Below are 57671 nucleotides of genomic sequence, written 5' to 3'. Positions count from 1 at the left end.
AACTTCCAGGGTTTCGGCAGGTTCCGTTTGGTCATGGGCGGGCTGATTGAGCATCAACTCATCGGGCTGGCGACGGAGAATGCCCGCTTCGGGTACACCCAGAATTGCTTGTTTGGCGCTGATGTCATACAGCACAGCAAAACTATCGTGCCAACGGACGATCGCGGGAGTCGGCAACCGATGCACCGCTGTTGAGGGTACGTTAACCAACTGCGATCGCAAGCCGCTCAACTCTGCCACACTGCCACAGTGCCGCAGCGAGAGTATACCAATTCGTTGGTGCTGCTCGGCTAGAATGCGCTGTACAACCTCGCGCCGGAAGGGAAAGCCCCAGTGTTGACTCAGCATCTGAAAACAGGCAAGGACGGCATTTACAGTGCCACTGCCCCGGACGTAGGCATAGTGCGATGGAGCGGATGGCAGCGGTTCTTCTCGATCCATCAACTCAGCCGACGCGTAGGGAATATCGGGCAGGTCAGAATCTCCTATGAAAGGCAACGTCTGATTAACATTTGATAATCCATTACCATTCAATGTTCCATGATTCACATGTGATGGGGGCAGTAGCAGGTGAACGGGTAAGCCGATGAGGCGATCGGCAGCATGATCCAGATCAGCGGTTTGGATGCGATCGCCCACAGCAAATCGATTAGAGGGACTGCTGTTCAACCAGACATAATCAGGGCTTGCACGTTTGCGATAAACCATTGCGTGAGGGAGAAGCGTTTGAGCGAAGTCCTTCAGGTTGCTGGTTCCAGCAGCTTCTAGAATGAGGCGGCGATCGGCGCGATGTTGGAAATATGTGTTCAGGAGATCAAAGAGTTCAATCAGGGCAGGCTGCGTGTGGAAGTGGGACGCGATCGCGGGTTCTGTTTGCAGGAGTTGCAGGAAGTCTGATGCAGCCAGCGTCAGACAAATTGTTTCAGTGGACGCGATCGCGGTTTCGCAGGCAACGCCACGCACCAAACCAGCCCAGCCGATGATGGCACCAGGTTGCAGCCGCTCCAGCGTAACGGGCAGCGGAACATCAGATTCATAGCCGAGCGATCGAACTTGACCGTCATATAAAATCGCCACCTGAGCAGGCATTTTTTCACGCGTGATGATCAATTGCCCCATCCGATAGCGCAGCGGTTTTGCCTGTTTCAACAATGTGTCAAAGCTATTGGCGGAAAGCTGATCAAAGGGTGGTAGAGCAGCGAGAAACTCGGTTAATTGACAGGTGGCGATCGTGTAAGTCATGGGACAAAAAATTGAAGAATTGCGATCGAGGTTGACTGATCAAAGAACGGGTGTTGCTGCGTACAGGAATAATTTGCCCTCATCCCCAACCCTTCTCCTAGGGGAGAAGGGAGCCGGACATGTCCCCTCGCCCCTAGGGAGAGGGCTAGGCAGTGTTTTAAAACTTTCAATCGCTTTGTTGCTGTAAGCTTCTGCCCCCTAATCCCCCAACTTTGGGGGACTTTGAAGATGGTTGGAAGCCCCCAGAATTGGGGGTTGGGGGCTTCTGGGGGTTTTAAAACACGCCCTAGGGTGAGGGCACAACGCTCATTTACGGCTCTATTTGTTCCTGTACCCATTGCTCAAACAGTTCTGTTAACAGCCGTTCCTGCATTGCCTCATCCATTTGAGCCTCTAACAACTGCTCTAGCCGCACAATGACAACCCAGCCATTGAGACGAGTAGGAGGCAAGAGTTGACCCGCCTGGCTGACTGCCAACATTTTTGCTAAAACGGGGTGAGGTTTGCTGAGTTCCATAGGTCCAATCAACCCACCTGTTCTGGCTTCAGCGCCTTGAGAGTATTGCCGTGCTAATGCAGCAAAGGTTCGTTCGCCCTCCTGGATGCGAAAGAACAATTCCTGAGCGACACTGACCTCTTTGACTCGCAGCAACGAGTAAATGACGCGATCGAGTTGGGTTTTGCGCTGGAGAAAGTAGGATGCCAGTTTATGTCCCCACCTTGCTTGTTTAAATTTGGTTAGTCGAAGGCTGCGGGTAATCAGGCGATCGAGTTGTGGTGACGATAATTGATGCGCTTCTAACCAGGTTTGTCGGTCAACATCCGTAGTGAGGTGCTGCTGTTGATAAAACTGGGCACAGGCATCGAGGTAGTCTTGATGAGAAAGGGTGATGGACGCGATCGCGTCATCAATCAACAATTCCCGCAGCAACAGTGGCATCAGGTTGTACTGCTTGAGCAGATTGAGTAGTTCATCGGCTGTAAGCGTGTTTTGGCGTAGTTTATTCAGTGCCGTTTCACTCGATTGCACACTGGCGATCATAGTCATTGTTGCTACTTGCATCATTTAAGACGGTAAGTGACCATATTTTTGAAAGCATTTAGCGTGTGACAAAGCGCTTTCTCACCGTCATACGAATGACTTTCCAGTGCGCCAGAGCGTGTAAAACAATAAAGGCTAAAAAGAGATAGGATGACCAGAAATGTGAGCTTCTAGCCAGTGCAACCCAGGTATTATTTGCAGCAAAAAGAGATGGTACGGGAAGACCAAAAAGCGTGGTGCCTAAGCCAATAAAATTTCGCAAAAAAAAGCCGCTGATAGGCGCTACCAGCATAAAGAAATAGAGGCTGCTGTGTAGCATGATGGTTTGTAACCAGTTGGACGTAACGTTCGGCGATCGCCGTGTATATTTATGTCCAACAACTCGCAGCAGTAAGAAAATTCTGACAATGAGCAGCAGCAAAAAGAGCATTCCTAACGACTGATGGCAAAAAGACATCAGCCAGAGAGGAGCCTGTAACGGACGTGCAACGAAAACACCTGTAAAATATAGCGTAAGAATGAACGCTGCCATAATCCAGTGCAGAAGCATCAAATGCTTGAATGCCGCGTTTTGCCGCTTGGGTCTTTCTGTAGTCTTTGCCGCATCCATAAGGCTGACCTCCTAAAAGGACTTGCCTCTCACCTTTATAGAAAGGTATTAAAAATTTGTGAATGAGAAACTAGGGCGTGTTTTAAAACCTTCGGGTCGTTACTTTGACTCTTGGTGATCCCCCTAAATCCCCCTTAAAAAGGGGGACTTTGAATAGTTCGGCTCCCTCCTTTTTAAGGAGGGTTGGGGAGGGTCAAGGGTTTTAAAACACAGCCTAGATCTTCTAAAACGCTCAACAGCGTGAATCTTTTATTTTTTACACTTTGCAAATTCATAGATTTTTAATACCTTTAGTGAATGTTCAGGAGATGACCAGACAAAGGAGACTTGAACAGATGTCTAGATTATTGGGTGTGATGATCCCGTGCGGCGTGTTTGTCGGCTTAGCGGCAACCATGCTTGCGCTGGTGCAGTTCTCAACTGGGGCTTCGATCGCTCGATCGCCCATACCTCAACCACCAACGCAACATCAATAAAAGAGGATTGGCGCTAAAGATTCGTGGATCTCTTTCTGTTTTTCGCCCTGTTTAACGATTCAATGCCAAAGTAAGTACCCCTTTCACGGAGTATGCTTGTCAGTCATTTTTTGTCAAACGATGAGCAATCCCACTGGCTATCTATTGAACTGATCAAGCTTAGAAGTTAACTCCCATGCCTGCCACTACTACGGTCTTGCTCATCGAAGACGACATCAGTTTACGTGAGACTGTGCAGCTTTACATTGAGCGTGATGGCTTGGTGTGTTTAACCGCTAGCAACGGCACTGAGGGCGTGGCACAGATCCAATGCTTTCGCCCCGATTTGGTTGTCTTAGATCTCATGTTGCCGGATATTAGTGGCTTTCAGGTCTGTCAAGAAGTCCGGGCACTGGGCTACTTTGTGCCAATTTTGATGTTGACGGCACGCGTAGAGGAGTGCGATCGCGTGCAGGGGTTAGCGATCGGAGCCGATGATTACTTAATCAAACCGTTTAGTGCCAAAGAGTTGGTTGCACGGGTCAACGCACTCATGCGACGGGCATATAGCCCAGGCTACCGCGAGGTGAGACAAACGCAGGGCATTGCGATCGACCTGAATCAGCGTCATGCTTTTCTCAATGGAGAATGGCTCGATTTACGCGGCAAAGAGTTTGATTTGCTGGCACAACTTGCCGATCGTCCCGGACGAGCCTATACACGCGAGCAACTGCTAGAACACGTCTGGGGGCTTGACTTTGCAGGCGACACCCGCGTGGTTGACGTGTATATTCGCAAGTTGCGAGAAAAGATTGAACTAGACTCCTCTCGCCCAGAATATATTCAAACCGTATGGGGCGTTGGCTACCGCTTTCGAGGGCATGAAGGATGAAATTAAGAAGCGTTTCTAGCCGACTCACACTCACGCTGTTGCTCGTCACCCTGGGTAGTCTGGGTGGCTTCTCGTTAATCTTAGGAGCCGCGCTAGAAAAGTTCTTTGTCAAAGAGGCGGAAGTCACGTTGAGGCGACAGGCAGATGCCCTTGCAATGCAAATTCCCACTCACTGGGAAAGTCCAGACACGATGCGTCAACTCACCGATTTAATGAGCGAACAGGCACGATCGCAGGTCACAATTTTCAACATGGCTGCCACCACTCGCTTAACCAGTCAGGCGGTGAATCGAGGTCATGCTGTTGAACTGCCCAAGGATTTAATTCTCAAAACCCTGGCAGGCGCACCGCAAGCAGGACGTTTGTGGAATGCCACCGATCCTAAAAATAGCTGGTGGCTCTACAGCACAGTGCCGCTCCGCAGTGCCGATCGAATTGTGGGCGCAGTTTATCTTACGATGCCGCTCCGTCGTCCCAAACGGTTTGCAGAAGAGGTGCAGGGCTTGGTAATGGGTATGGCGATCGCCGCTACAACCGTTGCTGCGGCGACGGGATGGCTCCTCTCTCGCACCTTAACCCAACCGCTACGCAGCTTACACCAACAGGCGCAACGGCTGGAAGCAGGCGATTATACGGCTCGTTCTGCCCTTAAAGGACATGATGAACTGGCGCAATTAAGTCATTTGCTGGATCAGATGGCAGCCAAATTAATCGAAACTCTGACGGCACTTCAGGCACAGGAAACCGCTCGTCGTGAATTGGTTGCTAACGTTTCTCACGATTTACGCACGCCCTTAGCCACTTTGCGAGTTGAGTTGGAGGCAATTTTGGATGGTGTCGTGACGGGAGAGAAAGCGCAACTGTATTTACGACGAGCCTGCCGTGAAACAGATTACCTGACTCGGCTGGTGGAGCAATTGCTGTGGCTCGCCAAGGCGGATGCGGGACAGCTTCAGGTGCACCCCCAGGCTGTTTCAGCCGTGGCGATCGCTCAGGAATGTCTCTGTCGAATGCAGCCATCCGCCACTCAAGCGGGGTTGAAACTGGAACTTTCTGCGGCTTCGACTAAAACAGCCGTGTGGGTTGATCCAGAACTGACCGGACAAGTGGTTTTAAATTTACTGGACAACGCCATTAAGTACGCGCCTGAAAGTGAGGTGATTTGCCTCAAAGTGCTGCCGACTGTCGAAACAGAGGAGCAGCAGTACATTCCCCTCCAAATTCAAGACCAGGGCAAAGGTATTGAGGCAAACGCGCTACAACGCCTCACAGAGCGCTTCTATCGGGGTGATAACGCCCGACCCAGAGGTGGATTGGGCTTAGGATTGGCGATCGCTCAACATGTTTGCCAACTGCAAGGCGGCAGTATGCAAATTAATAGTGAACTGGGACAAGGAACCGTTGTCACGCTCCTTCTACCTATTGCAACATGATTGCCATTAAGAGCCTTTCAATGCCTGTTCTCGTGACTTTTTTGCAATGGGTGCAAAATCGTAGGTGGCATAAAATTCAGTCCGATACGCGCTCCAGGCAGTACGTTCCAGTGCCGTGTTCACAGCACGTAACCGCTCTGGCGGTACAGCTAACGTGACAACCTGTCCAATGCCCATCATCACATACCAGGAAACAACGTCAACCCCTTCTGGTGGAAAGGCTTTCCAATAGCCAGATTGCTTCAGTTCATTGAGAATTTTTTCTAACGTTTTCGATTGGTCATGCTTCAGAAAAACGGTAAGTAAAATCGCGCCCTTGGGAACACCTGTCTCTGGGTTGATGTTGATTTTGGATGGACTTTGCGGCGGAGTTTGAGCTGCAATCGCATTTGCATTTTCTGCACCAATAACCTGCTGCTGCTGGAACTGATTCGCCATCTGAGCGGTTGCAGTTGATGATGCTATATGATTAGAATCCTGCGCTATTGCTGCACCGATCGCGACAACTGAAACCACGATTAGAAAAATTAAAAGCAGAACAATTTGTTGGATGGTTTTAGTCATCGTTGAGTCTCCTTCGCTTACCATACACCGCTATCATTACTATGAGTAGATATGATAAAAGGGGCAGTGATAGCACTACCCCCAGCCCTCTTTTAAGAGATATTAGACTAGGCTAAAATCACTGGCAGTGAAGTTGTTCAAGTTGGCAATACCCGTTTGTCCAGCCTGATTGGTCAGGTTAGCCAAAATACTAATATCACCCCCATTCGCAAGGTCTTGCGAGTAGACTAGACGGCTAATACCCAACGTGGTGTTGAAGTAAACGAATGCACCTTCTTTCGCTGTAATGGCAGCGTTATCTGCGATCGCTCGTGCCGCCGTTGCTGCATTCACAAAGGGATCAAGTTGGACGATAAAGTTGCCATTGGCTGCAATTTGAGCAGTAACGCCCTTCTGGAAGGTAAAGTTAGTAATGTTCAAGTCGCTACTGTCAAAAACAAACTGATCACGACCGAACTCATAATCGGTAATAATGTCAGGCTGATTCACAAAGCGAATGCCAGTAGCTCCCGCTAGGACTGGAGTAGCATCCGCAAAAACGTCTCCGTTAAAGACAAATGCATCTGCACCTTTGCCACCCGTTAGTGTGTCTGTTCCACCAGTTCCGCCAACCAGCACATCCGCGCCATCACCTCCTAAAAGAATATCGTTACCCAATCCTCCATAGAGAAAATCGCTTCCTTTGCCGCCATCTAATTGATCGTTGCCTTCATCACCGAAGAGAAAGTCATCGCCCCTTTCACCAAACAGTTTATCGTCTCCTTGTCCGCCGAGCAGAACATCGATTCCTTGTCCGCCAAAGATGATATCGTCGCCAGCATTTCCCAAGATTACGTCATTCCCCTTTCCTCCATTCAAAACATTATTACTAGCATCCCCTACTAGAATGTCATCCAAAAAGCTTTTGCCTTTTTGATTATTGCCGCCGCGAACTTGTTCTAGCTTTGTCATGTTTAACTCCTGGTGTGTCTCAAACGTTGAAGTGGAAGTTGGTTAGCTTTAAGAGGCTGTTTGAAAAGTGTCTGGCGGTTAAAACCGCGACTACATCAACAAAGTCCGCCTGCGCGGACTACCTCAGCACGAGGGTTTTGGAACCTGCGTAGGCAGGTTTTGTGCGTGTAGCCGCGACTTCAGTCGCCAGAGCTACACGCATCTGGACCTTTAAAACATCCTCTAAAACAAGCCTGATTGAAAGGTATTAAAACCGTATGAAAAATAAAATTGCTCCGTCGGGGGTTTGAGAGTAGCCCAAAAGGTTTCTCTAAGCCGTCCTCCTTGCCCCTGGCTACACTCGCAACAAGCACCTGTTTGGAGCAAGAAGCAGCTTTGTTTTCCTCCCCTTTACGGTAAGTTAACGCCATAGCAGTGCTTTGAACCTCATACACCGGAAAACTGCCATTTCCCGGTGTATGCTGGTTGTACTAATGGGCTAGTACAGATGAAGAGCGATCGCCACGGTCAAGCTAAAGTCCTCACCCCCGCCTGATCTTGCGGAAGGCTGCGACGAAAGGGAAACTGGCGACGCGCACCCTCCCGATCGCGACAGCGTTGGTGCCGCTGCTAGAGGTGTCAGATGACAATGACCCGCGTTGAGGGAGAAAAGACTCGACTGCGGCACTACCTCGCTCGATTACATCGTAAGACGTTGTGCTATTCCAAGTCCGTGGAGATGCTGAAGCACTCGATTCGCTTGCTACTGCACTACCTTAAGTTTGGAGAAGGGAGCTAGAATCGAGTTCCCTCGCCCGTTGGGAGAGGGTGAGAGTGAGGGCAGATTTTGACAATGCATATTTCTGTTCAGCAACGCCTGCTTCACCTCGATTCAGCCGAACTCAGTGTTTGCAAAAGCACAACCGTTCTCGGAATGCTCAGTAGATAGTCGCTAATGATCTCAAGCGAGTAAGCTTCCGGTAAAGCCTTTTGAAACTTACTCAAACGATATTGAGGCAACTGTGACCAAATAAACTGTTGGGTTGAAGGACTATCCCAGAATGACTTGCTTTGAATTTTCTCAATTGCCAAATTCAAAGACGATCGCCCCAAGCTGTCTCCAACAATTTTGAGCTTAAAATTGTCTGCCACAATCTTCCAATCATGCTGAAATTGCAGCCCATATTTGAGCGTATTATTAATGCTGCCACCTGCAAACGTCCACCACGTTGCCTGTTCATTATCCATCCGAATATTGAGTTGAGCCTGCGTCAGGAGTTGCCCAAGATCAGCGCGGCACTCGCTCAATGCAGCCTGCGTCAATTCATCAATGTAAGGGATAGGAGCCGACGTTTTCAAAATTTCAGCAATTTTCTGACAAATTTCAAACCCTAACAGTTGCGGAGCAAACCCACCCCAACTTGGCTTTTTTCCACGCGGAGCCGGAACGACACGAATCGTTCGTTCCTCATGATTGACCTGAACCACCATCCAGGCTCGCCCCCCCAGTAGGAAAGCGCTGATCTCGGACACCAGCGTATCGACAAACGACTGCTCCAGTGCCCCAATCTCATACCCAACTTCTGTTTTGACTCGATAAAATACCGGGCTGCTAAACACGGCATAGAGTTCCATAAAGTTTCTCCGTCCAAACACCTGTTCAGCTTTGTCCCCCATGGAAAGCAACCCTCCTGCCATAAATAGGTAGTCGGTCTGAAGCATGTGTTTGAGTAAAAACTCAAACTCGTCCCAAGTAATGCCAGCAAAATCAGGCACGATCGACAACTGCTCCCAGCACCGCTCAGGGCTAATTGCCCCAAATTGCAGCGTCAAGGCAAGCAACTGATGGACTAGAACCGCCCAGGCTCGCTTCTGAGTCGGCACAGATTCGACCCACCCCGATCGCGCCAGTTCAACGATGGCGATCGCCTCCAACACGGTTTCAATGTTCTCGCAGAAAAAAGTTGTATTCGCTCGCTGTCCGCTGCGTCTGCCAGTCCGCCCTAATCGTTGCAAGAAAGAAGAAACCGTAGACGGGGCGTTTGCCTGGAACACCAAGTCTAAATCTCCAACATCAATTCCTAGTTCCAGCGTAGAGGTGCAAACAATACAGGCATTTGTGCCTTGATGAAACCTCGCTTCTGCGGCAGTGCGCTCTTCCAAAGAGACAGAACTATGGTGGACAAAGACATCCGTTTCCCGGTGCCGCAGTCGCTCGGCAAGATCTTCTGCCAGCGCCCGACTCTGACAGAAGAAGAGACTCTTCTTGCCTTGCGCCAGTTGACTGGCATCTGTGGCGATCGCCCCCAGCGTATCTTTGAGGTGAAGACGCAACTCCTTGGGGGACGGTGATTTGGGTGGATCAACCACGCAGCCTGCTCGGTTTGAGGTGCCCTGGAGCCAGTGCAGGATCTCAGTCGGGTTGCCGATGGTGGCACTTAACCCCACGCGCTGAATATCATTTGGGGTGAACCGAGCCAGCCGCTCTAAGACCGATATCAGGTGAGTGCCGCGATCGGTTCCAGCCAACGCATGGACTTCATCAATCACAACTGCTCGCAGGTCACCAAAAAGCTTTTTATGCGGCACTTTGGCAGACAGCAGCATGACCTCTAGTGATTCCGGGGTCGTCATCAGAACGGCAGCAGGTTCCTGGAGAAACGCCCGTTTTTGAGCATCCTTGATGTCGCCATGCCAGAGAAACCGCCTCAAACCAACCATTTCGGTATACAGCCCCAATCGCTCTGCCTGGTTGTTCAACAATGCCTTAATGGGCGCGATATAGATCAGCCCGACTCCCTGTGGCTCTGCCTGAATCAACCTTGCCAGCAGTGGAAAAAAGGATGCCTCGGTTTTGCCACCTGCTGTCGGTGCCAGGATGACTGCATTCTGACCGTCGAGCAACGCTTGTCCCGCCAACTCTTGCACCGGGCGAAGTGACGACCAACCCAAGCGCGAGACGATCGCATCTTGAAGTCGAGATGGAAACCGGGCAAACGTGGAATTCATGGCTAAAACTCAACTGGGGCATAGCCCTGTACGTCTTCGGGTTCAGTGTCAAACGGCGGTAGCCCCTGCTGAATCCGCTGCTCTTCAGAATTTAGATCACTCAAGCCCAAGTCTTTGATTGGATCAAACTCTGCGTACTCGTTTGCCAGATCGAGCGCGTTGACAAACTGCCGCAGAAATTGTCGGGGCACTACGCCCACATCCCCCTTAAACCCAGCCGTTGCGCTGGCGACCAACTTTTCGATGAAGTTGGGGGTGATACGACGCACCAGATTTGCCGGGTCAGCGGTTGGGTGGTACAGTCCCCGCAATTTAAGCGCGACTTCCTTAAGGCGACTCGCATCAAAGGGTTTCAGTTCAAGCTGGGGTTGACGCGGATTCGCAAACCCGCCGACTCGCTCAAACTTGATGCGATCGTGCAGGGGTTGTAAGCCTGCAACGCCCCGATTGGTATCGAAAAATTCTGGTGTTCCCGTGAATAGCCAAAGTAGCCCTTTGTAGCGATCGGCGGCATCACAAATCTGCCGAATACCGTTGAGCGATTTTCCCCGCACATCGTGACGCATCCGCAAAATCGTTTCTGCTTCATCAATGACGATGACCAGTCCCTTATACCCGGCGGCTTTAGTGATTTCTAGAATGCCCTGCAAGTAGTCCAATGCTTCCCGACTGCCAATATCGCCCTTGATGCCTGCCACTTTTTTGGCGCTAGCCGCAACGTTTTCACTGCCAGACAGCCAGGAAAGTAGGGCACTCGCTTCCACGATTTCACCGTTTTGCTTGAGGGTAAAGATTGCCCGCAGTACCCGTGCCATGTCTTCTGGAGCTTTGCCACCCGTCAGCGAAGCCAGTTCCGCTTCCATCCGCTGCTGCACTTGACTGTCAAAATCATCACTATTTTCATCCGCACCTCCTGCAATCAGGGCATCTTCAACGCGAGCGATCCAGCGATCGATGATGTCGCTCAACGCACCTCTAGGGCAGGAACTAGTCCCCAACTCTTGAACAACTTTACGGTAAACGTCATCGAATTTATAGAAATGCAGATCGTTATCGGACACCACAACAAAGCTTGTAGCAAACCCTTGCGCCTGGGCATCAAGAACCGCCAACCGAGACATAAAGGTTTTGCCACAGCCATAGCCACCGCGCAGAAATTTAAAGGCTCCTTCCCCACTGGCTGCCAGTTGCAATTGCCGTTGAATCTCAGTGCGCTGCTGATCGATGCCGACGGCAAAGGCTTCTAGCCCTCGTTCTGGGACTACACCCGATCGCAGCCGCTCAAAAATAATTTCAATATCACGTTCGCTGATTGCCATAATCTTTTTTTTACCGTTGCTCCGAATTTTGTTTCACATACCGCTTTCCATTGGCAGTCGTTTCAATTTTGACGGAGAACGGTACTTTCTGGAGATGCGTCTCAAAGTCTATTGAGAACCGACGCACTTGCCGAGCCGAGCCGAGCATCTGAGTGAGTTCCGCCTCCGTAATCGAACCATGCTGCTGAAGATGCAGGAAGACTTGACGGATGCCCACATCATCAAAGCGTTCATACCACTCACTGGATTGCAGCGGTGGCGGTGCTTCAGCAGCTTCGGTTCTCGGTAATATCCCAGATACGTTGAACAAATCAACCGTTAAACTCGGCTCAACGTCTTCAATGCCCTCCGGGTGATAAACCTCGATCGGCACCCGCTCTCCCTGCTGACCTTTCAGGGAAAACAGCACTTCGCTCCAATCACCCTCAACTGGCACCTGAAGCACCTGGTTTTTGATTTCGAGTTCCGGGGCATCTTGGATTGTCAGTTGAATGTCGGGGCGATCGACAACCCGCAGCGATAGCCCGATCGTCCTGGCACCAATAAAGGTTAGCTGCACTCCAGGGGCTGGTTTGACTCGTAGCTGTAATCGGCTGAAGCCAAGCAGTTCTTTTTCCGCCTTGACCTCAACCAGATACTGGAGCTTAACGGTTTCTGAAGCGTGGCGATGAGAAACGCTCAACACTGGAATCACCCGCTCCTGGAGACTGTTCCCGCCATGCACAAACGTGGCACCCGGATGACCCGTGGCAAAAACAGCGGTATCTCGTCGAAATAACAGATAACCTGCCTGCCCTTCATATTGCAGCGCACTCAGCGGCACGGTAATTGAGCCAGCTTCCGATCGCGGTTCTACCATCAAAACATGACGACGAGCTGGATCGCGCTTGCTGCCATAGGGGTGGCTCTGAGTGGTCTGATCCTGAAGCAAAAACCCATGATCTGCCGTGAAGACAAATTCAGTAAACCCCAGGCTTTTCAGATGGCTCCAGGCAGTTTTGAGGTGCCGCAGCCAGGTTTCAAACGTCGCCAGCCCAACATTTGCTTCGCCTGCGTCATCAATTTCTTTGCTATGAATTACAACGAAATCCACATCAGTCAAGCCACCCTTCTTTAAGCTCTCGGTCGTTCGGCTACAGACTTCTGACAATTTGAGCGATCGACTCCGCCTGCTCCCTACCACGCTCTTTTCATTCATTGCCCGGAATCGATCGTCGGGCGATCGCACGGTGTATTCTCCGGTTTTGAACCCTTTAAATCCATCACTTGCTAAAACCAGGCGACCCGCCTGACTGACTGGAGCCAGGACATTCATCCCGACAGCCGTAATGCTGGGTAGTTCCGCATAGCGCCCTTTCAAAACAGCGGTTGTGCCTGTACCTGAAAACTCTAAGCGCAGTTCGGCTGCCATTTCGTAGCGGAAGGCATCGACCAGGAAGTAGGCAACCTTGCGGTTGCTCTGGGTCAGTGGATGGACGACCTGTTCATAAAGCGTGCGCTGTTGTAGATCAACTTCTGGCAGAAACCCGTCAATCTCACAAATCCTGGCGAAATCCTGTGCCAATTGATCTGCCCAAGTACGGTACTGCCTTTGGAGATGATCGCCAACCTCTTGGAGTGAACCATAGTGCGCCAACGTTGGTTCAAGTAACTTCAGGCGTTGCTGCTCAAACTGCCGATGGGCGAGATCGACCTGATAGCCAGACTGAGTGTAATCATTCAATGCCTCTCGCAAAGTGTGGCAAGTTTTGAGAGAGCCAGCGTCTCCAATCGCACAGCCCAACGTGGCAGCATCATAGATGAGCAACCATTCCAAGCGACGGGTGCGATCGCGCTCGATCCAGAAGGAGGGGGTGGTGGTGCGTCTCTGTGCCCAACTCCGTGCTTTCGTCCAATCTGCGTTGAGCAATGCCTGAACTGCGGCTTCTAGAACTGCCGTTTCTTCCCGCTGGAAGGTGTCAATTTTGCCAAGATCTTCGGGGCTAATGGCTGCGAGTTCTTGCTCCAGACGGCTTTCCACAATTGCTGCCATGCCCTCATAGATAGCAGGATGGCGATCGCGCAGGTGGTGAATCAGTTGGCTGCACGTTTTTTGCAGAACGCTGGATAGTTGCTTAAGGGGCTTCAGATCATCGAGGTAGGGGAGACGGGTCAGGTCGTTGACATATTCGACGCACATCAACCAGGCAGCGAAGGCTTCTGCTAAATCTTGAAAGGAGAGAACGATGCTGCCGTGAAAGAGTTGCAGGAAGGCATCGCTGATTCCTGTGTGGCGATAAAGATGCTGTTTGAGAATTAGCAGGGATGCCTGATCGCTAAATTTTGGGCGCAGGATCGGATCTGACCCTAAAATGCCGTCTAAGATCCATTTCAGGCTGAGGCTTTGCAGGTGATCAGCCAGATTGTTCTGAGGTTCGGAGGTTGCCTGCTGCAACCAGGTTTCAGCCGCAGCCAGATCCGTAACTCCGTTTCCCAGGTAGGCTTCCAGGGTGGCTGGACTGATGCGCCCGGTGCAGGCTTCCCGAATCAGGGTATCTAGGGCGCGGCGATAGCGGTAGCCAGTGCGATAAAGTTCGAGCAGCGGTGTTTTGCGAATCGTTTCTTCGGTATGTCCGGGCATGTGGATCAGCAAGGGTTCTTGATCCAACCCATTGCCGTAGGATTCGAGTTTGAGCAGCATTTCCAGGTAGCTACCTCGAAAGGCGACAACGGGCGCAAAAAACTCCCCTTTTGGATGGCGATCGACGAGTTGATCGACGTAGGAGACGTAGTGCCCATCTTTGTCAAGCCAGACGACAATGCCACGTTGCCGGAGTTCGCGTTTCACCTCTTCTTCTAGGACACTGGTAATTAAACCGAGTTCAGGCATAATCGGAGAAAGAACTTAGGGGAAAATTACTTGAGATAGTACAACTATCTGTAGACCAGATACATTCTGGAATTTAAGATCATTCGTCAAGAATGTTGAACACTGAGTTGCCAAGGCTGTTGCAGCATGAATGGCATCAGGAAGTTTGAGATTGGTGGTCACTCGAAGTTGAGCGGCGTTGATCAGTAGCTCCCGTTGTATGGGAATGACCAGAAGATGAGAATTGCTGGTGATTGCCTGTTTGTAGGTGTCTTGTTGAATTGAGTTACCGTTTTGAATGGGTTTGACGAGAACCTCCGCGAGCGTTAATTCACTCGTTATCGCTTGAAGGTTTCCCTGATCAATGCTTTGAAAAAGCGCAGTTAATTCCTGGAAAAAAGTAGGAAAGCCTTCGAGCGCATAGATCCAAATATTTGTATCAAGGTAGATGCGATCGCCCTGGAGGGATGTCAGGAGTCCCATGTTTCGCGCTCCTGATGAATGAATTGATCAACTGCTTCGGGAGATGCAAAATTGCCCTGAGCGGCTCCAAGGAAACGACTTAAGCCTTGAGAAGCGGATGGAGTGGATGCTTCTAAAAGTACGATAACCTCAACGGTTACACCTGCTGGAAGCTCTGGCGATCGCACCTCAACTAAGCCACCAGGTTGAACAATTACTTTTTGTCTGAGTCCATTCAGCATTGTGATTCACCCTCGCTATTGTCTTGATCCTTTTCCTACCGCAGTTGATCGAGCTTGGTTAGTCGGGTAAAAACTCGGCATTTAGAACTTGTTCCAGAGTATAGGGACAGTTTGCTGGAAAGGTTTCGTCTGGAAGGTTGGTTTCCTCGATCGCCAAGTCAACTCCATCTTCATAACCCCGTTGGAAGGCTTCAGGTAAATAAGGCTGAAGGCTGGGGTTTTCTTCCAGGTGCTGAACGATCCGGCGGCGTTGTTCTCGAATAGTCGCTTGCCAGCTATGACTCCGTTGGTTTGGTTGATGCTGCCATTTGAGTAGATGCCCTAAAAGAACTCTGAACCGATTGCGGAGTTCTTGCTTTTCTCGTTTCCCCAATGATTCGATCTCCTCAACCAAATTTTCGATATCCAACTGTTCCCATTTGCCAGCTTTGAGGTGTTGGGCTTGCGTTTGGGTCCAGGCATAAAAATCGGTGTCGTAGGTACTCATTCCCTGTCCTCCAGGTCTGTGTCTAGATCTGGCTCGATCGCCTCTAAGTCTAGCTGATCGGTCTTTTTGTATTTGCGATCGCGCCGCTTTTCCTCTTTCGCCCGCAGATCTAAGACGAGTTGGGGATGACTCGCTTCAAACTCTGCCCGAAACTGGTCGGAGTTGGCTTCGTTGATCGTGAAATCTGGAGCAATTTCATCTTGCAGACGGAGTTCCCATTCGTAGGCTTTGGCGGGATGATAGTTCCAGAAAACGCCATGAGCGACGGCAAGCGAAGGGTCTTTCTGACACTTGGCATCGACGCGATCGGGAAAATAGCGGGCAGCGAGATGCGACCAGTCGTAGTCTTTTTTGCCTTTGGCGTTGCAGAGTTCTGACCACCAGATTTTGGGCTTATTCCACTGCGGTTCTAGCAGGCACCAGAGGGCAGCGCTGTTGACCATCACACCGTCGTCGAGATCCATCTGGAAGCGGGCGTTGGCTTCACGGGCAATATCTTTGGGACTGGCGGCAGGTGTGCCCTGTTCGGCGCATTGTTGAACGAGTTGGATGAATGCTTGCAGTTCGCTGAAGAGTGCCTGCACGGTGGCACGACGCTCTTCGGCTTGCGCTTGGGCTTTTCTGTCGCCTTTGCTCTGGCTGGCTAGCAAGTCTGCGGTTTCGCCTTCCAAATCTCGCAGTTCGGGAACCAGATAGTCGGCAAGCAGGGTTTGCAGGGTGGTGTCTGTCCAGCGATGAATGCTGATGTAGGCGACGAAGTTTCTGGTTTTGGAGGAGAGGGGGAAGTAGATGGGGCGTTGCTCATACATGCCCAAATGTACATCTTTGAAGAAGCTGAGGCGGAGCCAATCGCGCAGGGATTTTTTGGCGATCGTGAAACGTGTGCTTTGCACAATCGCAGACCCGTGTTCACTCCAGGCTGCGTGAATGGATTGACAGGCGGGATGGGTGAGGCTGTCTTTGGAGTTGGGGCGATCGCCGGAATAGGCAGAGAGATAGAGGATGCCGTGGGGGAGAATGCCCTCACCCCCAACCCCTCTCCCAGGACGGGAGAGGGGAGCCGAACCTTCTTGTTCCCCTTCTCCCTTGATGGGAGTGTGGAAGTGGCTGATACTACTCCTAAGAAAAGTAGCCGAACCTTCTTGTTCCCCTTCTCCCTTGATGGGAGAAGGGGTTAGGGGATGAGGGTGAGATAGATTGGAGGATGCAACGAATGCTTGTCTGATCGTTTCCAACGTTCCGCTTATATCATTCTCAACTTGTTGGGCGGTGACACGAACAAACCGCAATCCTAAAGATTCCAATAACTCTTGTCGCTGTCGATCGAGTTCTCTTTGTGACTCGTGAATTAGACCATCGACCTCAACAATCAAACGTTCCGAAGCACAAAAGAAATCCACAATGAATAATCCGATCGGCTGTTGTCGCCTAAACTTGCGATTCTCAAGCTGACGTTTACGAAGTACACCCCATAGCGTTTTTTCACTGGGGGTAGGTTCTTTTCGGAACTGTCGAGCAACTTCAGTCATTTTTGCTTTGATTGCAGTTGGAACCTCCCAGTAATTAAGATTTTGTTCTTGTCCCTCTCCTTCTTGTCCCTCTCCTTCTTGTCCCCCTCCTTCTTGTCCCCCTCCTTCTTGTCCCTCTCCTTCTTGTCCCCCTCCTTCTTGTCCCCCTTCTCCCATCAAGGGAGAAGGGGCTAGGGGATGAGGGTGAAAAGCTGAGGCTTTGCCCTCACCCCCAACCCCTCTCCCATCAAGGGAGAAGGGAGTAAGAGTGCCCTCACCGTTTGCGCCAAACCGACCGATCGCCACGCCGATCGCGTAAGACACCCACTGCACTGCAAGCGGCTGATCATAAACGGGGTTCCAGTCGGGTAGAGGCGCACCGGGTTCTCGATCGACGGCTTGCTGTGCCCACTGTTGCGCGTAGTTCCAGCAGGAGGCTCCGGGCTGTTGAAATTCGACGGAGGTTTCGCGGGCGGATTCGTGTTCGGTGAAGGCGCGATCGAGTTGGGCAAAGATTTCGTCGGCAGATTCGATGGGGAAGAGAGGAAGACGTTTAATATCTCCAACTTCAAAACCTATTCCTGGATTTAGAGAAGCCATTACTTGCTTGCTCTTATAGCTATTCATAACTGCAAGCAATTTTAAAGCAGTCTTACTCTCACTTGAAAATACCGATGAACCTTTATTTCCACAGATGCTTCTATAGCGATGAACTCTTGCTGAAAATTCGCTACCAATCATCACAAAGGCTACACCGGGCTTCCAATTGAAATCTAAGTTAATCGTTCTTGAGGCTTCAGAGTTTCTACAAGCGAGACCCCAACTTTTCCAGTTTACAATTTCTAGAAGAGGCTCAATCCACTTACGTCCTTTTCCACCATTAATAAATGGTTGCCAAGTTTGAGTTGGTAGAGGAGAACTTAGACTAGTACAACAATGAATAGAGAAATTATCGACCTCCCAGAAATAGCGACAAAATCTAAGATTATTACCAGTACTTGTTCCAGACGAAACAGAATTTTGAGAGCCTAACTGTGATGCTGATGTGTAATCTTGGCAAAACTCATCATCCCACCAATACACGATCGGCTTTTCCTTAATCACAGCAAAACGATCGCTCTTAAATTCAAACCGTCCGACTTGGGCTAAGATAGCCGATCGTTTGCGGTTGGTGCGTTGGCGATCGTAGGAGTTGTCATCTAATGCTGTCGGCTGAATTGCGATACTAACTTCTCCATTTGGCAACCCTTTCTGAAAAATACTCAACGTGACTGCAAGCACTTCATTGGGTACTTCATCAAACGCACCGCGATCAAAATCTCCTAGCGATCTCAAATCAAATTTTTCTAACAAATATTCTCGAATTGCGGTGAATTGTTGAATAAACATCCAGTTTCGCATCGTCACTAATGCCGAAAATCCACCCGGTTTCGCAAGCTGCAAACCTCGTTCTAGAAACGCTGCATATAAATCTGCTTTACCCTTGGGATAATGCTTCACCAAATACTTTGCATCATCCAGCTTGCTCGATCCCTGATACGGCGGATTGCCAATCACCAGATCGTAAGCATTCTCTCGCAGCAGCCGCATAAATCGCACGCCTGCCGTTAGCTGTTCCCCCCGCAACCGCAAGCCCAAATCATCTCCGCGAGTGCGACGGTTGAGAAAGCTTTCGAGTTTTTCGAGTAGGATTGCCATTCTGCCCTCACCCCCAACCCCTCTCCCTGAGGGCGAGGGGGGCATGATTGGGTTCGGCTCGTCTTCTCCCCGGTTCGGTTCCCCTTCTCCCCAGGGAGAAGGGGCTAGGGGATGAGGGTCAAACTCCAACTCTCCCTGCACCGATCGCACCAAGCTCAGTTCATACTGGGCGATCGCCTGTTCTACCTCGCGATCGATCTTCAGCAAACTGCCCCACTGATCGGCTCCCTTCAACGCCTGCACAATCTGATTCGTCAACGCTTCCGGAATGCCCGTTGCCTCCTGCACTTCTCGCCGCAACTCTACCAACGCCGGATCATCCTCTGACAGCGCCGACAAATTCAAATCCGCAGCCACCAAATTGACCACCGTCAGTTCCGCCGATCGACACAGCGACTTCGCCTTGAGAAACAACGCTGCTGCCGCAATTTGCACCGATCGGGCATCAATATCAATCCCGTAGAGATTGTTTGTCAAAATCGACTCGACGATAGCGCGATCGCTCCAATCCTCCCCCCGATGCCGCGCCTCCTCCTGATACAGCGCAAACAATAACCCAAACGCAATCACCAAAAAATGCCCCGACCCACACGCCAGATCGAGGATTTTGATATTGCGGATGCTGCCCTCACCCCCAACCCCTCTCCCAGAGCGCGAGAGGGGAGCCGAACCTTCCTGTCCCCCTTCTCCCTTAATGGGAGAAGGGGCTAGGGGATGAGGGAGAGAAGCTGAAGATAAACCCTCACCCCCAACCCTTCTCTCGCTCAGGGAGAGGGGAGCCGAACCTTCTTGTTCCCCTTCTCCCTTAATGGGAGAAGGGGCGAGGGGATGAGGGAGAGAAGCTGAGAATTGACCCTCACCCCCAACCCCTCTCCCTGAGGGCGAGGGGAGCAAGAGTCCGACTCCTCCTTCTCCCTGGGGAGAAGGGGGCTGGGGGAATGAGGGCAAAGGCTGCGGCACCCAATACTTCCAGCGATCCTCTATCTCTGACTCGATCGGCATCAACGCATCCAGCGCTACCTCACCCATTTCTCGCTTTTCTCGCCAGACCTTGCGGCGTGATTCTAGGCGATCGAGCGTCCCATCTGCTTCCACCTCCGCTGTCCAACCCTGCACCTTGCAAATCGCCAGCCACATCTGACCCAGACTGTTGTGCAGCAGCCACTCCACCATGTAGCGTTCGGTGAACATTTGTGTCTTGCTGGCAACTTCGTGGGGTTCCACCTTGCCGCCACTATTCAGTTTGGCATCCAATTCTTCTCGTTCCGGATCATTCCAGTACTGATACACCCACCCCAGCGTCGTATCGTCTAACCACGCATCGTGTAGCATCGGCTCATCCAACGCTTCCACCAAAGTCCGCAGTGTACTCGCTGGAACCGGAAATAAGGACGTTAGGTTAACCCGACCAAACAACCCCGGCATTTCCAACGCCAACTCGTCATAAAGCAGTTGCAGCAGTGTCCCAAAGCCCTCCGTCTCATCGCGGCACAGATCCGGCGCAAAATCACGAAACTCTTTATATCCTCGACTTTGCCATCCGCCTGTCACCACCACTGGCTTAATCAGCCCCATTGCCTCCATCTGCTTAATCACAATCAGACGATTGAGCAACGTCGCTGCCGCCAGTTTTTCAGCCGATCGCAGATGACGTTCCCAGATCTCTTGCCGCTGCTCATCCTTCAGCGTCTGCCCAGTTGCTTCTGCCCGTACCTGCTCATCCAGCCACTGTTCCAACCGTTGCCTCTTGACGTGCTGTTCTTCCGCCAAACCTGCCTTTGCCAGGGGCAGTGACAATCGATAGGTTCCTTCTACCGCATGGTGCAGATCGGTCAGCAGGCGATCGCGCAAGCTGCGAATTGTCGCAGAAAGTTTGGCTTTGGCTTCAGGGGTTAAATGAGGCATGGGGGCAGTCCAGCAAAAGGGAAAATTGATGATTCAGGTCAAGTTCTGTTCACATTCCCGGAAGAACGCACGTAAAATGCCGAGCAGAATGGACATCTCACCAATGCCATGCAAGAGCAATTCATAGACCTTGCCAGCCATCGTCAGTTTGTAGAACTTCCAGCCTTCTCCATTAGTGACAATGCCATAAATATCGATCGAGCGACCAATCTGCTGATTTTCCCACCAGCAGGCTTTCATGGAGACAAGACACTGAGCAACACCCTGTTCAAAGTCATCCTTTTTCGCTTCGATGACACAGACAAAAGGAGCTTCCAGGTAGGCGCGCCGTTCCGCTAAAAGATAGTCCACATTGCCACAAACCGTTTCTCCCTCCAGGTAAGCTCCTTTCCAAATCTTCAACCGTTCAAAGCCTTCCAAACCTTCCTCGCAAATAGCATCAATCAGCAGGGTTTTAGAGACCTCAAAACTTTCTAAATCGAATCGCTTTAAGCGGTCTAACCGCTTTTGAAAAAAGTCACTAATCGGTACTGGCTCAGCGGCGATCGCCCATTGCTGTAACTCAGTAATCCCTAGATGCTTAAATGCGTCTTTGTAGGTAAAACTAGAAAAACTCCGCTTTCTTTGCTGAGTTGCCTGGGTCATAATGCTCCTTTCACTGCATCAGAATGAATTTCTTGCTTAATGAGGCTATTCTCAGTTTGCCTTGCGGAAATCTAAGCCGCCGTTAAAAAAACCACTTTGCCATCCTGCCAGATCGCGATCGACTCTCCTAGCTTGCGATGCCGTTCAATCGCTTGGGCGATCGCAGCTTTTGCCAGCTCTATGATTTCTTTGTATGGTGCCGTCTGATTAACCTCAATCATTTCAACCCTCCGTAATTTGGTTCCAGCTTTTTAGAGAAGAAATAAGCCTTCAAGACTCGCTGTATTTTTTATGCTCATAGACCAGACGCACACAGATATTTGGTTTTCCCTCCAGTTGATCCAATAAACGATCTTCCAACTGTTTCACTAACGCTTTCACCTCCTCGACCGTTCTCACCTCTCGCCCATTCAGGTTCAAAGGCAACTGGAGCACCTGCTCATCGGTGACAGCAGATAGGGCACTATCCAGCGTCAGATTCGCCTCTTGTTCCGCGTCCTGAAGCCGCAATATGGCAGAATCCCGTAGTTCCAGCAAACTGGGACTGAAAACATCGTTGGTTGTGTCATATGCTGCCTGCCGCACGGGAATTAACACTAAATCGGCTTTGTCCTCACTCAGCTTAAAAAAGCCCTGTCGCTGTTTCAGCCGTTGCCGAATCGCTTCTGCTTGCTGCTCCTGCCGCTCAATCAAGCCCAGACGCACCGTTTTGTAATGCTGCTCGATCGCCTGCAAATGAGGTGCTAAACTACCAATCTCCCGCCAGGGACGATTCAATGCCAGTTGCCCCTCAACGGCAGCAATCGCCGCCTCTACTTCTGCGGTTTGCCCAATTTGTCGCAGTTGAGCCACCTGACGATCGCGCAAATTTACTGCTCGTCCCACAGCAATCACCGCCTCATCGCTCAAGTCGGTCAGCGACATGCCCAATTCCTGAAGCCCATCCCGTAAGGTATCGAGATGCTTTTTAACCGCCAGTACGGTGTCTTCAATCTGCCGCGATCGCAGCGACCCCTCCACTGCCTGCCGTAGTTTGGTCAACTTAGTTGGCAAATCCGGACGGTTGGGTAGGCGATTATAGCGTTGCTCTAACTCTTGCAGTCGCCGAATTTGAAGGGGTAAGTAATCGAAAGTAGCATCGGCGATCGCTTCTTCTTCTCGATCCAGGTCAACGCCCAAGGCATCCTTGAAAAACTGGCAGATTGCCACCTTATCTCTGGCAGTCAGTCCCCCTTCTCCACGCGGCAAAATGTCGGAGCGCCGAATGTCGCGATCGCGGGTAAACAGGTTCTCCACATCCGGATCTTGAATGGAGGTAATTTCCTTACCAGACTCTGGGCGAATCCGAATCTTCTTCGCCCGCAGCAATCCCGCCAGACACGCTTTCACCACATCCACCGAATAGCCAAAGGGTGGACCGCCGAAGTGAGTCAGCAGCACGTTCCCGGCAATGCCATTTTGGTCGATGACATACTGCTCCATGCGAGACGGCACCTGTCCGCTACAGGTAGGGCTGTACTTGCCAGCATCCAGTTCTAAAATGCCCAACCCCTCTGGCATGAATTTACTCGACGGACCGGAAAGATTTTTTTGCAGCAGTTGTTTCAACTCGTTGGGTGTTACAACCAAATCAACATAATGCCTGTAAATATCCAGCAGCACACTTTCACCCACCCCTTCCAGCACGGTGGCAAAGGTTGTGCCGAACTGCTGCTTGTCCAGCGATCGTCCCCTAAAGTAGAGGTCGCCGTCCATGAACGCTTGAGCGACCGCCTCTTTAACCTGCTTTTCCAGTGTTTCGCAGCGGCTTTGTTCGTCAAAGACCAGGCGTTGCTTATCCGGTGAAAGTGACTGGATGCGGTTGATGTATTTATCCACCATGTGGCTCGATTTTGCTAATTCTCGCACCAGACCTGGCAGTCGATCGGGCTTACCCACGACCCAAATCAGGCGATCGCGCAGAACCGCACTATCACTGGCTTGAATCCAGGTCGTTGCACTGCGTTCTTCTTGGGTGTTCAGATAACGAAAATCGACTGTAATCACGGCTAATTCCGTTGCCGATTGCAGACGCTCATCTTGCTGCTGCCGCCCATCACTGTAAAATGCCACCCAACGAAATGAATGACTGCGATAGCGCGGACGTTCAACTGAACCCAACAACTCTTTCAACTTGTCCCCAATCAGTTTGCTGATCGCATCTGGGATCACAGTGTAATTGTCCCGCTCCCGCTGCCATTCCTGCCCGACTGAACTTTGAATTTTGTAGCCCAGTTTTTCGGAGTAAGACAGAAGATTGAGATTTCGCAGCTTTTCCAGTGCCACCAGTACGGTCGGCTGCAAATCACCATCGCCCAGACGATCGTACAAACACTGACTGACCAGTTCTGCGGTTGTCGGCTCCTGCTCCTGAATCAATTCCAACAGTGCCACCGCCTTTGCCACCTGAACCGCTACGCGATCGCCCGTGACTTCTTCATGGCTAAACAGTCGCGCCAGTGTATTCTGCACATCGGCATCCAGCGAGGACTGCTGCACCTCATAAATATGTGCCAATGTAATCAGCACCCCCAGGGGTTGTTCGCCCAGGCGCTGCTCGCGAAACAGTTCACCCAGGAGTTGCAGCAACCCCCGAATCGCATGGTCATCCCCTTTTACCCGACTGGAGCGCGTGCGGAGGTTGGTGGTAATGTGCATCAGCAAGTCCACGTAACCTGGCAGCATCGGGTAGGTTTCCAAAAAATCTTCATCGGTGATGGACTCACACTGGTAGCCATAGAGTCTGAGGCTGCTGCGATGTTGGTCAAACAGCGATCGCAGCTCGGCTTCTTTAGTCGGCGTTTTCTTCAGCAGCCGCTTATGCACCACATCCCGAATATTGGTTGGAGCCAGATGGACTCTTAGCTGCGGTGGAAACCGATCTTTGAGCTTGCCGATATTGCTCGCCTCATCGCTGCTTTCTAGCTGTTGCTGCCCAGTGGCAAGTAACCACGCCCGCCCCTTCAGTTTCTGCCCCAAATCCGACACGAAGGACTGGAGTGCCAGCATCCGGTTGGTATTTTGGTAAATGTACTGGCTGACTTCATCGACCACGACGAACAGGGTTTTGCCGGGTGCCCGCTGATTCAGCATGGCAATGATATCTCTAGTGGTTTCAGCAACTGAGGTGCCAATACCCGTCCGCGAACCCGCTCGACTGTCAAACCAACTCAGCGGATCGACATAACGACTAGGATTCATGACATGCAGCACTTCCGAAAAGGCTTCTTCTGCCAGTCGCGCCTGTTTTGCCGCTGCCCAGGGTTGCCCCAAGGTTGACTCAGCCGCCGCCAGAAACGCTGCCCACTGACCATCTAGTTCCAGGCTCAATTCGGTGTCAGCCACAAAATGGCTGACCGAGCAGTACCCCAATCGCTTTTGAATCTCTCGCTTCACTGCTGAATGGATTTGTTCGTCATCGCGGGCGATCGCCCCAATATCAAACACGACCGCGATCGGGTCAAGCTGGTTCTGTAGCTGTTGCCACGCAGCTTGAAACTCCTGTGCTTTGGGCGAATCGTCCCGCGCCAGCAGCGTATCAGCCAGCGATCGCCCATCGGGTAAGACCAATCCATCCAGTGCGAGTCCTAGGAGTTTGGCAAAGCTGGATTTACCAGAGCCATAAAACCCAGAGATCCAGGCAGCAGGCAAATCTACTCCGCCCGATCGCTTCAGTTCCTCTGCCAGTGCCTTGAGCAGTTTGACAAACTGTTCATGAATGCCTGCCTTAACCCGGTTGTAGCGCGGGTCATGCTCTGGGTAGCCCCCGGTGATGATGTACTCTGAGACCTCTTCCTCCACTTTCGCCGGGTCTTGCTCGTGAAAGTAAACAACTGGAGCAATGTTGCGCGTGACATCGGCAGCAAAAATTTCTTTGATCAGCATGGTGGTACTCAGGAATAGATACGAGGTCGATAATCGCGATCGCAGGACAGTTCACCCATAAATGACAATGCCTTTAAATCTCGGCGTTCGCCTGGGTATAGCAGCACTACGGGCAGGTTGCGGGTTTTGCCGTCAATATGTTTGAGGAGGGCGGACGATCGGAAGAAGGGATATAAAGCGCCTGCCCGTCCTAGAAAAATCAGCGTTTTATTCACATCACTTGGATGGCTGTCCGCAAACTCATTGATCAACTGGATGACATCTTGAGCGATTCCCTCTGCCCCTTCCACATAGAGTGCCAACTTGTCCTTTAAATAGTTCAAGGCGCGATCGGGGTCCTTAGCATAAAGCCGATGTTCTGTGCGAATCAGGCTGTCAAGAATGCGTGGATCTTCCGATTTAGCTCGATTTAGGAAAAGTTGATGCAGCGAGATCACTTGCACAGTCCACCCCTGTGCTCTGAGTTCGTCTGATAATGTGCGAATCCGCTGCCGCAGTTTGAATTCCTCACGCGGATCGTAGGGCAGAATTGCAAAACGGTAGTTTCGCATTGTACTAATTCGAGGTCCGCCTTCATCCAGGAGATCGGTGCGGAGTGCGGCGATCGCGGAGTCCAGAGAAGCATTGTCAAATAACGTTTCAGCCATGTTCCCCTACCCCCAACGCATGACTCGCCCACGTCTGCAAGTCAGGAAACTGCCAGCTAAACTCATGCAGCTCACCCATGCGACTGAAGGAGAGTTCCGGTAACCGTCGGAGGCGCTGCTCCAAAAAACCTTCGCTTAACCCCACCGATGCCAGGTAGGGATTTTCCAGAATCGAACCCTCAAACGAAAGACAGCGCAGGAAATAGAGCCAATACACCAATGCCTCGTCCGTTACTTTGGGATATTTGAGGCTGCGCGTGCCTGGGGTTTCAGAACATAACCCGGCATCAGTCGCAGAGGCGAGCAGTCCGGCTGCCATCCGCTGAATTGTCGCACTTGACCACTCTGTTTTAAGCTGCCCACTGACCCACCGCGACACAACATCGCGATCGATGCTTGGATTAGACTGGTGGCGGCGCTGCTCTAGAAAAATACCTGTAAAAGCCCGGTAGGTCGGGTCACTGAGTTGCATCTGCCAGTGGCAAATATTCTGTCGGGTAACGGGATCATCGGGTTGCCATTGACTCAGAATAGTGAGCGCGATCGGGTAAGCATTATATCGATGGTTAAATTCGGATAGCAGCCGTCGCACCCGATCCAGACTTTTACTCCCAAACCAGCGTTCCTCAAAGGCGACGAGTGCCTGCTTTTCCTTAGGAAGCCCGAGATTGAGGTGTTTCCAGTAAGCTCGACTTTCTTCTACAGCTAGCGATACCCGCAAAAGTCGGGTATGGAATTGCTGAACCTCTGCCCCATAAGAAGGTATGATAGCGGCTGAAAGAGAAGTTTGGCTTGGGGCTGATTTAGATGGCATAGGATCTAAAAATTCCTCAAGCGGTAAAACGGCATTGGGTATCGCTCCGCCAGTGGCAGCAAAGCAGCCACCAAATTCCGAACGCAGAGTTCCAGGGAATCCGGCATTTTCCCCATCAGTTCACGCCCACTTGGAGCAACCTTAAAGTCGATGACTTGATTCGGAATGCGGATAGCTGCCTCAAGATTGGCAGTCGTAAAATCGCTACCCAGTTCCAGAGGCAGGGGTAATGACTGGTCTGGCGATTGCCCGCTGCGCTTGTGTTGACCCAAGCGATCGGCTAGCTGTTCGTCGATGATAAACCCCCAGAAAAATAAAGTGCGAATGTGATCCGGCTGCGCCAGGTTTTGACGGGTTTGTTTATCCTGCTGAATTGCGGCTTGGCGCACTGCTTCCAGAGATGCCCATTCATGGGTTTTTGGCAGTAAGTTTTGCAGCAAATAACCACCCCCAGACTGATCAATCAAGTCAGTGCGCCACCAATTTAACCGCTTCGGCTCACAGAGTCCTTCTCCTGCCCAAGCGATCGTCATCTGAAGTGCCAGAATTGCATCAAGTGTCGGCTCATTGGGTTTTTCGATCGCTTGAGGTGAGCCTTGCTGGAAGATTTCAGTCATACAGGCTGCCCTTCTTTTGTCGATCGTAAGTACTGCTCCAGCAAAATTTGCCCTTGGTTCAGTTCCAGTGCCAATTGCTCTAATTGCTTAAAAGCCAGGGGTGATGGCTGCATCCTGCCATTCTCCCAGCGACTTACGGTTTCATAGGGGGAGCATGTCACTTTTGCGCCCTCACCCTAAATCTCTCTCCCCAAAAGGGAGAGGGACTTCAATCCGGTTCGGTTCCCCTTCTCCCCCTTTGGGAGAAGGGGTTAGGGGATGAGGGCAGTTCGGAATCGGCAAAGATGACATGCTCCCTTCATAGGTGACTCCCAACTGATTCGCAAACTGACCTTGTGTTAGTCCGGTCAGTTGTCGCAACGCCCGGACAAAGTGTCCAACTTCAGGTTGCTTTATTAAATAAGGCTTTTTCAGAGGCATTTTGGGCAAAACATGACGTGCGTCATACCCATTATCCACAGAACGGCTCGTAAGCTAGAACAACTCGATAGTTTTGGTTGTAAATAGAAAACTTCAGCCCCTCGTATTTAAGCTACGATCGCCTCAGTCGTTGCCAAAAGGCAATCGAGGTGGCTATGGGTCTTGCTCCGAGAACTCCAACTCAGGGACACTGGGATGCGTTAGAAGCATATTTTCAGCCCGCAAAACCCTATTCATTAGACAGTTACAACAGCAAGTTACAACCCAGCTCGAAGCCATCCATGCCCAGGAGAAAACTTTCGTGGCAGCACAGCACGAAATGTTAGATCAACTCCGATCGCACCTTGCAACCGATGGGCGATCGCTGGCGTTCACCAATGACTTTCAATCATTTGTTCAATCCTTGTTCACCGCCGCAGGAAACAAACTGGCGGCGAATCCGATTGTCCCTCAGTTCGCCTCAGACCCAACTGCGTGGCAATTACACAGTTTGAAAACACCATTGCAACTCGAACCGATTGAACTGCTGTGGAAAGAGAATGTAGATGAAGAGGATGAGCTTTATACTCTTTACTTCCTTCGGGTAGGGATGCAATTGGCAATCAACAAATGGCTGATGCTGCATAACTAACTGGTTGGCATATGACCGTGCCGTGAAAGTGCAAAGTTGGCTGATGGGATTTGTGTTGGCTGAACAAAAACCGGTAGTGCCCTTACGTAAAGGACAGAGAAAAAAGCCTAATTCTGAGAGCTTTATCTAGCAAGCCTTCTAAAAATGGCGATTATTCTTCATCCTTTAAGAAATAGAGCTGCCCAGTAAGCGACTTCCGGGTGCGTTGTATGTGCACATCTCTGCCCTGCCAAGCCTTGACCCAGCACTGCAAACCGATGAGCGATCGACTCGACGCTATCTGCAACAGCCGATCGCACCAACGCTGATTAAATTCACTACGGCTCAACCCAAAATCTCCTATTTGTTCTATCCCGACTTTGAAATTGACCCACATCCCGCCCTTGAGCAAAGTATCCAGGTAGACCTAAGTACAGGGCAGGTGAGTAGTCGTGATTATCGAGATACCGACAATCCACCCGTACTCCATCGCAAAGAGACCTTTATTGCGCCCAGCCATCCCCACTACAACGAATTTGCTGAATTAACCCGCCAACAGGATCGCCTGGGTCTACTGACTAACTCGCGTGAGATTGGCACCCGTTTCGGCTGGCAGCAGCGCCTAGCAGCCCACCACGTTGAACTGCACGGTCATCGGCTGGCTTGCCCGCTGCGGGCATTGAATCGCACTCCACCCCAGATCGATCGCCACAAAGCGGCTCTAGTGCGGATCGCTCTTTCTAAACCTGTCCGATCGGCACTGGAAGCAGGGCTGTTCACAGCAGGCACCACGTTTTTTGACTATGGCTGTGGGCATGGTGGTGACGTTCAACGCATGGCTGAACAGGTGTTTGAGGGTGCTGGTTGGGACCCCCACTATCAGCCTGATACCCTTCATGTGGCTGCCGATGTCGTCAACTTAGGCTACGCCATCAATGTGATCGAAAACCCAGCGGAACGGCGAGAGGCACTGGTCAATGCCTGAGCACTGACCCGGAGAGTACTCATTGTCTCAGCACAGATTCTGATTGAGGATCGCATTCGCGGCACGATCATTTATGGCGATGGTGTGATTACGCGCCGCAATACCTTTTCGGAGCGCCGACCTTTTTACTCAGAGCGCCGACTTTTTTGCTCCAGCAGTCAAACTCAGGCAAAAAAGTAACCGGGTTTCTGGAACGCAGGCGATCGCGGCGACGCTAACGCTTCGGCAAGAAACCCGGTTACGGCACCACAGCATCAAACGTTGATGGCTTGCGGCTTGGCTTTGCGGGTGCGACGGGCAAAGCGTTGCCCCAGTTCTTCCACCATGCCTTCTAAACCAGCGCCCTGTCCACTTGCTTTTGCATAGTTATACACCTGCAACGCTGCTGCCATCGCCTCACTGCCTGCCGCCATCGTCGTATCGTCTACCAGTTCTTGCAGTTGTGCCAGCGCTACGACGATCGGATACATCGCCTCAAACAACTGCACATCCTTCCGCATTTCATCAATGTCAAACGATCGCGGTAAAAAGTCCGGGTTCTGCCTTGCCACTTCCAACGCCTTGCTCACAAATGCCCGACTTTTATCGCCCATCTTCGGCAGCGATCGGCGTTTCTCTGCCGTCAAGTCCAGCAAAAAGGGTAGCTTTTCTTTGAGCGTGGCAATGGCTGTAAGTGCCTCAACTGCATCTATCCCGGCAAAGCGTCAGGCTAGATGCAGTTCATCTCGGTCGGTTTGAGTCAACGTTGCGCTCACTTGATTGGTCGTCATCAGTAGATTTTTCTGACGAAATTTACAGGCTTTAGATTGCCCAGATTTGAAAAATCATGCACTCCATTGCCGATCGCCTATCAGACAGGTTCTCACCAAGAGCCAGTTTTTCTACTACGAGAAAGCGCCCTGGAGGTTCGATCGAACTCCAAAGCGCTTTTCAGCCCTCATTTCATCTCAGGAAGCAGCAACGCCCTAGAAAAACACTGCGATCGAGATGGAAATTAGATCGAGATGAAGTTGCTGGCGCTGAGGCTGCTTGCCTGCACACCCGATAGCACTGCCAGAGTTGCGCCCTGACGCTTGATCAGTGTGTCGTTGGCATTCAGTTCGGTGCCTTGCACGATCGAGAGCCTGTTAAAGCCCAAACCTGCTGGTAAGCCGATCGTGTCAGTGCCGTTCTCAAAGTCGGCGATCGTCTGCGTTCCCCCTCGTGTGAGTGCAAACGTGTCGGCACCTTCACCCCCTTTAAGGACGTTGTTGCCGCCGCCACCTCTCAAAAAGTCATTACCAGCACCCGCATCGAGGTAATCATCGAGTTGATCACCCCGGAGGCGATCGTCGCCATCTGTGCCCTCATAGGTCTGGATGTTTAACCCTGCCAACCCGACGCGTGGATCGAGGTTGAGGGGTTGTTCCAGTTGCAGGACGATGATTTCGTTGTTGTCGATCGCGGGTGGACGACCGGATGAAAACGGATAGTTGTTGTCGTTGGCAACCAGAATCGTGTTGGCATCTAGCACCAGCACATCCTCAATGGTCTGGAACGGGAAGTTAAAGCTCGTGCTACCGTCGTTGTTCAGATCATCAGGGTCTTGGATATTCAACAGATTGGCAATTTCTGTCTTAGCGACGAAGCCGTTGGCATCCTGCTGAGAAAAATCGACCTTGAAGATCTTCTTGAACTGGGCGGCAGATCCCTGGTTGTTATCGCGCTCGATGATCAGGTATTCGTTGCTGTTGACGACGGTAATATCGCCGATCGCGTTGGCAGGGTTTTCCAGCTTGTAATAGCCGACCAAGCCTTCGTATTGCTGACTTGCCACATCGAACTCGTAGATCCGCAGTGCGCCTGCTGGATCGCCAACCACGGTGCCTTCGAGTAGGGGATATAGTGTGGACTTGTCGGGGCTGATTGCCAAACCCTCAAAGCCTCTGGAACCACCCAGATTAGACACCGCTGGAGGCGTAATGAAGGTGCTACGAGCATCTTCGCCTGTACCGGGGAAGTCGGTAAAGTAGCCGTCTACACCCAGCTCAATGAATTGCTTGAATTCCGCCAGCGGATCGCCGTTGTAGCTGTCGGGCAAGAAGAAGCTTTCGTTGCGGAAGGTGTAGGGATGCACCAGCAAGCCAGCAGTGTGAGCATCAGCAACCAATGTGGTGGGAGTGCCTGTAATGCGATCGCCGTCGCTAATTTGTCCATCCCCATTCAGGTCATCGGGAAGCCCATCGCTGTTGCGATCGACCGTTGCGAGTGGCACAATCCGCTGCTTGTTGGGTCCAATGCCCTGAGCGTAGGTGGCAATCTCTGTCAGTCCTGCCGGGGTTGAAAGATCAGTGTAGGTGCGCGTGTCACCACTCACCACAAAGTCGTAGGGGCGACCAGAACCGCCAAACAGTTGCACCAGGGGAATATCGATGCCTGCGGTTGGCATGATCGTGGTGTTCAACGCTTTCAGGTTGGCAACCTCAAAGGATTGAATGTAGATCCGCGATGGATCGGTGAAATTCTGCTTCACCAGAGTATCCACCAACAACTGGCTGGTGTTGAAGCCCTGAGCCGCAAAGAATGTCGGGTGCTTGGTTTCGGGGTAGATGCCAATCTTCCGTCCGGTTTCCGCTTCAACTTGCTGTACAAGGTCGATCACTTCATCCAGCGTGGGTACTTTCAGCCCATCGTTGTTGAAATCGGTGCCGCGAATGGCAGGGATGCGCTCGATCGCATTCACCGTTTTGATTTCTGCCAGCGTGAAATCTTCCGCAAACCAGCCTCTGACCAAGACACCATCCAACACTTTGGTCGTAAGGCGATCGGCAAACTCAGGACGATTGTAAATATCGGTGCTGGTGTCGGTGGTATTGAGCGTGCCATCGGCATTCAACACAGCTAACATCGGCTCGTGGCGGGCGATGAGAATGCCATCTTTGGTAACTACGAGATCAGGTTCGATAAAGTCGGCACCATCGGCGATCGCTTTTTTGTAAGCCGCCAGCGTGTGTTCGGGACGTTCGCCACTGGCACCGCGATGTCCAATGACAATGGGCTGATTGCCGCTCAAGGTATTGAATGCGGTGGTTGCGAGCACGTCGGGATTTTGGGGCGATCGGACAAACGGACTCGTAATTTGATCGCGCACCAGATCGCCTGTGCCGGGGAAATCAGTGAAGTAGCCATCCACACCCAGGTTGATGAATTGCTCAAACTCTTTGGCGGGATTGCCCTGATAGTCGGAAGCCAGGAAACGCCCTTCGTTGCGGAAGGTGTAGGGATGCACCAGCAAGCCAGCCGTGTGAGCATCGGAAACCAGGCTGGTGGGTGTCAATGTGACGCGATCGGCATCGTTGATCGTGCCATCATTATTTAAATCGTCTGCGATACCGTCGTTGTTCCTGTCCACATTCTTGACCGACACAATCATGCGCTTCCAGGGTCCGATGCCATCGGCATAGGTAGCAATTTCCGCCAGTCCTGCGGTGGTCTGCAAATCGGCGTAGGTGCGAGTATCGCCTGCCACGGCAAAATCGTAAGGACGCGCATTCACATCCTGATACAGCAGGTCGCCCGTTGCGTAATCCACATCGTAGGCATCCAGCAATTGCACCAGCGGAATGTCGGTCTTGGTGTTCAGTTCCTTCAGGTTTGAGACTTCAAACGACTGAATGAAAACGCGGCTGGTGTCAGTAAAGCCTGTTGCTTCGAGCGTTGCCAGCAGCGGTTCTTCTAGCGATAGCCCCAAATCATCGTGATAGGTGGGGTGCTTGGTTTCGGGGTAGATACCAATGGTTTTGCCCGTATCTTTTTCAACTTGCTGCACTAGCTCAATCACTTCTTGCAGCGTGGGAATCTCAAACACCCCATTGAATGCCTGGGTGCGAAAACCTTGCGGCATGATCGCCCGCAGCGTTTTGATTTCCGCCAGGGTAAAGTCAGAGGCAAAAAATTCGTTTTCGTAGAGCACACCATCCACCGTGCCACTGCGCTTACGATCGGCAAACTCAGGGCGGCTGGCAACATCGGTTGTGCCACCCAAAATGGGTTCGTGGCGGGCAATCAACACGCCATCTTTAGTGGAAACCAGATCCGGTTCAATAAAGTCTGCGCCGCGCTCGATCGCCAGCTTGTATGCCTCTAACGTATGCTCTGGCAGTTCGCCGCTGGCTCCTCGGTGACCAATCACGATCGGAGGCTTGCCATCCAGCGTTTTGAGGTTCACCAAATTGGGTGTCGCAATGGGCGCATCCAGCAATTTGCCCGTGCCGTCGAAGTGCAGCAAAAAGGGACCAAATTCTTCACCGACCCAGATCGTGCCATCGGCGGCAAGCACGAAGGATTCAATGTCAAAATCTGCGCCTGTCAGAAGGCGATCGCCCGTTTCATTCGTAATCGCAAACGGTACTTTTTTATCAGGGTCACGCAGTTGGATGAAGTTCCCAACCTTCACGCTACCGTCACCAGAGGCTTCTGCCCCCTGCAAACTGGGATCAACTTGATAGATTCGCAGCAAAAAATCGGCGCTGTTGTTCTTGGCACCAAAACCGTTGTCTGGCAGAAACCAGAAGCGATTTTCATCGGCAAACTGCACGCCGCTAAAGCCCTGTACAGGCTGACCCGGAAAAGGTCCCGTGCGCCCGTTGCCAGCAATACCGCCGTTTCCGGCTGGAGGTCCCTCTGCGAAGGTGTCTGCTGGGAGCGAGGCAAAGCCCTTGAGTGTTACGTCTGCCATAGTTCGTTTAAAGGGTGATGAAGGGTAGATGTGCTAAAGGTGTAGGTAGATGCGCTGAGTGAAATGGAAAGCTCCCTCACGTCGTTCCTGCTGCTGTCGAGCGAAAGAATAACGGCATTGCTGAATGCAAGTATGATTTGCCCTCATCCCCGACCCTTCTCCCCAAGGAGCAGGGAGCTAGAAGTCTTGTTCCCTCTCCTTTTGGGAGAGGGCTAGGGTGAGGGCGGCTTTGAGCGTTCATACATCGATTCAGCAACGCCAGAATAACCATCCTCCAGTGTTTCCAGAGGGCTAGGAGCTTTCTAGCAACCTCCATAAATCCCACAGAGACTTTAAGACGTGTCTAACGCGCTGTTAACAAGCCAGTAATTCTACTGAAAGACGACTGTGTAGATTTATTGCGTTATCGCCGAGCGTACTCAACATGTTCTCGTTGAAATGTTTTTGTAGCAGACGTTACGCAGCGCGAGTAAAGCTCGCTACGCTACAGTTGGAAAGCACGTTCTTTTCGGCTCTGGTTACCCTATGACTGGCTCGATCGCACCCCCTACAAAACCCGATCGCCGCGTGCGAGAAACCGACTGGCGCTTGTTTATGCGGCTGGCAGAGTATGGGCTGCGAGACAAGCGTTTGCTGGCATGGTCGTTTGCGCTGCTGGTGCCAACGGCGATCGCAGGTGCGCTGCAACCAATTCTCATTGGCGAGGCAATTTCCCTCATTCGTCAAGAGCCAACCACCTGGGGCTTTTTGCGCCAGATGTCCTTAACTGACGGGATCAACCTGCTGGCAGGGATGCTGCTACTCACGCTGATTCTGCGGACGTTCTTTGATGCGCGACAGGGGTTCCTCGTGCAAAAAATGGGACAACGCATTACAGCAGACATCCGGCAGGATTTGTTTCATCACGTCACCTCACTGGCAATGCGCTTTTTCGATCGCACTCCCGTCGGACGCTTGATCACGCGACTCACCAGTGATGTAGAAGCGTTGGGCGATGTGTTTTCCACGGGCGCGATCGGCATTTTGGGTGATTTGTTTTCGATCGTGGTGCTGGCGATCGCCATGTTCTTGTTGCAGTGGCAGTTGGCGCTGTTGCTAACCGCCATGCTGATTCCAGCTACCGTACTGATCATCTACTTTCAGCAGCAGTATCGCAAAGCCAACTATAAAGCGCGGGAAGAGTTGTCTATCCTGAACTCCACGCTTCAAGAAAATATTGTCGGCATTAACGTCGTTCAATTGTTCCGCCGCGAGGCATTTAATGCTGACCTGTTTCGCACCATCAACCAGCGCTACATCAAAGAAGTAGACAAAACCATCTTTCACGATTCCGCCATTTCTGCCACGCTGGAATGGATCTCACTCGCCGCGATCGCCGCTGTCCTTTGGCTTGGTGGCAACCTCATTCTGGGTAAAACCCTCAATCTGGGGCAACTCTCAACCTTTATTCTCTTCTCTCAACGTCTGTTTGATCCGCTACGTCAGTTCGCCGAAAAATTCACCGCCATTCAAGCAGGGTTTACGGCTGTGGAACGGGTGAGCGATATTTTTAACGAGCCGATCGACATCCGCGATCCCGAACATCCCAAAACCCTTGACAGCAGCCCTGGATCGACCACAGGCGAAATCCGCTTCGAGCATGTCTCGTTTGCTTATAAAGAAGGTGATTACGTCCTGCATGACCTCAACTTCACCATTCATCCCGGTGAAAAAGTGGCGCTCGTAGGTCCCACAGGTGCAGGCAAAAGTTCCATCATTCGGTTGCTCAGCCGACTATACGAAGCCACCGAAGGTTGCATTTTAGTCGATGGCGTGAACGTCCGCGATCTGCCGCAAACGGAACTGCGACGACACATGGGCGTGATTTTGCAAGATGGGTTTGTCTTTGCTGGTGATGTGAAAAGCAACATTACGCTTGGCGAAACCTACCCGTTTGAGGCAATTCAATCTGCCGCTGAACGCACCAATGTGTCTGCCCTGATTGAACAACTACCGCAAGGCTATGACACTTTATTACGTGAACGAGGCACCAACTTGTCAGGTGGACAAAAGCAACTGCTTGCCTTTGCCCGTGCCGCCATCCGCGAACCCCGCATTCTCGTCCTGGATGAAGCCACCGCCAGCCTGGATGTTGGCACCGAGTCACTAATTCAAGACGCGCTCGATCATTTACTGGAAAACCGCACGGCAATTATTATCGCGCATCGCTTGTCTACCATTCGCAACTGCGATCGCATCCTCGTCCTTAAGCGAGGTCAACTCGTCGAATCGGGTAGCCATGAAGAGCTTCTCAGCCAGGGCGGACTCTATGCCAGCCTGTATCAGTTGCAGATGCTGGAGAGTTGAGAGAGAAGGAGATGGGGAGATGAGGAGATGGGGAGATGAGGAGATGGGGGGTGAGGGATGAGTTTTGAATTAATTTTCTCCCCCTGCTTCCCCTGCCTCCTCTGCTTCCCCTGCCCCCTGCCTTCTGCCTCCAACCAAAGCTATAGTAGAAACCAACCGCCACCTGTATCAAATTTGGAACTTGTCACGTTACAGGGTATTGCGGACGGCAGGTTCCAGGGTTCGACTCCCGGCGCTTTTGGTAGCACCTTTACTCCCAACAAAGGAAGAACCGTGCAATGCACAACTGAGCAGTGATTTGCAACGTTGAGGATACCGTCTTGGTGCTTGCAGCTTGACTCAATGAACGTTCCTCACTGCTCAGTGTTCTTCTGACCACGATCGCTGACAATCGTATGAAAAAAATGTTCAAGCGGATCTCGATAAAACCGAATCAAATTGGTTATTTGTACAGAAAAAACCACTTCGATCGACGGCTGCAACCAGGCATTTATCGCTTTTTTGATTGGAGGGCAGAAATTGAGGCGATCGCGCTGCCCACCACTACAAAATTACTGAGTGTTTTAAATCAGGAAGTGTTAACCAAAGACAACATTGCCTTGCGCTTTTCCTACATCGTTGAATACAAAATTAGCGATGGAGAACGTTTTCTCTCAGCCTTTGATGTGTTTCAAAGCAGCACTTATCTTTTATATGAAGCAGAGCAATTGATTCACAATTTGACTCAGGTTTATTTGCGGCAGGTGATTGCTGCGATCGACAGCGAAGCCATCAACGAACAGCGCACTGAAATGCTCTCAACTGTACCCGCTGAATTGCGAAATCGTTTAGCTAACAGTGGTCTTGAAATCCAGCAACTTATTCTGCGGGATATTACCTTCCCGAAAATGATTCAAGACCTATTTGCAAAACAGCTTGAGGCAAAAATTAGAGCAAAGTCTGATTTAGAAAATGCGAGAACCACAGTGGCAACTGCAAGAGCGTTAAAGAATGCTTCAGAGCTGATGAAAGATGACGAAAACATCAAGTTCTTTCAAGTCTTAGAAACCATTACAAAAATTGCTGCTAACGGTAAACATACATTTGTCATTGGCGATCTTGGTTCGACTGGTTTGGCAACCCGCAACGGTACGCCTAGCCAAGTCTAAGTACCTTATATGCGATTCCCAACCCAGTGAAGTACAGTCGCAAAGAGGCAGAAGGCAGAGGGCAGAAGCAAAGAGGATCACAGTTTTCCTTCTGCCTTAAAACCTGAGAACTTGTACCGCACTCAGGCGAGAACCGCTAGAGCAGAGTGGTTTTTAGCGGCACATCGCGTTACACATAAAAACGAAACGCAGGAAAATTAACTGAATTTTTCAGCATTCACCGCACAATCTTGTATAAGGGTTCTTAGAGTTCCTCGCGTTTCTCCCTTTCCTCCACTGCCTACTTAGCGCAAGCGAGCCGCCAGCATGTTCAACGCCACTGAACTTCTCATCGAAGACTTCGTGACCAAACTTAAAGAAGGTTATCGTCGCACCTATGGAGGCTGGAAGTCTGACTACGAAGATATCATTGGCTGGGTTGGCTCAATGGCAATGGAAAATATTGCCAACAGTGATGCGCTCTACCACAACGTTGAACACTCCATTCTGGTCACTCTGGTTGGTCAGGAAATTTTACGCGGCAGGCACATTCGCATGGGTGGCGTTTCTTGCGAAGACTGGCTGCATTTTATTATTTCGCTCGTCTGTCATGATATCGGCTACGTGAAAGGTGTTTGCCGCCAAGATCGGGATGGGTTTTACGCTACAGGTAAAGACGGCAGCATGGCGAATCTTCCGCCTGGATCTTCTGATGCAGGGCTGACTCCTTACCATGTCGATCGCGCCAAACTGTTTGTCGATGAGCGTTTTGGAGGGCACAAGCTAATTGACTCCGAAGTCGTGAAGCGAAATATTGAGCTGACTCGCTTCCCTGTCCCTGCCGCCGAAGACCATCAAGATACAATTAACTATCCAGGCTTAATCCGTGCGTCTGACTTGATCGGTCAGCTGAGTGATCCTCGTTACCTCAAGAAAATTGGGGCGCTGTTTTATGAATTTGAAGAAACGGGCGTGAACAAAGCGCTCGGCTATCGGCACCCTGGCGACCTCCGTAAAAACTACCCCAAGTTCTACTGGCACGGCGTTTTTCCGTACATTAAGGACGCGCTTTACTATCTCTCGCTGACCCAACAAGGTAAACAAATCGTCGCTAACCTCTATTCCAACGTCTTTGTAGTGGAACATGAGAAGCCAGAGGACTAGGGGCTGTCGTCAATTTCAGCCAAAATCCCAATGGTGGAAAGGCTACAGCCCCTAGCCTGTCTTTTGGGGCGGGCGCAATTAAGCTGATGCCGCAAGCGTTTGATTGTTAATTGATGACGCGCCCCAACAGAAATGTGTTAAACAGCGCATCTTGGGAAACCTAAGACTATTGGAACAGTCGAGGGCTATGTTATGACAGCTATGCAAACGTTTTATCCGAGAAGAATTCTCAGTTCCTCGACAACAGGCGACTTGCTGGAGGGCATTAATAGAAGCCTTGATGCAGGCGCGTCAAATATTCTGATCGATTTTCAGCAGGTTATGTTTATGGACAGCACGGGGCTGTCGGCGCTGGTGATTGCGCTAAAGCGAGTGCGTGGAGTGAACGGACGTTTAGCGCTTTGCCATCTCAACGGGCAAGCCTACATGGTGCTTGAACATAGCGGTATGGATAAAGTATTTGAGCTTTATGACACACCGGAGGAATTCGATCGCTCACTAGCCAACGGTACAGGGAAACCGCTGGCAAAGTAGTTGATAATGGCATCATGGCACGTAAGCAAAAGTTTCCGCACCTGGTGCAATCAAAGTGGACAGCGCATCAAACGATCGATGGCTGGCGACACTTTCAGGTAACCAATCGCAAGAATCAGGGGCAGTGGGTGTTTGCCGAGATGGTAGCTGCCTGCGACCCAACGGTACGCTTTTGGGTCAATGCACGACTGTTGAAGCATCGATCGCTCTGGCAAGCGGGCTGGCAATCACTGCAAGAACAACCGCTGCAAGAACCTGAGACAATCAGCGTTTGATCAAACGATCATCACCGCTTTGAATCACCAAAGAAAACAAAGTCTTCCTTAAGGCAGTTTATTTGTGGACAAATACCAGTGTATTTCAGTCATTAGCCTCGATCGTGAGGTTACGTCTTAAACCAAAGAGGTTTTTATGATGAACTGGCTAGGAAAAGCGGTAGTCGTTGGTTCGTTGGTCTGTCTGGGCTTGCCTGCAAACGCTCAGTCATGTCCTCTCTTAAGGGTTGTAGAAGGCAAAGGCGCTTACTCAGTGCAGAAAAAGGTTTCGGCTGCCAGTACGCCATTAAGCCCCAGTAACTGGAATACTGATTTTGCTGTGCCAGGTGGACAACGCTTTCGTTACTATGCAGCAACAATTCGCGCCAAGAATGGCGGTAACTACAACGTTCAGATGAACCTGAAGTACGCTAACGGCACGTCGGACAAAGTCTACGACAACAAAGTCTCGCTGAAAGACAACGAAGCCCTCAATCTCTCCGGTTCACCCAGACTGAATGCCGAACCGTATCAAATCAATGTCGTTGTGGGCGGTATTCCGGTAACTGGCAATTCCTATACCGTTGCGGCTTCAGGATGCCCCTGATACCAGGTCTCCAAGCATCATGTCTCTAGAAGGATGAATCTTAACTGTTTCTGAGTTGATCTACGGTTAGAGAACGATAAACGTTGCTTCACTCTGCGCCTCTGCGTCTCTGCGGTAGCAACCGTTGCAGCAGAGAAGCCACGCAACGCCTTCTCTCAACCGTAGCTCACTCATATAGGTACGACATGGAAACAAAACAACTAGGCAATACAGGCATCACCGTCAGCGCGATCGGCTTGGGCGGTATGCCCATGTCTCTCAGCAGCCGACCATCGGAAGCACAGGCGATCGCCACCATTCACCGCGCCCTTGATCTCGGTGTCACACTGATCGACACTGCCGACTCCTACTGCAAAGACGAGTCCGACAAGCACCACAACGAGCGGCTGATTCACAAGGCACTCCAGCAATACAGCGGTGATACCACCAACGTCATGATTGCGACCAAAGGCGGCTTAATGCGACCAAATGGTGACTGGACACGCAACGGCAACCCCGATCATCTGCGAGAAACGATTAAGGATAGCTTTGAGGCATTAGGCGGCGATCAACCGATCGGGCTTTGGCAATACCACGCCCCTGATCCTGACTACTCGATTGAAGAATCACTTAAGCCAGCTAAAGAAGCCGTTGTCAACGGTTTGATTCGCTTTGTAGGTGTCTCTAATTTCTCGGTAGAGCAGATTAAACGCGCCCGTAATGTCGTCGAAATTGCCTCAGTGCAGAACCAGTACAACCCCTGGCACCGCGATTCAGAAACCGACGGCGTGCTGGAGTATTGCGATCGCGAGAAGCTAACGTTCTTACCCTGGAGTCCATTAGGTGGCAGTCGGCGGTTTAGCCAGCTTAAAGAAATTGAGGCGATCGTTCAACTGGCTCAGGCAAAAAGCGTTTCCGTTTACAGCATCGTGCTGGCATGGCTACGGGCAAAATCACCGAGCGTATTGCCCATTCCCGGTGCTAGCAAACCACTGAGCATTGAGGATTCAGTTACCGCCGCAACGATTAGTCTCTCTCAAGGCGAAGTTGACCAGATCGATCAGGCAACGGCTACTTGAAGAAAAAGGCATTGATAAACGATCGCGTCACTCGTTATTCTCCAACGTTTTCTGCCAACCACATTTCCAAATCAGACAGGTCAGAGAAATCTAACAAGGCTTCTCCTAAAGATTCCAGTTGCGTCATAGCAAGCGCATCAACGGGCGATCGGGCTGCCTCTGGCAAGGTTTCTACTTTGCGGGTGAGGAGGCGGAGAATGAGCGATCGTTCTCGTTCAAGCCTTGCTCCATTCAACTGGTGACAATCTCCATCACATTCTTCTGCTCTGTTGGCTCTAGTCTACCAAGCTCTTCCTGAAACACCTGCGTCTCTGGTTCATTTAACCGCAAATAGCCTAGCGTTACGGATAGCTTCAGCTAAATCCTTTACTTTTTCGATCCCATGATTACCTCCTGTAACTTAACAAGTTTGTCTTATAGGCAATCTCAGTTGGTAAATCAGCAATTTCAGAACGACTACCCGCCATCAAACATCTTCCAAGCATACTTCGATTTAACAGCTATCTTTGCTGACCTGAACATCATGTCTACAGCCACTCTTTATAACTGCAACTCCATCAATGCCTGACACCAATCAATAACTATAGCCACATAAAAACGAGGGCGATGCATTACCGCCCCCGCTCAACTACTTACTGAGAGTTTTGAGATTTAGATACGAGTAGCGTACTCTTCCTTCTCAGGTATATCTGTATACTCAGAAACGATCTGCCGGAACTCGTCGCCATCAATGGTTTCCTTCTCAATCAGCAGGTCAACCAGGCGATCGATCACCGTGCGGTTCTCGCGGATAATGCGACGGGAATCGTCATAACAATGCTCGACGATCGTGCGAACTTGGGCATCAATCCGAGATGCAATTTCCTCAGAATATTCTGAACGAGTCATCCAGTCACGACCGAGAAACACTTCGCCTTGTTGGCTTTCCAGCGAGAGTGGACCGAGATCAGACATGCCAAAACGAGTCACCATCTGACGCGCCATGTTAGCCACTTGCTGAATGTCGTTCCCCGCACCTGTCGTCACTTCGGCATCGCCAAAAATGACGATCTCAGCCGCGCGACCACCCAATGCGCCTGTAATGCGTGCCAAAATCTGCGATCGTGAAATCAACGTCTGGTCTTCTCCGGGTGTAAACCAGGTTAGCCCCTGCGCTTGACCGCGAGGGATCAAGGTGACTTTCTGTACAGGATCGTGATCCTTGACTAACGTGCCAATGATCGCGTGACCAATTTCATGATATGCAATCAGCCGCTTGCTCTTGCTATCTACCAGCGGCGTACCTTCCATACCTGCAACGACGCGATCGACCGCGTCATCAACTTCGAGCATGGTCATCGCTTCTTTGCGGCGACGTGCAGTGAGAATGGCAGCTTCATTGAGCAAATTTGCTAAGTCAGCCCCGGTAAAACCAGGAGTGCGACGAGCGATCGCTTCAAGCGAGATGTCTGGACCCAGCTTTTTGTTACGAGCGTGAACCTCAAGCACTTCTAGACGACCTTTCATGTCGGGTGCATCAACGGTTACCTGTCGATCGAAACGACCAGGACGCAGCAAGGCAGAGTCCAACACATCGGGGCGGTTGGTTGCCGCGATGATGATGATGCCCGTATTGCCCTCAAAGCCATCCATCTCGGTCAGCAACTGGTTGAGGGTTTGCTCCCGCTCGTCGTTGCCGCCACCAATGCCTGCACCGCGCTGCCGTCCCACAGCATCAATCTCATCAATAAAGATGATGCACGGCGCATTCTCTTTCGCTTTCTTGAACAGGTCACGGACGCGAGAGGCACCCACACCCACAAACATCTCCACAAACTCAGAACCAGAGATGCTGAAGAAGGGTACGCCCGCTTCACCCGCGATCGCCTTGGCTAGTAAGGTTTTTCCCGTACCCGGCGGTCCGATGAGCAGCACCCCTTTGGGAATTTTGGCACCCACTGCCGTAAAGCGTTCGGGCTTTTTGAGGAACGTCACCACTTCTTGCAGTTCTTCTTTTGCCTCTTCAATGCCCGCGACATCATCAAACATCACGCCTGTTTTCGCTTCCATCTGAAAGCGGGCGCGGGACTTGCCGAAGCTCATCGCCTGTCCAGGACCACCGGGTACATTCCCAGAACGGCGGAAGAGAAAGAACAGTCCACCCAGCAGCAGCACTGGAAAGATCAGATTGCCCAACAGTCCCCAAATGGCACCATCGTTGCGTGCTGGGTGAGAATCAAAGCTGATCTTGTCAGTTCGGAGTCGAGTAATAACTTCTGGCGCGTTTCCAGGGAGGTCTACGCGCAGGTGTTGCAGACGATTGTCAAGTTCGGGATCGACCGCTTCGACGATCGCCGTCCGTCCATTCTCATAAAAGTCCACGCTGGTCACTCGATGGGCATCCAGGTACTCTAGAAACCGTCCATAAGTCATCCGGGTACTGGCAGCATTGTTACCCATGTTGGCAGGAGTACTAATCGACGAACCCTGCCATAGAAAAAAACCGATGACTACAGCTGGCAGCGTCCACAATAAGACAGTTCGCCAAGAAAATTTCATACGCTAGCGCCCTCTTAATACGGTTAAAACAGTTTGGTGCCAAGGAAAAGGGGGAGTAATTACCCGCAAAATCTCATTAATTTCATTAAACCAGCAATGGAATGAATACCCTTTTTTGAAACATTGAATGCTGACCCCAACGTGAGGCGATCGCATCGCACTAAGGCAAACCACTCTTGTATGAGAACAATTGTTAACTAAATTTAACGTATTTCTTAGGATCAAAGCAACTGGGTTCTGCCAACGCAAAAGTTTGCTGTTGGCAATTCAGGCTTTCTCAGCACGATGGTTTTGAGACAGTTCTATAGAGACATGAACTGTCACGCCCTCACTCTATTGGCGTTTCTCAGTAATGCGAAGCACATAAGCAGGCGTACGGCTTTGAGCGTAAGAGCTGACCCAGATTTTGTACGTGCCGGGTAGCCACTCACCAGAAACACCAGGATTTTTGCCTTGATAGTCGTCGTTACACCAAATGCCGCCTGGTCCCTGGATCACTAGAGCAGTATCGTCTGCACTCTGAACGACAAGGCTTAACGACTCAAAAAATTCTGTTAGCTCGATCGTGCTGTTTGGCTTGGCATTAGCGTAGCCAGTGCAGTCACCTGTTGGCGTTTTCGCACGACCAATCAGGTCTTTGACAGCCGTATCGCCACCCGCAAAACCTTTCACCTCTAGCGGATTAGGCGAAAAGCGAGGACCCAACGTGACCACATCAAGATTCTGAGGCGACTGAGCTTGCATCGGCGCGATCGCCAGCAAGACAGGTACAAGAGCGAAACAGGCAACGAAGAGTGTGCGTGTTTGTAAGCCGCGATCACTGATGTAAGACATGCTGGAAAAGTAACAATGATAACAACGACGCGTAGACGAGGGTAGAGTTCCTGAGTGCCGAGTGAGGGAGAGGAGGAGTAAGGGAGAGGGGGAGTGAGGGAGTGGGGAGTCGGGAGTAGGGTCAGAGTTTTAAGTTTTGAATTGCTTCCCCTGCTTCCTCTGCTTCCCCTGCTTCCCCTGCTCCTTCTGCCTCCTGCCTCCTGCCTCCTACCTCCTGCCTCCTGTTCCCGACAGCTAATCTGCTTGCGCCGCTGCCAGGGCTTTTTGAAGGCGGGTTTGATCCAGTTCATGTTGATGGAGCAGCAGCCAGGACTGCACTAAGTCGGGACCGTTCATCGCTCCGGTGAGGGCAGCGCGAAGTGTCCGCATGACGAGTCCTTTTTTCAGCTTTTGCTCTTGGACGACCTGCTTAAGCAGATCTTGGATATTCGCTTCGGTGAGTGGTTGGTAGTGTGCGATCGCGGCAGCAGCCGCTTGAATGGCTACAGCAGAACCGTCTTGCTTGAGTTGGGCACTCGCCTCTTCCGTAAAATCTACTGTGGGAGCAAAAAGATAGGCGCTCATCGGCACCGCTTCATCCAACCGTGCAAGGCTGGGACCAATCACGGCGGTTAGTCGTTCTAACCAGGGGCGATCGTGCCAGTCTGCCTCAAAGCCAGCCGCTTGCCAGTAGGGAAGCAGCAGATTAGTGAGTTGGTCAGCGGGCATTGCGTGCAGATATTGACCGTTGAGCCAGTTGAGCTTATCCCAATCGAACTTGGCACCCGCTTTGTTGACCCGCTCAAACCCAAAGTTCGGGGCAGCCGTTTCCAGCGTAAAGAGTTCGGTCATGCCTTCGGGCGGCGACCACCCCAGGAGTGCCATATAGTTCACCAATGCTTCAGGAACGTAGCCCATCCGCTGAAAATCTGAGATCGAGGTAACGCCATCGCGCTTAGAAAGTTTTGCACCCGCCTCGTTAAGGATTAAGGGTGTATGCCCAAACGTAGGCATCTCGGCTTCCAGCGCTTCGTACAGCAAGATTTGTTTAGGCGTGTTGCCAATATGGTCTTCACCACGAATGATGTGCGTGATGTTCATATCAATGTCATCCACCACGACGACAAAGTTGTAGAGCGGTTGCCCAAAATCATCACCAGACGCTGCACGCGCAATGACCATATCGCCGCCCAGGTCACGCCCCTTCCAGCTCAGGTTACCGCGCACAAGGTCGTTCCAAACAATTTCACGATCGTCCTCAATCATGAACCGAATTACCGACGATCGCCCCTCGGCTTCGTAGGCAGCCCGTTGTTCGGATGTGAGGTTGCGATGACGGTTATCGTAACGGGGTGCTTCACCATTAACTTTCTGCGCCTCTCGCATGGCATCCAGTTCTTCTGGCGTGTCATAGGCACGATATGCCAAGCCTTTGTCTAGCAGCGCTTGTACCTTCTGTTGATACAACTCCAGGCGCTTACTTTGATAGAACGGTCCTTCATCCCAGGTCAAACCCAGCCAGGTCAAGCCGTCGAGAATGTTCTGAGTATATTCAGGACGCGATCGCTCCTGATCCGTATCCTCAATCCGCAGCACAAACGTACCGCCAGTATGACGCGCATAGAGCCAGTTAAAGACGGCTGTACGCGCTGTACCAATGTGGAGGTTTCCGGTGGGACTTGGGGCAAGGCGAACGCGAACGGTCATAAGGGAAGGATGAAAGCTAAAGGATGCAGTCTAAAATGCCAGCGTTACTAAAGTTTAGGGAAGAACGGCGAAAAAGTTCAACCTCGATGTCCATTGATTCGGGTATCCACTCACTGCGCGGTGGTCGGCTTAGGTTCGCTAGGATGCATGATGCCCCACAGTTTCTCGGCATCGCCATCGGTTAACGTGACAACGCTATTCTTATCAGAGGTATCTGCTGCGAAGTGGACAAAGCCTTTCAGCGTTTCGTTGGTTGACCACACAATGCGCGTAATGTGCTCTGTATTTAAAGTTGCTTGGGCAGCCGGGAAGTAGATAAAAGCCATGTGGAGTTCCTTTGGAGTTAGAGAGCAGACTAAGTGGCAGCTAGAATGACTTGAAGCACACACACTAGCTCATTTAACGCTGGAACGGCATCGTGTGGAGCGCCTAGCCTGTGAGTTTATAAAAACTTGTCGAATCGTCTTCAAAAAACGGCGATCGACCTATAGCTGTTGCCAAGACGCTTAGGACATTGAGCTCAAGCCGAAGGGGGTTTCACCCCTGCACCCTGTCCTAACCGATATGGCTGTGGCTATAAATCATTTGAGTGCGATCCAAATGGACGTTAACGACGTATCTTAGTTGTGTTCTCTGTTGATCCTGTTGCCCATGCAAGAACAATTTTGGTATTTGCAGTGGGGTGCATCTATCTACCTTGTTCGCTCTTGTACGATCGCGCACTTGCCGTTTCTTAGAACGCCAGTCTTTGACTCTGAAGACGAGGCAATCACTTATCGCAATTGGCTTTCCTCATGTTCCGGTTCCCGTTGATGACCACCAACGTTCAGAAATAAAGTCAAAGCTTGATAGTCTACAGCAGCGCTTGGGCATACTAAGTTCGTCATAGTAGATGCATCCTGATGGGTTACCAGCCCAGTCTTCGGATTGGGCTTTTTTGTCTAAAAGATTTGACCACTGTTAATACGCTCTTGGTTCTGACTACGGCGCAGTAAGGCAGTTCGTTTGCTGAAAAAGCAAACTGCTTAGTACCAGACGGGAGCTACGGGACTGACGGGGCTCGAACCCGCAACTTCCGCCGTGACAGGGCGGTGCTCTAACCAATTGAACTACAGTCCCTCGGTGCCTTTTTAGAGGCGATCTACATTGTGATGATCGGCGACGCTTTTGTCAAACGTTTTCTGAGTTTTCTCAAGCGACCTGGACGAGCTGACGCGCAACCAACTTTGTGATAAGTTCCAGCCAACGTGGAGGCTAGGGAGCAGCAATGTACATTCGAGATGCAGCAGCAGCGGATTTGACAGCGATCGTCGCGATCTATAACTCAACGATCGCCAGTCAGGCAGTGACAGCCGATCTCGCTCCTGTTACGGTAGAAAGTCGCGTGAGTTGGTTTCAAGCACACAGCGCCGACAAACGACCGCTGTGGGTGATGGACGTAGAGGGAGAGGTTGCTGGCTGGTTAGGTTTCCAGTCGTTTTACTACGGACGGGCGGCTTACGACAGTGCGGCAGAGTTGAGCATCTATGTTTCCTTGCATCACCGTCGCAAAGGCATTGGGCAGACACTGCTGAAGGAGGCGATCGCGCAAAGTTCGTCGTTTGGCATTAAAACGCTCATGGGGTTTATCTTTGCTCATAATCAGCCAAGCCTGCGCCTCTTTGAGCAGTTTGGCTTTCAACGGTGGGGTTATCTACCAGGAGTCGCAGAGTTTGAGACCGTTCGCTGTGATCTCGTCATTATGGGGCTACAGTTGCCCTGAAACGGTAGTGTTTCCTAAAGAAATCAAGTAGCGTCACAGATTCCTAGCTTCTTGGTTCAGTCCTGATTGGATGGGATGAACCTGATTCAGAAGTTAGGGATCTAGCAGGATTACCTCTCTTCAGCAAGCCAGTCGATCAGCGTGAGCCTTGTGCAAGCAAACCTTTGTCAAGATTTATCCCATCCTTCAGGATGAGCACATTACAGTTTAGATTTAATTTCTGAGGACTAAATCACCTTCTGAACTGTCGAGGGCTTTGTCTAGGACTCACTGCGATGAATGATCAGACCTTATGCGTGAAGGCACACTATGTCACCTCTGATTTCGCTTGTGATGACGACGTACAACCGGGAGCGGTTTCTGGGTGCTGCGATCGAGAGTGTGCTGCAACAGACGTTTACTGACTTTGAGCTGCTGGTTTGGGATGACGGTTCTGATGATCGATCGGTGGCGATCATCGATCGCTATGCAGCACGCGACCCACGGGTGCGTGTCGTTGCCGCAGCCCATCGAGGACGGGTCGCAGCACTCCAGGCAGCGATCGCCCACACGACCGGAGCCTATCTTGGTTGGGTCGATAGCGATGATCTGCTGGCTCCAACAGCGCTTGAGCAAACGGTTCGCATTCTGAACGAGCAGCCGCAAGCAGGGATGGTGTACACCGATTACCTGGATATTGACGAGCAGGGTGCGGTCATGCACTATGGACAGCGGTGTCGCATTCCTTACTCTAAAGAACGACTGCTGCTGGATTTCATGACCTTTCACTTTCGCCTGCTGCGGCGATCGATCTTTGAGCAGGTGGGCGGTATCAGCAGCAGCTCAGACTACGTAGAAGATTACGACTTATGCCTGCGCTTGTCTGAAGTCACTGAGGTGCATCGGGTCAGGCAACCACTTTACTACTACCGTAACCATACTGGCAGTGCTTCTCAGCAGTGGCGGCTGGAGCAAGTGCTGCGATCGCGCACGGCGATCGCTCAGGCACTCCAACGTCGAGGCTTGGCAGATCAGTTTGCGATCGAAGTTTGCTTTCCTGAAGGACGCTTCTTTCTGCGTCGCAAGCCCGTTTCAACTCCGGTCAAACCCCCTTTAGTCAGCAGAATGGGATCACTCCTGGCATCCTTACCCCCACTTCCCACTCCCTACTCCCGTTCGGCTGAGCGCTGTTCGGCTGAGCGCTCACGTCGAAGCTCACGTCGAAGCCTATTCCCCACTCCCCACTCCCTACTCCCCACTCCCCACTCCCCACTCCCCACCCTCGTTAGTTCATTCCTGGCATCCTTACCGCTGCTGGGCATCATGGCAACGGCTCCTGCCCGCGCCCAGTCAGTCACCGCAGCCCCTGACGGCACCAATACCAGCGTGACTCTTAGCGGCAACCGTTATGACATTAGCGGCGGCACTCAGGCAGGTGCAAATTTGTTCCAAAGCTTCCAGCGGTTTGGGCTGTCTGCCAATGAAACCGCTAATTTTTTGGCGAATCCCCAAATTCAGAACATTTTGGGACGAGTGGTGGGCGGCGAGGCTTCCATCATCAATGGACGGCTTCAGGTGACAGGTAGCAACGCCAACCTGTTTCTGCTCAATCCGGCAGGTATTGTGTTTGGTGCGAACGCCAGTTTGAATGTTCCTGGTTCCTTTACGGCAACAACCGCTAATGGCATTGGGTTCGGCAACGGGTGGTTTAGCGCCGATGGGACAAATGACTACGCGGCGCTAGTAGGGACACCGGATACGTTTGCGTTTACGATCGCGCAACCGGGCAGCATCGTCAATTTTGGCAATCTTGCCGTTGCCTCTGGTCAAACACTGAGATTGCTGGGTGGGACGATCGTCAGCACGGGTACCCTCACTGCACCAGAGGGGCAGCTCGTCGTCGCTGCCGTTCCTGGTCGGAGCCTTGTCAAACTCAGCCAGCCCGGAAATCTTTTGAGTCTGGAAGTTCAGCCGATCGCGCCAACGCAGTCAGCCGTACCGAACGCCTGGAGTTTACCGATCGCCTCCCTCCCTCAACTGCTGACTGGAGGCAATTTTGGCAACGCGACAGGGGTGAGCGTGAATCCTGATGGTACGGTTTCGCTAACTGGCTCGACAACGGCGATCGCACCGGGTGATGTCGTCGTTCGCACTGCTACAGCTCAGACCGCAACCTTAGCAGCGAATCGTAATCTGACGCTGGTTGAAAGCCAACTGCAAACGACAGGTGACCTGAACCTGCTGGCACGGGATACGGTGTTTATTCGTGATAGTGTTGCCACTCCGTTTACAGCAAAAGCGGGCGGAAAACTGACGGTGCAGGGCGATCGAGGCATCGATATTCTGGCACTCAACCATCTGCAAACGGCACCCTTTCAAAGCGGCAGCGACCTCAGCCTCATCAGTGATGGTGCAATTTCTGGCGATTCGCACTTTACCAGTAGCGGTAATCTTTTTGTACTGAACCTGTCTGGTGGCGCAGGCACGTTTGTGAGCCTTTATGACCCAATTATCACCGCCGCAGGTGCCTTCACGAACGGTGCTTACACAGGTGTTGCGCTCAAGGTACAAGCGGGTGGAGACATTACGTTTACAGGAGCGATCACCATTACTGGCAATGATGTCACAGCCACAGGCGACCCCGATTCGGGCTTGCTGACGACCAGTCGAGCGCTCATTTTGCGTACCAGTGCTGGCAATATTTTGACAGGCGACATTACTACCAGCAGTACGGTGGGTAATGGCGGTCCAGTGATCCTCTCGGCTCCTGGCAGCATTACAACAGGCACGATCGACTCCTCATCCACAGGTGCTGGCTTCGGCACTTTCAGCGGAGGAGCGGTCAACTTAACGGCTGGCGGTAGCATCACCACAAACAACATCAATTCATTCTACGCGGGTGGTAACGGGTACGGCGCTCAGGGCGGCAATGTCACGCTGCAAGCAGGAGGCAGCATTGTGACTGGCACCATTAATGCCTCAGCTATTACAAACACCACTTTTGCAGTGGGCAATCCGACGTATCAAGGCGGAGCCGTTAGTCTCCTTTCTGGCTCTGTCCCTGGTAGCGACATCACGTTTACCAGTATCGATACACGCGGCATCGAAAACCTTGCTAATGCCACGGGCAATGGGGGCAATGTGCAAGTTCTTGCGACTGGACTGGTGCAGGGTTCTTTAGCGGGTACGACGATCGCCACTCAGGGGTCAGACACAGGCGGCACGATCGCCATTCAACATGATGGTGGTCCTAACAACCTACCGTTTGTTGTTGGCAGCACAAGCGCAAACGGCACAGCAGGCGCACTTAACCGGGGCGGCACGAATGTCATCGCGTCCGGTAGTTTTCCCGTGCAGGCGAATAACATCACAGTGGTGCCAACGGCGGGTATAACCATTACCGCTCTCAATACACCACCGACGCTGAGCGCTAATGCGTCACTCTCTGGAGCAACTAGAAATGTCCCGTTTACGATTGATTACATCGCGTTGTCCCCTAGCGTGGCAGATGTCAACCAGGATGTGACAGTGCTCACCATTGCGTCGATCGCCCCTGGTGCAACGTTAACCCTCAACGGTAATCCCGTCATTCCTGGCAGCAGTACCCTTACCCCAGGTGATGTTCTTGTCTACACACCCCCAGCAGACGCGATTGGACTACTCAATGCCTTTACGCTCAGGGCTACCGATGGTGTCTCGACTTCCAATCCAGTACAGGTGCAAGTAAATGTCCAGGATCCTGGTGTCAACAACCCAACCCCAGAAACCATCACGGTGCCAGATCTCTGTGCGTTAACAAGCTGCTCTCGAACAGACCTGAAACCGATCGGGAATCCGCTGCCTGCTTTTCAATTGGCACCCGATACTCCAGACGATCGCTTCACTCGCACGTTTGAGGCGTATCTTGGGCTGGCAGATACCCGTGAGAAGTCCCGCGAAGAACCCAGAGAAGTGGCTCAACGCATTGAGAAAGATACTGGTGCCAAGCCTGCCTTCATTTACGTCAGTTTTGTGCCTGCCTCACTCGAAGCAGCGGTGACCCAAACCAAGCAACTTCGGGATGATACTGTCGATACAAGCTTCGCTCAGACGAGTCAACGCAGCACGGATCAACTCGAACTCGTCGTGGTTACCGCAAACGGTGAAGCCATTCGTAAACGTATTCCAGAAGCAACTCGCGCTCTCGTGCTGCCGCTGGCGCAACGGTTCCGCACTGAAATCTCAGATCCCCGTAAGACACGCGCTACAACGTATCTCGGTATGAGCCGCCAGCTTTATCAGTGGATGATCGCACCGATCGCCGCTGATCTGCAAACCAGAGGCATTGATAATCTGGTGTTTCTGCTAGATACAGGCTTGCGATCGCTCCCCGTTGCCGCGCTCAACGATGGTCAAGGCTTTCTCATCGAAAAATACAGCATTGGTGTCATGCCCAGCCTGAACCTCACGGACACCCGCTACCGCAATATTCGAGATGTCAAGGTGTTGGGGCTAGGCATCTCAGAAAGTACTCAAGATCAGCCCCCCCTACCATCTGTACCCGTTGAAGTGTCCCTTCTGGTAAACCAACTCTGGTCTGGACGGCTTGCCTTTAACAACAACGTCACCCTCGCCAACCTCAAAGCGTTTCGTCAAGAGCAGCCCTTTGGCATCATTCATCTGGCAACTCACGCTGACTTTTCCCCTGGTTCGATCGACAACTCCTACATCCAACTCTGGAACGATAAACTACGGCTCGATCAAGTCCGTCAACTCGGCTGGAACGATCCACAAATCGAACTCCTTGTGCTAAGCGCCTGTGCCACGGCTCTGGGCGATCGCGAAGCCGAACTGGGCTTTGGCGGTCTGGCAGTGCAAACAGGCGTTAAAACCGCCGTTGCCAGCCTGTGGTACGTTAGCGATGCCGCCACGACCGCTCTTATGACTGGCTTCTACAAAGATCTCCGCACTGCCCGCATCAAAGCCGAAGCACTCCGAAAAGCACAGCTCGACATGGCACAAGGACGGGTCTTCCTTCAAAATGGTCGTCTGCAAGGTATTGAAGCAGGCGAAGGAATTCCCTTGCCACCAGCTAGCCTTGCCGTCCGCGATCGTCAACTCTCCCATCCGTATTATTGGGCAGCCTTTACCATGATCGGCAACCCGTGGTAGGAGAAAGCTAAAGACCAAAAATCGATACTGCTTTTATGCTTAATCGCCAATCATTTGTGCCAGTCTGCGCTGAAAACGAAACAAGGCGATCGCGCTGCTACAGGTACTTTCACTTCATTACGCTTCCTTGAACAGCAATTCAGAAGCATTCTGATAGATCAGTAGCGAATAAAATTTGGTATAGTCAAGTTTCTAGAAATCATTCACGGTTTCGGCGGCATAGCCAAGTGGTAAGGCAAGGGTCTGCAAAATCCTCACCCTCGGTTCAAATCCGAGTGCCGCCTTCTGATGTACAATTACGAATTCGTGAAACGCGACAAAGAGTTCGTGATTGTATAGTGTCCACCAGCAGTATGACAACATCCGCATCCCACATAAGAAACCGAGAGGTGGGAAACTGAGCGCGGAGCAGAAGGCTGAGAATCGAGCGTTGAGCCAATCACGGGTGATCTGTGAGCATGCCTTCGCTGGAGTGAAGCGCTATGGCGCAGTCAGTAGCATTTATCGGAATCGGATTGAGGCGTTTGATGATCACTTGATGCTGACTGCGGCTGGCTTATGGAACTTCTACTTGATGGCTGCCTGAGAAAGACATTCCAAACCAGGAAGGTCAGAATCTCAACCTAACCTGTAATTATTTCCCAACAGCTCTATTAACTGGCGGTTTAACATCATCTACCTGGTATTCAAAATACGGATTTCGTGGGGCAGTCTCTGCATCTCTCCCTCCATCTGAACCATACAGAGGAGTTAGACGAGTATCTACGCCAAATTTGGCATCAAGAATACTGTTGACTAGCCTTTGAAATTTTATTGCATCTAGTTCATTGAAGTAGTATTCCATAGATACTTCCAACTCGAATTGGTTAAGACCCTAGGGCTTATTAGCTTTGTTACAGATAGCCGCTCTTACCTACATAAATTTACATTGCTCTCCTGACAGCTAGTGTTTGCGTTATTCTAACTTACTAACGTAAGCAGCTTTTGGTATGGAGAAATAATACTAGACTCCTACCTGCGGTTCGTGGTGTAGATGCCAGATTACTCCAAAACGACATTTGGATCGTGAAGCGGTAGGCAAAGGGCAACTTCACCCATATAGATCGAGGATACGAAGCCGTGAGGATGTCCGGGTTGGTAGTCAATCGCAATTTTTCCAGCATGGCAGTCATTGATGACCTGATTCACCTGAGCCACATCCCGATAGAGAAAATCGACTGGAATGCCTTCCACTTTGAGCCATCCCCCACCATTAATCCACTTTCCCCACTCACCGATTGGGGTGATCAGGTTTGTACGGTGGCTGTCATCTAGTTCAGAGGCAAGGCGATTCAGAGCAAGGAGATCAGGCGGGTTCTCTGGCTGGTAATAAAGCCCCAGATCTACATCTGACTTGGGTGTATGGTTGCCTCTTGCCCTTGAGCCACCTAACGCGATCGCCACAATTCCCTCAACCAACTGCAAGCGATCGACAAGATGATGAATGAACTGGGGCAACTGCTGATTCATATTGCTCCATCCCATCACTTGTTCCAAATCACAATTAGGTGAACTGAAGCAGCGAAACCTACAACTCCAGTTCACCCGCAACAGATTGCCAATCTGGAACTGATTGTACCTGCTTCAGCCCAGGTTCAGCGCTTTCGAACCCATCTGCCCTCTCTTATTTGGGTCTTACTTGTGAAACCCAAGCAAGGAATTTTTGTCGCTGTGGGTCTTGCTTTGGCTTCTCCAGAGTACTCAGGTGCAGTACCAGATGAGAGTTGTCGTAGAGTGTGTGAATTTGTCGATGGCAGGCAGGAAAAAACTTTCACTGAATTGTAGGAGGATGCCAACCACTGATCACCCAACGCGAACGAGTAGCCAAGATGACCGGATTATTCATCCGTAATGCAGCAATCATGGCTCGTCCGACTGGCGTTTGCCCCTCCACTCGTGTTGCATCCAAGCTCCAAGCGAAGTATTCTGACCACTGCTGTGCCCTCGGATTAAACAAGGGAACGATTTCCCCAGTGAGCGGATCTTGGGCTTCGGTCAAGTCGGATTTGTACTCATTGCAGGAGCGACAAGCCAAGCAAACATTTTCAAAGGAAGTGTTCCCGCCTTTGGACTGGGGGTGAATGTGGTCAAAGCTCATTGGCAGACCGCTATTGGCTTCGCTGGTCAAGCAGTAGCAGCAGCCATGGCGATCGCACTCTCGAATTTGGGTCTTTAAAGATTCAGGAATATAGGCAGACACAAGCGATCAGGAATGGGGAACACGATGACCACGCCAATGTAAAAGAGCAGCAGCATGGGCTTTCCGTAATATGAAAAGATCCGCCTACGATCGCAGTTCTGCCAACTCCACCTGTTCTGCTGAGGTAAGAGTGTGTTCTTTGTTGCGCTCCAACAACTCGAAATGCCGTGCCATATCCTCCTCAGTCTTGTGACCTGTGGCAACCTTCCATAGAGCCTCATCTTCCAAACGGTCAAGAGCGGCTAAATCTGCCTGAAACTCATCGGGTGCATCTTCCCAATCTGGAGGACTACCGACTTTCAGGGCATGGAGCATGACCGCTTCAAGCGATCGCCCTGTTGCGGTCGCCGTATTGACCAATCGCTGATAGATAGGATCTGGAAGTTGCAGTGTGACAGTTGCAGTCATACGAGGACAACAAGTTTATCTCCTTAATACCTTATATTCTACCGGGAGCCTCTTGAGGAGGATAGCCATCGTGCAGTTACACTGATCTTATAGGGGTCGCTTCTAAGAACACAGCAACCTATTCAATAATCTCTGAGTGAAGTTTTCCTATAGTTGGTAGGCGATCGCCTTCGGCAACAGTGAAGCCCCCGCAGGATGAAGGAAAACTGCTCCAACGAAATGACACGTAATCCTTCGGTAAATTTAGTAGAGCTTGAAACTACTCATGTGTATAGGTTTCAGCTTCTAAACTAACGAAGTGACACTTATTTCTTCGGTAGCCTCACGATATGACACATAATCCTTCGGTAAACCTAGTAAGACTTGAAACTGTTAATACGTAAAGGTTTCAGCTTTTAAGCCAACAAAGTGACATGAAATTCTTCGGCGATCGCCGAAGAACGATGAAATCGTTCCAGGACAAGGGTTTCAAACAATGACTGACGAAGTGACATTTATTTCTTCGGTAGCCCCACGAAATGACACATAATCCTTCGGTTGGGTTTTCTTGAAAAATTGAGCGCTAAAAAACCTCAAAGCTTTATTCTGTAGGACTTTGAGGCGAAGGACGGTTGTGACATTTATTCCTTCGGTTGTGACACTAATTCCTTCGCTCTACACTGGCTGTTCCCCCTAAAGCAACTCCAGTGTCTTGGATTTGTTGAGTCATGCGATTGGTGCGCCGCGACCAAGGTGCAGTTAATTGAGGCAAGCGTTCGCCGAAAATCCGACGTTGACAGCTCTGATTGTCGCAGAACAGTTTACGAACTGTAATTTCCAAAGTAACTGAACATTCAGCCCAGTTCAGATCCCTCAATCTTCGTTCATAGCAGCTATGAACTCGCTGGCTCAACTGTTGACAGACTGGGCAAGCGGCATGGGGCTGGGTTGAAGTGAGATTGAGAGTAATACGCCCTGTGTTTGCTTCTACAGCCTCCTCCAAGCTGAGATGCGTTGAATTAGGTAGAAGTTGGCGGATGAGATGATGGACGAAGTGGATACCCTCCTGAAAAATGTTCCTCTATCTCCAGTCTGCCGAAGCTTCACCAAAAGTGCGTAAGAACCGAAATAGCCTTGAACTCCCCCTTTTTAAGGGGGATTAAGGGGGATCTAGGTTTTTGCTACGAATGGGAGAACTTGTAAAACATCCTCTTAGAAGCTTTACGAAAGACTGCCCTGAGACCAGCGTCTGTATTGGTCTGGGAGAAAGGTCGTAACGAAGGGCACTACTAAAGTCCTCGCTTGCATGGCACATACTCCTGCGTAAAATGGGGAAAACGATCGCCCGAAAATGTGTGAATGGAGCTATCGAACTGGCGCAAACTCAATACTCCGTCCATCCACCCAGTCAGTTTGTCTCTCATTATCAGGACAAACTGCTACCTGATTGGTTATGCCCAGCGCGATCAATGCTGATTGTGCTCCAACCATGTGACTGCGACTTGTTAGAGCGATCGCCCACTGCCGAAGTGCAGAAACGCAAACTGCGTCGGCGGTTTCTCAAACTTGGCTATGCGATCGCGGTACAGATCAACCGTAGGGGATATACTGCTGCCCTCTTTGATCCTCGCACTGGCTTACCCCTGCTTGCTCGCCCTGGAGAGCTTAAGTTAGATGACGTAGCAATTGTACACGCCGCGTTGGGCTATCGCATTGCTGGTAGCGACGGCTGCTCGATCGTGATTCATCCCATGTGGGGACAGGCGGTTTATCCCTCAACATTAGTCTCGTCAGCAGAACCAGCGCTAGTGGAGCAGATTTTGCGCGAGATGGAGGAGTCTAGCTAAAACGAAAAGCAGTGGTCGATCGCGCTAATTTAGCGAAACTGACCACTTGCAACTGACTCAAGTAACCCTTGACGCTATTGTGAGGGTTGCTAATTTGGTTGCTTGACGTAACCCGACTCTAAATTGGGAACCT

Annotated in this window: 46 protein-coding genes, 2 tRNA genes and 1 pseudogene (1 of these 49 cut by a window edge); 18 read left to right on the top strand and 31 right to left on the bottom strand. The window is 51.2% G+C overall.

Going from position 1 to position 57671, the window contains the following annotated elements; translation table 11 throughout:
- The 3 genes from AC5JO6_RS17615 to AC5JO6_RS17605 all read right to left on the bottom strand — a co-directional run.
- Positions 1-1242: the 5' end (the start) of a peptidase domain-containing ABC transporter gene (locus AC5JO6_RS17615; protein ID WP_496082364.1), read on the bottom strand. 1764 nt of this gene lie to the left of the window's left edge; the window shows 1242 of its 3006 coding nt (coding positions 1-1242); it begins with the start codon at positions 1240-1242; the stop codon falls past the left edge of the window.
- Positions 1243-1552: 310 nt separating this feature from the next.
- On the bottom strand, positions 1553-2290 hold the full coding sequence (locus tag AC5JO6_RS17610) for a peptidylprolyl isomerase (RefSeq protein ID WP_496082363.1): 738 nt from the start codon (positions 2288-2290) through the stop codon (positions 1553-1555).
- Positions 2291-2342: 52 nt separating this feature from the next.
- Positions 2343-2894: a cytochrome b gene (locus AC5JO6_RS17605; protein ID WP_496082362.1), complete on the bottom strand. Its 552-nt coding sequence runs from the start codon at positions 2892-2894 to the stop codon at positions 2343-2345.
- A 335-nt stretch (positions 2895-3229) separates the two neighbouring features.
- Between AC5JO6_RS17605 and AC5JO6_RS17600 the strand changes: the two genes are divergently transcribed.
- From AC5JO6_RS17600 to AC5JO6_RS17590, 3 genes are all read left to right on the top strand, one after another.
- The gene (locus AC5JO6_RS17600; RefSeq protein ID WP_496082361.1) at positions 3230-3370 is read left to right on the top strand and encodes a hypothetical protein; all 141 of its coding nucleotides are present in this window, start codon (positions 3230-3232) and stop codon (positions 3368-3370) included.
- 175 nt (positions 3371-3545) lie between these two features.
- Complete coding sequence (locus AC5JO6_RS17595; RefSeq protein WP_496082360.1) at positions 3546-4241, top strand: response regulator transcription factor; 696 nt, start codon at positions 3546-3548, stop codon at positions 4239-4241.
- Positions 4238-5674, top strand: a complete 1437-nt coding sequence (locus tag AC5JO6_RS17590; RefSeq protein ID WP_496082359.1) for a sensor histidine kinase — start codon at positions 4238-4240, stop codon at positions 5672-5674. The genes AC5JO6_RS17595 and AC5JO6_RS17590 overlap by 4 nt, the downstream gene beginning before the upstream one ends.
- 6 nt (positions 5675-5680) lie before the next feature.
- Here the strand turns inward: AC5JO6_RS17590 and AC5JO6_RS17585 are convergent, their stop codons facing one another.
- Together AC5JO6_RS17585 and AC5JO6_RS17580 are read right to left on the bottom strand one after the other, a co-directional pair.
- Entirely contained in the window at positions 5681-6238 is a 558-nt protein-coding gene (locus AC5JO6_RS17585) for a hypothetical protein (protein ID WP_496082358.1), read from the bottom strand.
- Positions 6239-6340: 102 nt separating this feature from the next.
- Positions 6341-7189 carry a calcium-binding protein gene (locus AC5JO6_RS17580; RefSeq protein ID WP_496082357.1) on the bottom strand — a complete coding sequence of 283 codons (849 nt, stop codon included), beginning with the start codon at positions 7187-7189 and terminating at the stop codon, positions 6341-6343.
- A 628-nt stretch (positions 7190-7817) separates the two neighbouring features.
- Here AC5JO6_RS17580 and AC5JO6_RS17575 point away from each other — a divergent pair.
- A pseudogene (locus AC5JO6_RS17575) lies at positions 7818-7967 on the top strand (IS1 family transposase); the annotation flags it as partial.
- Between the two features lie 83 nt (positions 7968-8050).
- Here the strand turns inward: AC5JO6_RS17575 and AC5JO6_RS17570 are convergent.
- The 13 genes from AC5JO6_RS17570 to brxE all read right to left on the bottom strand — a co-directional run bounded on the left by AC5JO6_RS17570 (position 8051) and on the right by brxE (position 27293).
- Entirely contained in the window at positions 8051-10177 is a 2127-nt protein-coding gene (locus AC5JO6_RS17570) for a DEAD/DEAH box helicase (protein WP_496082356.1), read from the bottom strand.
- Positions 10178-10179: 2 nt separating this feature from the next.
- Positions 10180-11496 (bottom strand): BREX system ATP-binding protein BrxD, encoded by a 1317-nt coding sequence (gene brxD, locus AC5JO6_RS17565; protein WP_496082355.1) that lies wholly within the window; start codon positions 11494-11496, stop codon positions 10180-10182.
- Positions 11497-11506: 10 nt separating this feature from the next.
- On the bottom strand, positions 11507-14365 hold the full coding sequence (gene pglZ, locus AC5JO6_RS17560; RefSeq protein WP_496082354.1) for a BREX-6 system phosphatase PglZ: 2859 nt from the start codon (positions 14363-14365) through the stop codon (positions 11507-11509).
- A gap of 15 nt (positions 14366-14380) precedes the next feature.
- Entirely contained in the window at positions 14381-14827 is a 447-nt protein-coding gene (locus tag AC5JO6_RS17555) for a type II toxin-antitoxin system VapC family toxin (protein ID WP_496082353.1), read from the bottom strand.
- A complete protein-coding gene (locus AC5JO6_RS17550; RefSeq protein ID WP_496082352.1) occupies positions 14815-15048 on the bottom strand; it encodes a hypothetical protein in 234 nt (77 codons plus the stop codon). Before AC5JO6_RS17550 ends, AC5JO6_RS17555 begins: the two co-directional genes overlap by 13 nt.
- Positions 15049-15106: 58 nt before the next feature.
- Positions 15107-15535, bottom strand: coding sequence for a DUF29 domain-containing protein (locus AC5JO6_RS17545; RefSeq protein WP_496082351.1), 429 nt, complete (start codon positions 15533-15535; stop codon positions 15107-15109).
- Positions 15532-20646 (bottom strand): BREX-6 system adenine-specific DNA-methyltransferase PglX, encoded by a 5115-nt coding sequence (pglX, locus tag AC5JO6_RS17540; protein WP_496082350.1) that lies wholly within the window; start codon positions 20644-20646, stop codon positions 15532-15534. The genes AC5JO6_RS17545 and pglX overlap by 4 nt, the downstream gene beginning before the upstream one ends.
- 33 nt (positions 20647-20679) lie before the next feature.
- Positions 20680-21291 carry a hypothetical protein gene (locus tag AC5JO6_RS17535; RefSeq protein ID WP_496082349.1) on the bottom strand — a complete coding sequence of 204 codons (612 nt, stop codon included), beginning with the start codon at positions 21289-21291 and terminating at the stop codon, positions 20680-20682.
- 71 nt (positions 21292-21362) lie between these two features.
- Positions 21363-21512: a hypothetical protein gene (locus AC5JO6_RS17530; protein WP_496082348.1), complete on the bottom strand. Its 150-nt coding sequence runs from the start codon at positions 21510-21512 to the stop codon at positions 21363-21365.
- Between the two features lie 49 nt (positions 21513-21561).
- A complete protein-coding gene (brxC, locus tag AC5JO6_RS17525) occupies positions 21562-25215 on the bottom strand; it encodes a BREX system P-loop protein BrxC (RefSeq protein WP_496082347.1) in 3654 nt (1217 codons plus the stop codon).
- A gap of 8 nt (positions 25216-25223) precedes the next feature.
- The gene (locus tag AC5JO6_RS17520) at positions 25224-25862 is read right to left on the bottom strand and encodes a BREX protein BrxB domain-containing protein (RefSeq protein ID WP_496082346.1); all 639 of its coding nucleotides are present in this window, start codon (positions 25860-25862) and stop codon (positions 25224-25226) included.
- Positions 25855-26676, bottom strand: a complete 822-nt coding sequence (locus AC5JO6_RS17515; RefSeq protein WP_496082345.1) for a BrxA family protein — start codon at positions 26674-26676, stop codon at positions 25855-25857. The genes AC5JO6_RS17520 and AC5JO6_RS17515 overlap by 8 nt, the downstream gene beginning before the upstream one ends.
- A gap of 5 nt (positions 26677-26681) precedes the next feature.
- A complete protein-coding gene (brxE, locus tag AC5JO6_RS17510; protein ID WP_496082344.1) occupies positions 26682-27293 on the bottom strand; it encodes a BREX-6 system BrxE protein in 612 nt (203 codons plus the stop codon).
- 721 nt (positions 27294-28014) lie between these two features.
- On the opposite strand from brxE, the gene AC5JO6_RS17505 reads away from it, so the two are divergent.
- Together AC5JO6_RS17505 and AC5JO6_RS17500 are read left to right on the top strand one after the other, a co-directional pair.
- Entirely contained in the window at positions 28015-28344 is a 330-nt protein-coding gene (locus AC5JO6_RS17505; protein WP_496082343.1) for a hypothetical protein, read from the top strand.
- Between the two features lie 211 nt (positions 28345-28555).
- The gene (locus AC5JO6_RS17500) at positions 28556-29308 is read left to right on the top strand and encodes a hypothetical protein (protein WP_496082342.1); all 753 of its coding nucleotides are present in this window, start codon (positions 28556-28558) and stop codon (positions 29306-29308) included.
- 254 nt (positions 29309-29562) lie between these two features.
- On the opposite strand, the gene AC5JO6_RS17495 is transcribed toward AC5JO6_RS17500, so the two are convergent.
- Together AC5JO6_RS17495 and AC5JO6_RS17490 are read right to left on the bottom strand one after the other, a co-directional pair.
- Positions 29563-30000 carry a hypothetical protein gene (locus AC5JO6_RS17495; protein WP_496082443.1) on the bottom strand — a complete coding sequence of 146 codons (438 nt, stop codon included), beginning with the start codon at positions 29998-30000 and terminating at the stop codon, positions 29563-29565.
- Positions 30001-30302: 302 nt separating this feature from the next.
- Positions 30303-34025, bottom strand: coding sequence for a glycerophosphodiester phosphodiesterase family protein (locus AC5JO6_RS17490; protein WP_496082341.1), 3723 nt, complete (start codon positions 34023-34025; stop codon positions 30303-30305).
- Between the two features lie 525 nt (positions 34026-34550).
- Between AC5JO6_RS17490 and AC5JO6_RS17485 the strand changes: the two genes are divergently transcribed.
- The 7 genes from AC5JO6_RS17485 to AC5JO6_RS17455 all read left to right on the top strand — a co-directional run bounded on the left by AC5JO6_RS17485 (position 34551) and on the right by AC5JO6_RS17455 (position 41115).
- Positions 34551-36371, top strand: coding sequence for an ABC transporter ATP-binding protein (locus AC5JO6_RS17485; RefSeq protein WP_496082340.1), 1821 nt, complete (start codon positions 34551-34553; stop codon positions 36369-36371).
- Between the two features lie 404 nt (positions 36372-36775).
- A complete protein-coding gene (locus tag AC5JO6_RS17480) occupies positions 36776-37519 on the top strand; it encodes a slipin family protein (protein WP_496082339.1) in 744 nt (247 codons plus the stop codon).
- Between the two features lie 306 nt (positions 37520-37825).
- Positions 37826-38662 (top strand): Npun_R2479 family HD domain-containing metalloprotein, encoded by an 837-nt coding sequence (locus AC5JO6_RS17475; protein ID WP_496082338.1) that lies wholly within the window; start codon positions 37826-37828, stop codon positions 38660-38662.
- Between the two features lie 192 nt (positions 38663-38854).
- Positions 38855-39196, top strand: a complete 342-nt coding sequence (locus AC5JO6_RS17470; RefSeq protein WP_496082337.1) for an STAS domain-containing protein — start codon at positions 38855-38857, stop codon at positions 39194-39196.
- Positions 39197-39210: 14 nt separating this feature from the next.
- The gene (locus AC5JO6_RS17465) at positions 39211-39471 is read left to right on the top strand and encodes a TIGR02450 family Trp-rich protein (protein ID WP_496082336.1); all 261 of its coding nucleotides are present in this window, start codon (positions 39211-39213) and stop codon (positions 39469-39471) included.
- A 136-nt stretch (positions 39472-39607) separates the two neighbouring features.
- Positions 39608-40057, top strand: coding sequence for a hypothetical protein (locus AC5JO6_RS17460; protein ID WP_496082335.1), 450 nt, complete (start codon positions 39608-39610; stop codon positions 40055-40057).
- A 185-nt stretch (positions 40058-40242) separates the two neighbouring features.
- Positions 40243-41115, top strand: coding sequence for an aldo/keto reductase (locus AC5JO6_RS17455; protein ID WP_496082334.1), 873 nt, complete (start codon positions 40243-40245; stop codon positions 41113-41115).
- 34 nt (positions 41116-41149) lie between these two features.
- Here AC5JO6_RS17455 and AC5JO6_RS17450 read toward each other — a convergent pair whose 3' ends face one another.
- The 6 genes from AC5JO6_RS17450 to AC5JO6_RS17425 all read right to left on the bottom strand — a co-directional run bounded on the left by AC5JO6_RS17450 (position 41150) and on the right by AC5JO6_RS17425 (position 47292).
- The gene (locus tag AC5JO6_RS17450; RefSeq protein WP_496082333.1) at positions 41150-41350 is read right to left on the bottom strand and encodes a DUF4351 domain-containing protein; all 201 of its coding nucleotides are present in this window, start codon (positions 41348-41350) and stop codon (positions 41150-41152) included.
- A gap of 416 nt (positions 41351-41766) precedes the next feature.
- Positions 41767-43653, bottom strand: coding sequence for an ATP-dependent zinc metalloprotease FtsH2 (ftsH2, locus tag AC5JO6_RS17445; protein WP_496082332.1), 1887 nt, complete (start codon positions 43651-43653; stop codon positions 41767-41769).
- Positions 43654-43986: 333 nt separating this feature from the next.
- Positions 43987-44487 (bottom strand): hypothetical protein, encoded by a 501-nt coding sequence (locus AC5JO6_RS17440; RefSeq protein ID WP_496082331.1) that lies wholly within the window; start codon positions 44485-44487, stop codon positions 43987-43989.
- A gap of 234 nt (positions 44488-44721) precedes the next feature.
- Positions 44722-46173, bottom strand: a complete 1452-nt coding sequence (gltX, locus tag AC5JO6_RS17435; protein WP_496082330.1) for a glutamate--tRNA ligase — start codon at positions 46171-46173, stop codon at positions 44722-44724.
- A gap of 110 nt (positions 46174-46283) precedes the next feature.
- The gene (locus AC5JO6_RS17430) at positions 46284-46499 is read right to left on the bottom strand and encodes a hypothetical protein (RefSeq protein ID WP_496082329.1); all 216 of its coding nucleotides are present in this window, start codon (positions 46497-46499) and stop codon (positions 46284-46286) included.
- A 719-nt stretch (positions 46500-47218) separates the two neighbouring features.
- Positions 47219-47292: transfer RNA gene (locus AC5JO6_RS17425), tRNA-Asp, on the bottom strand.
- A 148-nt stretch (positions 47293-47440) separates the two neighbouring features.
- Here AC5JO6_RS17425 and AC5JO6_RS17420 point away from each other — a divergent pair.
- The 4 genes from AC5JO6_RS17420 (at position 47441) to AC5JO6_RS17405 (ending at position 53651) form a co-directional block, all read left to right on the top strand.
- The gene (locus AC5JO6_RS17420) at positions 47441-47935 is read left to right on the top strand and encodes a GNAT family N-acetyltransferase (protein ID WP_496082328.1); all 495 of its coding nucleotides are present in this window, start codon (positions 47441-47443) and stop codon (positions 47933-47935) included.
- A gap of 309 nt (positions 47936-48244) precedes the next feature.
- Positions 48245-53065: a CHAT domain-containing protein gene (locus tag AC5JO6_RS17415; protein ID WP_496082327.1), complete on the top strand. Its 4821-nt coding sequence runs from the start codon at positions 48245-48247 to the stop codon at positions 53063-53065.
- Positions 53066-53278: 213 nt separating this feature from the next.
- Positions 53279-53349 (top strand) — tRNA-Cys (locus tag AC5JO6_RS17410).
- Between the two features lie 47 nt (positions 53350-53396).
- Positions 53397-53651, top strand: a complete 255-nt coding sequence (locus tag AC5JO6_RS17405) for a transposase family protein (protein ID WP_496082326.1) — start codon at positions 53397-53399, stop codon at positions 53649-53651.
- Between the two features lie 48 nt (positions 53652-53699).
- On the opposite strand, the gene AC5JO6_RS17400 is transcribed toward AC5JO6_RS17405, so the two are convergent.
- The 5 genes from AC5JO6_RS17400 to AC5JO6_RS17380 all read right to left on the bottom strand — a co-directional run bounded on the left by AC5JO6_RS17400 (position 53700) and on the right by AC5JO6_RS17380 (position 56694).
- Positions 53700-53909 carry a hypothetical protein gene (locus tag AC5JO6_RS17400; protein WP_496082325.1) on the bottom strand — a complete coding sequence of 70 codons (210 nt, stop codon included), beginning with the start codon at positions 53907-53909 and terminating at the stop codon, positions 53700-53702.
- A gap of 197 nt (positions 53910-54106) precedes the next feature.
- A complete protein-coding gene (locus AC5JO6_RS17395; RefSeq protein WP_496082324.1) occupies positions 54107-54589 on the bottom strand; it encodes a nucleotidyltransferase domain-containing protein in 483 nt (160 codons plus the stop codon).
- 286 nt (positions 54590-54875) lie between these two features.
- Complete coding sequence (locus tag AC5JO6_RS17390) at positions 54876-55304, bottom strand: HNH endonuclease (protein ID WP_496082323.1); 429 nt, start codon at positions 55302-55304, stop codon at positions 54876-54878.
- 84 nt (positions 55305-55388) lie between these two features.
- Positions 55389-55712, bottom strand: coding sequence for a hypothetical protein (locus AC5JO6_RS17385; protein ID WP_496082322.1), 324 nt, complete (start codon positions 55710-55712; stop codon positions 55389-55391).
- A gap of 640 nt (positions 55713-56352) precedes the next feature.
- Positions 56353-56694: a transposase family protein gene (locus tag AC5JO6_RS17380; RefSeq protein WP_496082321.1), complete on the bottom strand. Its 342-nt coding sequence runs from the start codon at positions 56692-56694 to the stop codon at positions 56353-56355.
- A 352-nt stretch (positions 56695-57046) separates the two neighbouring features.
- On the opposite strand from AC5JO6_RS17380, the gene AC5JO6_RS17375 reads away from it, so the two are divergent.
- Complete coding sequence (locus tag AC5JO6_RS17375) at positions 57047-57538, top strand: methylmalonic aciduria and homocystinuria type D protein (RefSeq protein ID WP_496082320.1); 492 nt, start codon at positions 57047-57049, stop codon at positions 57536-57538.
- Positions 57539-57671: the final 133 nt, after the last annotated feature.

Source organism: Tildeniella sp., from assembly GCF_059505325.1.
Note: the sequence above shows the minus strand (reverse complement) of the source record. Positions and strands in the feature narration are given on the sequence as shown.

Coding starts and splice junctions, on each gene's coding strand:
- AC5JO6_RS17415 (WP_496082327.1), top strand. CDS start 48,245: ATGTCACCTCTGATTTCGCTTGTGATGACGACGTACAACCGGGAGCGG.
- AC5JO6_RS17585 (WP_496082358.1), bottom strand. CDS start 6,238: ATGACTAAAACCATCCAACAAATTGTTCTGCTTTTAATTTTTCTAATC.
- AC5JO6_RS17550 (WP_496082352.1), bottom strand. CDS start 15,048: ATGCTGAATGGACTCAGACAAAAAGTAATTGTTCAACCTGGTGGCTTA.
- AC5JO6_RS17475 (WP_496082338.1), top strand. CDS start 37,826: ATGTTCAACGCCACTGAACTTCTCATCGAAGACTTCGTGACCAAACTT.
- AC5JO6_RS17385 (WP_496082322.1), bottom strand. CDS start 55,712: ATGACTGCAACTGTCACACTGCAACTTCCAGATCCTATCTATCAGCGA.
- AC5JO6_RS17480 (WP_496082339.1), top strand. CDS start 36,776: ATGTTCAAGCGGATCTCGATAAAACCGAATCAAATTGGTTATTTGTAC.
- AC5JO6_RS17530 (WP_496082348.1), bottom strand. CDS start 21,512: ATGATTGAGGTTAATCAGACGGCACCATACAAAGAAATCATAGAGCTG.
- AC5JO6_RS17400 (WP_496082325.1), bottom strand. CDS start 53,909: ATGGAATACTACTTCAATGAACTAGATGCAATAAAATTTCAAAGGCTA.
- pglZ (WP_496082354.1), bottom strand. CDS start 14,365: ATGCCTGAACTCGGTTTAATTACCAGTGTCCTAGAAGAAGAGGTGAAA.
- AC5JO6_RS17600 (WP_496082361.1), top strand. CDS start 3,230: ATGTCTAGATTATTGGGTGTGATGATCCCGTGCGGCGTGTTTGTCGGC.
- AC5JO6_RS17570 (WP_496082356.1), bottom strand. CDS start 10,177: ATGAATTCCACGTTTGCCCGGTTTCCATCTCGACTTCAAGATGCGATC.
- AC5JO6_RS17610 (WP_496082363.1), bottom strand. CDS start 2,290: ATGACTATGATCGCCAGTGTGCAATCGAGTGAAACGGCACTGAATAAA.
- pglX (WP_496082350.1), bottom strand. CDS start 20,646: ATGCCTCATTTAACCCCTGAAGCCAAAGCCAAACTTTCTGCGACAATT.
- AC5JO6_RS17395 (WP_496082324.1), bottom strand. CDS start 54,589: ATGGGATGGAGCAATATGAATCAGCAGTTGCCCCAGTTCATTCATCAT.
- AC5JO6_RS17455 (WP_496082334.1), top strand. CDS start 40,243: ATGGAAACAAAACAACTAGGCAATACAGGCATCACCGTCAGCGCGATC.
- AC5JO6_RS17465 (WP_496082336.1), top strand. CDS start 39,211: ATGGCACGTAAGCAAAAGTTTCCGCACCTGGTGCAATCAAAGTGGACA.
- AC5JO6_RS17440 (WP_496082331.1), bottom strand. CDS start 44,487: ATGTCTTACATCAGTGATCGCGGCTTACAAACACGCACACTCTTCGTT.
- brxE (WP_496082344.1), bottom strand. CDS start 27,293: ATGACTGAAATCTTCCAGCAAGGCTCACCTCAAGCGATCGAAAAACCC.
- brxC (WP_496082347.1), bottom strand. CDS start 25,215: ATGCTGATCAAAGAAATTTTTGCTGCCGATGTCACGCGCAACATTGCT.
- AC5JO6_RS17490 (WP_496082341.1), bottom strand. CDS start 34,025: ATGGCAGACGTAACACTCAAGGGCTTTGCCTCGCTCCCAGCAGACACC.
- AC5JO6_RS17590 (WP_496082359.1), top strand. CDS start 4,238: ATGAAATTAAGAAGCGTTTCTAGCCGACTCACACTCACGCTGTTGCTC.
- AC5JO6_RS17555 (WP_496082353.1), bottom strand. CDS start 14,827: ATGGGACTCCTGACATCCCTCCAGGGCGATCGCATCTACCTTGATACA.
- AC5JO6_RS17460 (WP_496082335.1), top strand. CDS start 39,608: ATGATGAACTGGCTAGGAAAAGCGGTAGTCGTTGGTTCGTTGGTCTGT.
- AC5JO6_RS17605 (WP_496082362.1), bottom strand. CDS start 2,894: ATGGATGCGGCAAAGACTACAGAAAGACCCAAGCGGCAAAACGCGGCA.
- AC5JO6_RS17470 (WP_496082337.1), top strand. CDS start 38,855: ATGACAGCTATGCAAACGTTTTATCCGAGAAGAATTCTCAGTTCCTCG.
- AC5JO6_RS17595 (WP_496082360.1), top strand. CDS start 3,546: ATGCCTGCCACTACTACGGTCTTGCTCATCGAAGACGACATCAGTTTA.
- AC5JO6_RS17485 (WP_496082340.1), top strand. CDS start 34,551: ATGACTGGCTCGATCGCACCCCCTACAAAACCCGATCGCCGCGTGCGA.
- gltX (WP_496082330.1), bottom strand. CDS start 46,173: ATGACCGTTCGCGTTCGCCTTGCCCCAAGTCCCACCGGAAACCTCCAC.
- AC5JO6_RS17420 (WP_496082328.1), top strand. CDS start 47,441: ATGTACATTCGAGATGCAGCAGCAGCGGATTTGACAGCGATCGTCGCG.
- ftsH2 (WP_496082332.1), bottom strand. CDS start 43,653: ATGAAATTTTCTTGGCGAACTGTCTTATTGTGGACGCTGCCAGCTGTA.
- AC5JO6_RS17515 (WP_496082345.1), bottom strand. CDS start 26,676: ATGCCATCTAAATCAGCCCCAAGCCAAACTTCTCTTTCAGCCGCTATC.
- AC5JO6_RS17535 (WP_496082349.1), bottom strand. CDS start 21,291: ATGACCCAGGCAACTCAGCAAAGAAAGCGGAGTTTTTCTAGTTTTACC.
- brxD (WP_496082355.1), bottom strand. CDS start 11,496: ATGGCAATCAGCGAACGTGATATTGAAATTATTTTTGAGCGGCTGCGA.
- AC5JO6_RS17520 (WP_496082346.1), bottom strand. CDS start 25,862: ATGGCTGAAACGTTATTTGACAATGCTTCTCTGGACTCCGCGATCGCC.
- AC5JO6_RS17580 (WP_496082357.1), bottom strand. CDS start 7,189: ATGACAAAGCTAGAACAAGTTCGCGGCGGCAATAATCAAAAAGGCAAA.
- AC5JO6_RS17430 (WP_496082329.1), bottom strand. CDS start 46,499: ATGGCTTTTATCTACTTCCCGGCTGCCCAAGCAACTTTAAATACAGAG.
- AC5JO6_RS17545 (WP_496082351.1), bottom strand. CDS start 15,535: ATGAGTACCTACGACACCGATTTTTATGCCTGGACCCAAACGCAAGCC.